The sequence below is a fragment of the Embleya sp. NBC_00888 genome (genome assembly GCF_045207655.1).
In the GTDB taxonomy this organism is placed as follows: domain Bacteria; phylum Actinomycetota; class Actinomycetes; order Streptomycetales; family Streptomycetaceae; genus Embleya.
Window position 1 is genome coordinate 3,165,344 of sequence record NZ_CP108784.1, and the last position, 56,471, is coordinate 3,221,814.

General features: G+C 72.4%; 53 protein-coding genes, 2 tRNA genes and 1 riboswitch (2 of these 56 running past the window's edge). Of the genes, 18 read left to right on the top strand and 37 right to left on the bottom strand.

Features of this window, described 5'->3' with window-relative positions:
• The 6 genes from ettA to OG948_RS12830 all read right to left on the bottom strand — a co-directional run.
• On the bottom strand, window positions 1-578 hold the start of the coding sequence (gene ettA, locus OG948_RS12805) for an energy-dependent translational throttle protein EttA (RefSeq protein WP_406296319.1). Its footprint begins 1,087 nt before the window's first position; only the first 578 of its 1,665 coding nucleotides appear in the window; the start codon lies at window positions 576-578; its stop codon lies off the left edge, out of view.
• A 263-nt stretch (window positions 579-841) separates the two neighbouring features.
• A complete protein-coding gene (locus OG948_RS12810; RefSeq protein WP_406296320.1) occupies window positions 842-2,260 on the bottom strand; it encodes a thioester domain-containing protein in 1,419 nt (472 codons plus the stop codon).
• Between the two features lie 542 nt (window positions 2,261-2,802).
• Window positions 2,803-3,273 carry a single-stranded DNA-binding protein gene (locus OG948_RS12815; protein ID WP_406296322.1) on the bottom strand — a complete coding sequence of 157 codons (471 nt, stop codon included), beginning with the start codon at window positions 3,271-3,273 and terminating at the stop codon, window positions 2,803-2,805.
• Between the two features lie 218 nt (window positions 3,274-3,491).
• On the bottom strand, window positions 3,492-5,003 hold the full coding sequence (locus OG948_RS12820; protein WP_406296324.1) for a GTPase: 1,512 nt from the start codon (window positions 5,001-5,003) through the stop codon (window positions 3,492-3,494).
• Between the two features lie 232 nt (window positions 5,004-5,235).
• The gene (locus tag OG948_RS12825; RefSeq protein WP_406296326.1) at window positions 5,236-6,615 is read right to left on the bottom strand and encodes an ATP-binding protein; all 1,380 of its coding nucleotides are present in this window, start codon (window positions 6,613-6,615) and stop codon (window positions 5,236-5,238) included.
• A 56-nt stretch (window positions 6,616-6,671) separates the two neighbouring features.
• Window positions 6,672-7,724 carry a Gfo/Idh/MocA family oxidoreductase gene (locus OG948_RS12830; RefSeq protein ID WP_406296328.1) on the bottom strand — a complete coding sequence of 351 codons (1,053 nt, stop codon included), beginning with the start codon at window positions 7,722-7,724 and terminating at the stop codon, window positions 6,672-6,674.
• A gap of 161 nt (window positions 7,725-7,885) precedes the next feature.
• Here OG948_RS12830 and OG948_RS12835 point away from each other — a divergent pair.
• Window positions 7,886-7,958: transfer RNA gene (locus OG948_RS12835), tRNA-Arg, on the top strand.
• Between the two features lie 285 nt (window positions 7,959-8,243).
• Here the strand turns inward: OG948_RS12835 and OG948_RS12840 are convergent.
• The 5 genes from OG948_RS12840 to OG948_RS12860 all read right to left on the bottom strand — a co-directional run bounded on the left by OG948_RS12840 (window position 8,244) and on the right by OG948_RS12860 (window position 13,087).
• Window positions 8,244-8,603, bottom strand: coding sequence for a hypothetical protein (locus tag OG948_RS12840; RefSeq protein ID WP_406296330.1), 360 nt, complete (start codon window positions 8,601-8,603; stop codon window positions 8,244-8,246).
• Window positions 8,604-8,773: 170 nt separating this feature from the next.
• Window positions 8,774-9,547, bottom strand: a complete 774-nt coding sequence (locus OG948_RS12845; protein ID WP_406296332.1) for an ABC transporter ATP-binding protein — start codon at window positions 9,545-9,547, stop codon at window positions 8,774-8,776.
• Complete coding sequence (locus OG948_RS12850) at window positions 9,544-10,578, bottom strand: FecCD family ABC transporter permease (RefSeq protein WP_406296334.1); 1,035 nt, start codon at window positions 10,576-10,578, stop codon at window positions 9,544-9,546. The genes OG948_RS12845 and OG948_RS12850 overlap by 4 nt, the downstream gene beginning before the upstream one ends.
• 112 nt (window positions 10,579-10,690) lie before the next feature.
• Entirely contained in the window at window positions 10,691-11,707 is a 1,017-nt protein-coding gene (locus OG948_RS12855; protein WP_406296336.1) for an ABC transporter substrate-binding protein, read from the bottom strand.
• 121 nt (window positions 11,708-11,828) lie between these two features.
• A riboswitch (cobalamin riboswitch) is annotated at window positions 11,829-12,067 on the bottom strand.
• Window positions 12,068-12,283: 216 nt separating this feature from the next.
• On the bottom strand, window positions 12,284-13,087 hold the full coding sequence (locus OG948_RS12860) for a DeoR/GlpR family DNA-binding transcription regulator (protein ID WP_406296338.1): 804 nt from the start codon (window positions 13,085-13,087) through the stop codon (window positions 12,284-12,286).
• Window positions 13,088-13,223: 136 nt separating this feature from the next.
• On the opposite strand from OG948_RS12860, the gene galT reads away from it, so the two are divergent.
• The 3 genes from galT to galK are packed head-to-tail and all read left to right on the top strand — an operon-like array spanning window position 13,224 to window position 16,407.
• Complete coding sequence (gene galT, locus OG948_RS12865) at window positions 13,224-14,330, top strand: galactose-1-phosphate uridylyltransferase (protein ID WP_406296340.1); 1,107 nt, start codon at window positions 13,224-13,226, stop codon at window positions 14,328-14,330.
• 5 nt (window positions 14,331-14,335) lie between these two features.
• Window positions 14,336-15,301: a UDP-glucose 4-epimerase GalE gene (gene galE, locus OG948_RS12870; RefSeq protein WP_406300246.1), complete on the top strand. Its 966-nt coding sequence runs from the start codon at window positions 14,336-14,338 to the stop codon at window positions 15,299-15,301.
• On the top strand, window positions 15,298-16,407 hold the full coding sequence (gene galK / locus OG948_RS12875; protein ID WP_406296341.1) for a galactokinase: 1,110 nt from the start codon (window positions 15,298-15,300) through the stop codon (window positions 16,405-16,407). The genes galE and galK overlap by 4 nt, the downstream gene beginning before the upstream one ends.
• Window positions 16,408-16,476: 69 nt before the next feature.
• Here galK and OG948_RS12880 read toward each other — a convergent pair whose 3' ends face one another.
• Window positions 16,477-17,418 carry an LLM class flavin-dependent oxidoreductase gene (locus OG948_RS12880; RefSeq protein ID WP_406296342.1) on the bottom strand — a complete coding sequence of 314 codons (942 nt, stop codon included), beginning with the start codon at window positions 17,416-17,418 and terminating at the stop codon, window positions 16,477-16,479.
• A 190-nt stretch (window positions 17,419-17,608) separates the two neighbouring features.
• Between OG948_RS12880 and OG948_RS12885 the strand changes: the two genes are divergently transcribed.
• Window positions 17,609-18,574, top strand: coding sequence for a pirin family protein (locus OG948_RS12885; RefSeq protein WP_406296344.1), 966 nt, complete (start codon window positions 17,609-17,611; stop codon window positions 18,572-18,574).
• A gap of 149 nt (window positions 18,575-18,723) precedes the next feature.
• On the opposite strand, the gene OG948_RS12890 is transcribed toward OG948_RS12885, so the two are convergent.
• Both OG948_RS12890 and OG948_RS12895 read right to left on the bottom strand, forming a co-directional pair.
• Window positions 18,724-19,593: an SCO6745 family protein gene (locus OG948_RS12890; RefSeq protein ID WP_406296345.1), complete on the bottom strand. Its 870-nt coding sequence runs from the start codon at window positions 19,591-19,593 to the stop codon at window positions 18,724-18,726.
• A gap of 82 nt (window positions 19,594-19,675) precedes the next feature.
• Window positions 19,676-20,413 carry a Mut7-C RNAse domain-containing protein gene (locus tag OG948_RS12895; protein ID WP_406296346.1) on the bottom strand — a complete coding sequence of 246 codons (738 nt, stop codon included), beginning with the start codon at window positions 20,411-20,413 and terminating at the stop codon, window positions 19,676-19,678.
• Window positions 20,414-20,646: 233 nt separating this feature from the next.
• On the opposite strand from OG948_RS12895, the gene rpmG reads away from it, so the two are divergent.
• Window positions 20,647-20,811, top strand: coding sequence for a 50S ribosomal protein L33 (gene rpmG / locus OG948_RS12900; RefSeq protein WP_078977190.1), 165 nt, complete (start codon window positions 20,647-20,649; stop codon window positions 20,809-20,811).
• A 126-nt stretch (window positions 20,812-20,937) separates the two neighbouring features.
• On the opposite strand, the gene OG948_RS12905 is transcribed toward rpmG, so the two are convergent.
• Window positions 20,938-21,843: a hypothetical protein gene (locus OG948_RS12905; RefSeq protein ID WP_406296347.1), complete on the bottom strand. Its 906-nt coding sequence runs from the start codon at window positions 21,841-21,843 to the stop codon at window positions 20,938-20,940.
• Window positions 21,840-23,963: a hypothetical protein gene (locus OG948_RS12910; protein ID WP_406296348.1), complete on the bottom strand. Its 2,124-nt coding sequence runs from the start codon at window positions 23,961-23,963 to the stop codon at window positions 21,840-21,842. Before OG948_RS12910 ends, OG948_RS12905 begins: the two co-directional genes overlap by 4 nt.
• A gap of 351 nt (window positions 23,964-24,314) precedes the next feature.
• Between OG948_RS12910 and OG948_RS12915 the strand changes: the two genes are divergently transcribed.
• From OG948_RS12915 to OG948_RS12925, 3 genes are all read left to right on the top strand, one after another.
• Complete coding sequence (locus tag OG948_RS12915; protein ID WP_406296349.1) at window positions 24,315-25,529, top strand: MFS transporter; 1,215 nt, start codon at window positions 24,315-24,317, stop codon at window positions 25,527-25,529.
• Between the two features lie 94 nt (window positions 25,530-25,623).
• On the top strand, window positions 25,624-25,992 hold the full coding sequence (locus OG948_RS12920; RefSeq protein WP_395863090.1) for a GntR family transcriptional regulator: 369 nt from the start codon (window positions 25,624-25,626) through the stop codon (window positions 25,990-25,992).
• A gap of 104 nt (window positions 25,993-26,096) precedes the next feature.
• Window positions 26,097-27,254 carry a DUF5925 domain-containing protein gene (locus OG948_RS12925; RefSeq protein WP_406300247.1) on the top strand — a complete coding sequence of 386 codons (1,158 nt, stop codon included), beginning with the start codon at window positions 26,097-26,099 and terminating at the stop codon, window positions 27,252-27,254.
• Between the two features lie 84 nt (window positions 27,255-27,338).
• Here OG948_RS12925 and OG948_RS12930 read toward each other — a convergent pair whose 3' ends face one another.
• Window positions 27,339-28,130 carry an exodeoxyribonuclease III gene (locus OG948_RS12930; protein WP_406296351.1) on the bottom strand — a complete coding sequence of 264 codons (792 nt, stop codon included), beginning with the start codon at window positions 28,128-28,130 and terminating at the stop codon, window positions 27,339-27,341.
• A gap of 131 nt (window positions 28,131-28,261) precedes the next feature.
• On the opposite strand from OG948_RS12930, the gene OG948_RS12935 reads away from it, so the two are divergent.
• A complete protein-coding gene (locus OG948_RS12935; protein WP_406296353.1) occupies window positions 28,262-28,612 on the top strand; it encodes a nucleotide pyrophosphohydrolase in 351 nt (116 codons plus the stop codon).
• Between the two features lie 126 nt (window positions 28,613-28,738).
• Here OG948_RS12935 and OG948_RS12940 read toward each other — a convergent pair whose 3' ends face one another.
• Window positions 28,739-29,083, bottom strand: coding sequence for a hypothetical protein (locus tag OG948_RS12940; protein ID WP_406296355.1), 345 nt, complete (start codon window positions 29,081-29,083; stop codon window positions 28,739-28,741).
• Window positions 29,083-29,913, bottom strand: coding sequence for an ABC transporter ATP-binding protein (locus OG948_RS12945; RefSeq protein WP_406296357.1), 831 nt, complete (start codon window positions 29,911-29,913; stop codon window positions 29,083-29,085). The genes OG948_RS12940 and OG948_RS12945 overlap by 1 nt, the downstream gene beginning before the upstream one ends.
• A 1,138-nt stretch (window positions 29,914-31,051) precedes the next feature.
• On the opposite strand from OG948_RS12945, the gene OG948_RS12950 reads away from it, so the two are divergent.
• Together OG948_RS12950 and OG948_RS12955 are read left to right on the top strand one after the other, a co-directional pair.
• Complete coding sequence (locus tag OG948_RS12950) at window positions 31,052-31,654, top strand: TetR/AcrR family transcriptional regulator (protein WP_395863102.1); 603 nt, start codon at window positions 31,052-31,054, stop codon at window positions 31,652-31,654.
• 68 nt (window positions 31,655-31,722) lie between these two features.
• Window positions 31,723-32,859, top strand: coding sequence for a serine hydrolase domain-containing protein (locus tag OG948_RS12955; protein WP_406296359.1), 1,137 nt, complete (start codon window positions 31,723-31,725; stop codon window positions 32,857-32,859).
• A gap of 204 nt (window positions 32,860-33,063) precedes the next feature.
• Here OG948_RS12955 and OG948_RS12960 read toward each other — a convergent pair whose 3' ends face one another.
• Both OG948_RS12960 and OG948_RS12965 read right to left on the bottom strand, forming a co-directional pair.
• Window positions 33,064-33,804 (bottom strand): hypothetical protein, encoded by a 741-nt coding sequence (locus OG948_RS12960; protein ID WP_406296360.1) that lies wholly within the window; start codon window positions 33,802-33,804, stop codon window positions 33,064-33,066.
• Between the two features lie 75 nt (window positions 33,805-33,879).
• Complete coding sequence (locus tag OG948_RS12965) at window positions 33,880-34,308, bottom strand: hypothetical protein (RefSeq protein WP_406296361.1); 429 nt, start codon at window positions 34,306-34,308, stop codon at window positions 33,880-33,882.
• Window positions 34,309-34,843: 535 nt separating this feature from the next.
• On the opposite strand from OG948_RS12965, the gene OG948_RS12970 reads away from it, so the two are divergent.
• From OG948_RS12970 to OG948_RS12985, 4 genes are all read left to right on the top strand, one after another.
• Complete coding sequence (locus tag OG948_RS12970) at window positions 34,844-35,083, top strand: hypothetical protein (protein WP_406296363.1); 240 nt, start codon at window positions 34,844-34,846, stop codon at window positions 35,081-35,083.
• Window positions 35,068-35,394, top strand: a complete 327-nt coding sequence (locus OG948_RS12975; protein WP_406296364.1) for a pentapeptide repeat-containing protein — start codon at window positions 35,068-35,070, stop codon at window positions 35,392-35,394. Before OG948_RS12970 ends, OG948_RS12975 begins: the two co-directional genes overlap by 16 nt.
• Window positions 35,395-35,517: 123 nt before the next feature.
• Window positions 35,518-36,690 carry an amidohydrolase family protein gene (locus OG948_RS12980; protein ID WP_406296365.1) on the top strand — a complete coding sequence of 391 codons (1,173 nt, stop codon included), beginning with the start codon at window positions 35,518-35,520 and terminating at the stop codon, window positions 36,688-36,690.
• A 110-nt stretch (window positions 36,691-36,800) separates the two neighbouring features.
• Window positions 36,801-37,376: a Uma2 family endonuclease gene (locus OG948_RS12985; RefSeq protein WP_406296367.1), complete on the top strand. Its 576-nt coding sequence runs from the start codon at window positions 36,801-36,803 to the stop codon at window positions 37,374-37,376.
• Between the two features lie 17 nt (window positions 37,377-37,393).
• Here OG948_RS12985 and OG948_RS12990 read toward each other — a convergent pair whose 3' ends face one another.
• Genes OG948_RS12990 through OG948_RS13000 form a run of 3 tightly spaced genes read right to left on the bottom strand, consistent with a single transcriptional unit; the run spans window position 37,394 to window position 40,580 of the window.
• Window positions 37,394-38,566 carry a type ISP restriction/modification enzyme gene (locus OG948_RS12990; protein WP_406296369.1) on the bottom strand — a complete coding sequence of 391 codons (1,173 nt, stop codon included), beginning with the start codon at window positions 38,564-38,566 and terminating at the stop codon, window positions 37,394-37,396.
• Window positions 38,548-40,011 (bottom strand): carboxylesterase/lipase family protein, encoded by a 1,464-nt coding sequence (locus OG948_RS12995; protein ID WP_406296370.1) that lies wholly within the window; start codon window positions 40,009-40,011, stop codon window positions 38,548-38,550. The genes OG948_RS12990 and OG948_RS12995 overlap by 19 nt, the downstream gene beginning before the upstream one ends.
• A gap of 23 nt (window positions 40,012-40,034) precedes the next feature.
• The gene (locus OG948_RS13000) at window positions 40,035-40,580 is read right to left on the bottom strand and encodes a TrmH family RNA methyltransferase (protein WP_406296372.1); all 546 of its coding nucleotides are present in this window, start codon (window positions 40,578-40,580) and stop codon (window positions 40,035-40,037) included.
• A gap of 272 nt (window positions 40,581-40,852) precedes the next feature.
• On the opposite strand from OG948_RS13000, the gene OG948_RS13005 reads away from it, so the two are divergent.
• Window positions 40,853-42,145 (top strand): metallophosphoesterase, encoded by a 1,293-nt coding sequence (locus tag OG948_RS13005; protein WP_406296374.1) that lies wholly within the window; start codon window positions 40,853-40,855, stop codon window positions 42,143-42,145.
• Window positions 42,146-42,174: 29 nt separating this feature from the next.
• On the opposite strand, the gene OG948_RS13010 is transcribed toward OG948_RS13005, so the two are convergent.
• Both OG948_RS13010 and OG948_RS13015 read right to left on the bottom strand, forming a co-directional pair.
• Window positions 42,175-42,780, bottom strand: coding sequence for a Uma2 family endonuclease (locus OG948_RS13010; protein WP_406296376.1), 606 nt, complete (start codon window positions 42,778-42,780; stop codon window positions 42,175-42,177).
• Between the two features lie 117 nt (window positions 42,781-42,897).
• A complete protein-coding gene (locus OG948_RS13015; RefSeq protein WP_406296378.1) occupies window positions 42,898-43,665 on the bottom strand; it encodes an SDR family NAD(P)-dependent oxidoreductase in 768 nt (255 codons plus the stop codon).
• Window positions 43,666-43,761: 96 nt separating this feature from the next.
• Here OG948_RS13015 and OG948_RS13020 point away from each other — a divergent pair, with 96 nt between their 5' ends.
• Entirely contained in the window at window positions 43,762-44,355 is a 594-nt protein-coding gene (locus OG948_RS13020) for an exonuclease domain-containing protein (protein WP_406296380.1), read from the top strand.
• A 185-nt stretch (window positions 44,356-44,540) separates the two neighbouring features.
• Here the strand turns inward: OG948_RS13020 and ppgK are convergent, their stop codons facing one another.
• The 11 genes from ppgK to OG948_RS13075 form a co-directional block, all read right to left on the bottom strand.
• Window positions 44,541-45,278: a polyphosphate--glucose phosphotransferase gene (gene ppgK, locus OG948_RS13025; RefSeq protein WP_406296382.1), complete on the bottom strand. Its 738-nt coding sequence runs from the start codon at window positions 45,276-45,278 to the stop codon at window positions 44,541-44,543.
• Between the two features lie 125 nt (window positions 45,279-45,403).
• Window positions 45,404-48,058, bottom strand: coding sequence for a right-handed parallel beta-helix repeat-containing protein (locus OG948_RS13030; RefSeq protein ID WP_406296384.1), 2,655 nt, complete (start codon window positions 48,056-48,058; stop codon window positions 45,404-45,406).
• A 169-nt stretch (window positions 48,059-48,227) separates the two neighbouring features.
• On the bottom strand, window positions 48,228-49,373 hold the full coding sequence (locus OG948_RS13035) for an LCP family protein (RefSeq protein ID WP_406296386.1): 1,146 nt from the start codon (window positions 49,371-49,373) through the stop codon (window positions 48,228-48,230).
• Between the two features lie 196 nt (window positions 49,374-49,569).
• Window positions 49,570-50,226: an ACT domain-containing protein gene (locus OG948_RS13040; protein WP_406296389.1), complete on the bottom strand. Its 657-nt coding sequence runs from the start codon at window positions 50,224-50,226 to the stop codon at window positions 49,570-49,572.
• Between the two features lie 312 nt (window positions 50,227-50,538).
• Window positions 50,539-52,071, bottom strand: coding sequence for a hypothetical protein (locus OG948_RS13045; protein ID WP_406296391.1), 1,533 nt, complete (start codon window positions 52,069-52,071; stop codon window positions 50,539-50,541).
• Window positions 52,072-52,213: 142 nt separating this feature from the next.
• A complete protein-coding gene (locus OG948_RS13050) occupies window positions 52,214-53,575 on the bottom strand; it encodes a YhgE/Pip domain-containing protein (RefSeq protein WP_406296392.1) in 1,362 nt (453 codons plus the stop codon).
• Window positions 53,575-54,234, bottom strand: a complete 660-nt coding sequence (locus OG948_RS13055; protein WP_406296394.1) for an ATP-binding cassette domain-containing protein — start codon at window positions 54,232-54,234, stop codon at window positions 53,575-53,577. The genes OG948_RS13050 and OG948_RS13055 overlap by 1 nt, the downstream gene beginning before the upstream one ends.
• A 151-nt stretch (window positions 54,235-54,385) precedes the next feature.
• Window positions 54,386-54,688 (bottom strand): DUF397 domain-containing protein, encoded by a 303-nt coding sequence (locus OG948_RS13060; protein WP_020550640.1) that lies wholly within the window; start codon window positions 54,686-54,688, stop codon window positions 54,386-54,388.
• 173 nt (window positions 54,689-54,861) lie between these two features.
• Window positions 54,862-54,937, bottom strand: a tRNA-His gene (locus OG948_RS13065).
• A gap of 97 nt (window positions 54,938-55,034) precedes the next feature.
• Window positions 55,035-55,646, bottom strand: coding sequence for an oligoribonuclease (gene orn / locus OG948_RS13070; protein ID WP_406296395.1), 612 nt, complete (start codon window positions 55,644-55,646; stop codon window positions 55,035-55,037).
• Between the two features lie 4 nt (window positions 55,647-55,650).
• Window positions 55,651-56,471, bottom strand: the 3' portion of a protein-coding gene (locus tag OG948_RS13075; RefSeq protein WP_406296396.1) for a GlxA family transcriptional regulator. It continues 466 nt past the right edge of the window; the window shows 821 of its 1,287 coding nt (coding positions 467-1,287); its start codon lies off the right edge, out of view; it ends in the stop codon at window positions 55,651-55,653.

Consider the following 56,471-nt stretch of genomic DNA (forward strand, 5'->3'; position numbering starts at 1 on the left):
TCCGCGTCGAGGTGGTTGGTCGGCTCGTCCAGGAGGAGCAGGTCGGGCGCTTCGAGGAGCAGCTTGCACAGCGCCACGCGGCGCTTCTCGCCACCGGAGAGGTTCACGATCGGCCAGTCGCCGGGCGGGCAGCCCAGCGCGTCCATGGCCTGTTCGAGCTGCGAGTCGAGCTCCCAGGCGTTCGCGTGGTCGAGCTGGTCCTGCAGCTCGCCCATCTCGGCCATCAGCTCGTCGGTGTAGTTGGTCGCCATCTCCTCGGCGATGGCGTTGAACCGGTCCAGCTTGCCCTTGATCTCCTTGACGCCGTCCTCGACGTTCTCCAGCACGGTCTTGGACTCGTCCAGCGGAGGCTCTTGCAGCAGGATGCCGACGGTGTAGCCGGGGGACAGAAACGCGTCGCCGTTGGACGGCTGTTCCAGCCCGGCCATGATCTTCAGAACGGTCGACTTACCCGCGCCGTTCGGGCCGACGACGCCGATCTTGGCTCCCGGCAGGAAGCTGAGCGTCACGTCGTCGAGGATCACCTTGTCGCCGTGCGCTTTACGCGCCTTGCGCATGGTGTAGATGTACTCAGCCATGCGTCCAAGCCTATGGTCTGCCGGGCAGTGCCCGTGCATGGGTGCCCGCAGGGCGCGCGATCGTCGGCGCCGGGTCGCGGGATTTCGGCGCCGGCCGCGCGATCGTCGGCCGCGGGACTCGTCGGCCGGGCGGGCGGGACCCTCGTCCTCGCCCGCCGGACCGGCCCGCGACGGTGGTGCCGGGGACGACGTCGGGCCCCGACGCGCCGGCTGCGCGTCGGGGCCCGACGGTTATCGGTGTGGTTCGATCAGCGGCGCCCGAATCAGGCGGCGGCGCCGTCCGAACCGTTGTTGCGGCGGCGCATGTAGAACACCAGACCGCCACCCGCGAGCAGGAGCGCACCGGCGCCGCCCAGGATCGCGGGGGTGTTGCTGCTGTCGCTACCGGTGGCGGCCAGGTCCGGACCCTTCGGGTTCACCGGAGCCGGCGTCCCGCCGGTGCTGCCGCCCGAGGTACCACCGGTGACACCTTCGGTGGCGCCGGCCGTCTTGCAGTCGAGCGTGCCGGTGAACTCCTTGGCGGTCTTGCCGTCGGGGCCCACGATGGTGATCTTGTAGGCCTGGTCTTCGGCGACCTTGACGACCTGCTCGACCGACTTGCCGGCCTCGACGGTGGTTTCCTTGCCATCGAGCTTGAACTTGTACGACTCGTCACCGGAGTTCTTGACGGTGACCTTGACCCCGCCGTCGACGCAGTCCTTGGTGGCGTTGATCTCCGGGAGCGGGCCCTTGCCGGGGTTGCCCCACTTGGCGATCGCCTTGTCGGAGGTCTGCACCTTCTGCTTGTCCGCGACGATCAGGAGCTGGCTGGTCGACCCGTCCTTGTTGACGCCCTGGAAGACCCGACCCGCCTGCACGGTCGACTCACCGGCGACCTGGAAGGTCTGGCTGCCCGCCTTGGTGGCCTTGGAGGCGTTCACGTAGAGCTTGTCGCCGTTGCCGACCTTGTCGACCGGCTTGCCGTCGGCGTCCACCAGGGTGGCCTTGGCGTCGGCGTCGCCCTCGAGCAGCTTGGCGTTGATCGACTTGCCCTCGGCGTTGGTCTTGACCTCGAACGGGCCGATGCCGGGCTTGTCGTTGATCTTGCCGGCCTTCTCGCCCGGGGTCACCGAGAGCGAGACGGGAGGCTCGGTGACGTCGCCCTTGTTGGCGTCGCCGACCAGGTACTTGTAGAGCTTGACGATGTCGCCGTCGTTCTTCTTGCTCTCGTCCAGCTTCTGGCCGTCGGTGAAGTGCCAGATGGCGGCCTGCGTGGCGGCGGCGGCCTCGCCCTCGGTCAGCTCAGGAGCGCCGACCTTCGCGCGAACGGCCCCCAGGTCCACCGTCGGGAACGAGTTCAGGAGCACCCACTTGACCTTGGCCTTGTCGGCCTTGGTGCCGAAGGAAGTCTCCTTCCAGCCCGACTCGTCGTACTTCGCCTCGTCACGAACGAGCGTGTGGAAGTCGATGCAGTAGGTGCGCAGGATCTTGCCGTCGACCTCGAGCTTCAGGATCGAGGCACGCTGCGACTTGTCCTTGCCCTGCAGGAAGATGTCCGCACCGACATCGCCGCCCTTGTAGACGCCCTTGGCGCCTTCCGCACTGGCCGCACCCGCGAAACCGATCACGCCGGCCGCCGCCAAGCCGCCGGCAATGACCATGGCCGACAAGCGGGTGGCCGTCCGTCCCGGTGTACGGAACATGTGGTGGTCCCCTCGAAAATGTATGCCGACTCGCGCGGCGCATGGTTCCCCCGAGCGGGGCGCGAGTAAAGAACCGTTGAATGGTATGAGCAGTCGGGCCACCTCTCGCGACCCGGGGTACTCATTTGTTTCACGTTCTTTACCTCGGGAGAAGATCCACGTCGAGGATGTCAATTCGCATATCGGGAAGTCGACAAGTCTTCGACGGATATAGCCGCCTATGGGGTGCGTCAAGCCGCTTAGGCGCTGATCAGGGCCATCTCATCCGCTATGGATTTGTCAAGGTTCACAACCGACCGAATCGGTCTTTTTCGTGATCAATGCCTTGTCTCGGGCGTTATTCGCCTTCATGATCCGGCTTTTTCCACCCTCCCATCCCATCGGTTGAGGGACATACGACGGTTGGTCTGGTTTGACGCGGATCGCCCTCGCTCCGAGTCGTCACAATTCTGTTCCAGATTCGTTCCCGAAACCGCCTTGAATTATCTCCGCCATCAACAATGAATGGCTTTCCCGAACACGCGAGCACACGGCGCGACAATTCACGCGGCCTCCTCCGCGCCGACGGACGCGGGATCGGACCCGATCGCGAGGGTGCCCTGCTCCGCCCCCGAACCCACCGCGACGCCGTCCGCCACCACCGACAGACGCGCAGGCCGACCCACCCGCCGAAACTCCGCGACCCCGCGGGCGAGGTCGTGTCCCACCGAGGACGCGTCGATCTCGGTGACCGTCCACCACCGCCCCTCGCGCTCCCACTCGCGCACCCGCAGCCGACCCGTGACCACCAGAGGGTCGCCCTTGTCGATCGAACTCGTCACGTTCTCCGCCAGGCCCCGAAAGCACACGACGGTGTAGAACGACGCGTCCCCCGACACCCACGTCCCCGTCTCCCGATCGAAGCGCCGGGGCGACACCGCCATCCGGAAGCGGGCCAGGGGCACACCCGCCTGGGTCATCTGGACCCGGACATCGCTCGCGGCGTTGCCGATCACCGTCACGTACGTGTCCACGCTTGCCTCCTGTGTCGCCGCGGGTCACGGCGTGCCGCACGACATCGCCGTCCGCCCTCGACGATCCGGCACCCGGCGGTCGACCGGCGGCGAACCGGGACGGGCTGTGGACAACTCGGCCCCTGTGCACAACGCCACATCACCCACGTGAGGGACGGCCCCGGCCGCCCGTCGCCCACGTGGGTGACACCGCCCCCGCCGCGCCCCCAACCCGCCCCTCACCCCCGCCGCATCGGCTCCCGAGCCGCCACGAAATACCCGTACGCCTCCCGATACCGCGCCAACTCCCCCTCCGCCGGCTCGACCAACAACCGATCCGCCACCTCCCCCACCCGCGACCGCAACGCCGCCGCCACCTCCGCCGTCCGCCGATCCGCCGCCGTCCGCGCCACCCGGCGCGCGCCCCATACCCCCGCCACCACCAGTACGAGCCCCGCCACCACCACCCACCACGAGGCCGGCATCCCGAACCCGCGCGCCATCGACCCCCCGGCCCGGGCCGAGCCCGCACCGACCACCCCGGCGACCACCGCGATCACCCCGACCCACTGCGCGCCCACCGCGACCCGCACGCCGGGCGCCGGCGGAGCGGCCTCCGGCGCGGCCCCCGTCAGCACCGCGTGCAACTCGTCCGGCAACCTCCGCAACCCCTCGGCCGACACTCGATGCACGCCGCCCACCCACCGCTCGGGCAACCCCCGCGTCCACCTCGCCCCAGCCCGCCGGATCACCCGCTCGGCCCGATGCATCTGTACCGGCGCGGGCCGCGTCGCCGGCCGCCGCACCCGACGACCCGACAGCGGCCCACGCGGCACCCGCGACCCCTCCCCGGCGGCCACCGCGAGGACCGCCACCCCGGCCGCGTCGCACAACCCGTCCACGAGCGCGTCGCGGTCCTCGGCGGTGAACCCGTCCAGGTCCGGCGCCGCACCGGCGAAGTACGGCTCGAGGCGTTCGGTCAACGTGTCCAGATCCGCGGCCAGCCGGGTCACCGACGCCTCGCCGGGTCCGGCCGCGGCCACCACCACCCGGCGCAGCTCGGCGATCCCGATCCCGGTCTCCGGCGACGTCGCCAGCACCCGTGCCTCGGCGAGCCCGTCCGCCGCCAACAGCGCCCGCACGTCGGTCAGGCAGGCCGCGAGGTCCCCGGCCGGCAGCCGGTCCGCGTGGTTGAGCACCACCGTCATGCCGGGCCCGTGGTGCCGCAACGGCCGCAGGTAGCGGTCGTGCACGATCGCGTCGGCGTACTTCTGCGGATCGAGCACCCACACGATGTGATCCGCGACCGCCACGACCGCGTCCACCTCGGCCCGGTGCGCGAGGTCGATCGAGTCGTGATCGGGCAGGTCGAGCAGCACCAGGCCGGCCGGCATCCCGCCGCCTCGGCGCGCGTCCAACGAACCGTGCCGGGCCACCCGGTGCGCCGGTTCGATGCCGAGCAGGTCCAGCAACGGCGCCGCGCCCTCGGGATCCCACGCGCACGCCAGCGTGGTCCGGGTGGTCGGCCGTTCGGCGCCGGTGTCCGCCAGCCGCAACCCGGTGAGCACGTTGAACAACGACGACTTGCCTGCGCCGGTGGCGCCGGCGAGCGCGACCACGGTGTGCCACGTGGCCGTGCCCAGCCTGGTCTCGGCATGGCCGAGCAGGTCCTCGATCAAGGCGAGATCGGTGCCGGGCAGCCGATCCCGGGCCAGCGCCGCGGTGCGATCGAGCGCGGCCAGCCGAGCCATCAGCCGCCCCGCCTCCTCGGTCCCACTCGCGTGCCGGGCCCGACGCACGGCGAACCGATCGACATCCTGCCCACCGGCGGTCACCCGAGCCCCCGCTCGGAACCGGACCGCACCCCGACCCGCGTCTCGCGGCGGCGCACCCGAGCCGGTCCGCCGCACCGCGTACGACCCGACTCCCGCGCGAGACCGGTACGCGGCCCCTGCTCGCTCCCGGGCCGCGCCCCGCCGCCCCTCACCCGCTCCTCCGCACCACGTCGAGCGCCTCGATCAACCCGGCGTCGGCCCGGTCCGGCAAGAGCGCCACCGCCGCCACCCGCCGCGCGCGCTCACCGTCCAGCGCCGCCGCGACGACGGCGCGCAGCTCCCGATGGAGGTCCGTGATCAGCCGCGCGGCCGGCTCGGATCCGATCCGGACGCCGAGCCGCCCCGCCGCGTCGCGGCCGATGCCGGGCCCGAGTTCGGCGCCGCCGACCGCGGCGATCAGCGCGAGGGGCTCGGCCCGGTCCGGCCACGCGAGCGGCCCGGGCCCGAGCCGACGCACCCCGCCGCGCGGCAGACACCCCGCCGACCGCTCGGCGCCCCGCGCGAACGCGTCCGCCACCAGCGCGTCCAGGCTCTCCAGCACCGCCCGCGCGGCCCCCGCCTCGTCCCCCTCGTACCAGCGTCCCGCCGCCGCGCCGCGCAACAACGACCCGTCGTCGAGCGCCCGCAGCGCCCATCGCGAGGTCGCCGCGTACGCCCGATCCACGCACTCGCGCGCCCGACCGGCCGCCTCGTGCTGCCGCCCCACCGCCTGCGCGAGCGGCGGCACCCGCCGATCCAGGCTGTGCAACAGCCCGCCCAGGGTGCGCCGGACCACCGCGGCCCGAGCGTCCGGATCCGCGCCGCGCTCGGCGAGCCACGTGCGGATCGGCACCACGTTGCGCTCGGGCAATCCGACCCCCGGCTCGGTCTCCACGATCGGGTACAGCGGCACGTCGCCCAACCCGGCGTGCCGCAACAACCGGACGTAGTCGGGCCGGACCCGGTCGAGTACCTCCGCCGGCACCCGGTTCAGCACGATCGCCAGACGGGTGTCGCGATCGCGCGCGAGCCGGAGCAGGTGCCACGGCGCGGCGTCGGCGTAGCGCGACGCGGTGGTGACGAAGATCCACAGGTCGGCGGCGCCGAGCAGGCGAACCGCGATCCGCCGGTTGTCGGCGGAGACCGAGTCGATGTCGGGCACGTCCAGCAGCGCCATCCCGGGCGGCACCCGCTCGTCCAGCTTCAGGTCGATCCCGGGTTCCGCGGCGAACCAGTGCCGGTCCCCCGACCGACACACCAGGACCGGCACCCGGGTGGTCGGCCGGAGCGAACCGGCCACCGTGATCTCACGCCCGACCAGCGCGTTCACCAGGGTGGACCGACCCGCGCCGGTGGACCCGCCGACCACCGCGAGCAGCGGCGCGCGCGGCACCGCGAGCCGGGGCAGCACGTAGTCGCCGAGTTGGTCGATCAACTCGCGACGGGCCAACCGCGCCTGCACGGCGCCGGGCAGGTCGAGCGGGAAGCACGTCGCCACGACCTTGTCCCGCAGGTCGGCGAGGGCTGCGGACAGGGTGTCGCTTCCCATGATCACCACGGGCGACCAGTGCCCGAATTGTCCGCATTCCCAACGTGCCGCCGCGGTTACAACGCGACGGTCACTCCGTCGGCGGAGGACCGCTGCGCCGCCTCGATCGTCTCCAGGACGGACACCGCCTCCTCGATCGCCACCGGCGGCGCGCCCTCGCCCCGCACCGCGCGCGCGAACGCGGCGTAGTAGTCCTGGTAGGCCCCCGGCTCCGTCTCCACCGGCACGGTGTCCCCGGGCGTACCGAGCCTTCCCCACGCCGTCGGCGGCTCGGTCCCCCACCCGGGCGTACCGACCTCGGACCCGGCGCGCAGCAGTTCCTCCTGCGGGTCCATCCCGAACTTCACATACGACGCCTTCGAACCGAGCACTCGAAAGCGCGGTCCGAGGTCGGCCGCCGCCGCGCTCATCCACAGGTGCGACCGCACCCCGCTCGCGTGGGTGAGCGCCACGAACGAGTCGTCGTCCACGAGCGCGCCGGACCGCCGGGCGGACAACTCGGCGTACACGTGGGTGGGTCGCCCGAACAGCGTCACCGCCTGGTCGATCAGATGGGTCCCGAGGTCGTACAGGATCCCGCCCAGCGCCGCCGGATCGGCCTGCTCCTTCCACCCCGAGGTCCGCACCTGCGGTCGCCACCGCTCGAACCGCGACTCGAAGCGGTACACCTCACCGAGCCGACCCTCCTCGACCAACCGCCGCACGGTCCGGAAGTCGCCGTCGAACCGACGGTTCTGATACACCCCCAACACCCGCTCGCACCGCGCCGCCGTCGCGGCCAGCGCCCGCCCCTCGGCGGCGGTCCCCGCGAACGGCTTGTCCACCACCACGTGCAGCCCGGCCTCCAGCGCGCGTTCCGCCAGCGGTACGTGGAAGCGGTTCGGCACGGTGATCACCACGAGGTCGAAGTCACCCGCGCGAGCGAACATCTCGTCGGTCGTCCCGATCACCTCGGCCTGCGGATGCCGCTCGTGCGCCGTCGCCCGGCGCTCCGGATTCCCGGTCACCACGGCGGCCAGTTCCAGCCCCTCCGTGGCCTCGATGACCGGTGCGTGGAAGGCCGAGCCCCCTACGCCGTAGCCGACAAGTACAGTCCTTGTGGGACCCACTGCGCCTCCCTCTGCCCGATTCGGCCCTTCTCTGATCACATTCTGGCCGCCAACTGCGTCTGATCAGGTAACGGTGACCGCCGGAACGTCGGTGAGGCATGCACACGGCCCTATTCTGTTGTGCCGCGACCGGATCCAGTGCAAGATCCTGATTCGCCCACGCCCTCGTAGCTCAGTGGACAGAGCAGGTGCCTTCTAAGCACTTGGTCGCAGGTTCGAGTCCTGCCGGGGGCACCGTCACGTCGCCGTCCGCCGCCCGCACCCCCGGGCGGCGTCCGCGCAGGTCAGCGCCTTGGTCTGGAATGTCGTGCCGCGCCGAACCGGTTCGGCGCCGGCCGTCGGCGGGCCGATGGTGTCCGACCGTCACCGTGCTTGCGCGGGCGGTGACAGGACCCGTGCGACGACCGCACCCGTGCGGCGATATGACCCCTTCACACTCTTTGCGCGACGTGGACCGCCGGCCGAAAACACACCGGCCCCGGCGCGTGCGCGATCCGGCCCGACGGGTCGCCCGTGTGCTCAGGCGGCCGGGCCGTTCTGGCTCAGGGCGAACGCGGTGGCCTGGAGCGCGATGGCGGCGAGGGACAGCGGCAGGGTGATCGTGACGCGACGGCCGCCGGGGCGGCGGGGACGGCGGACCAGGGCGATCAGGGCCGTCACGAAGCTGAGCACGAACAGACCGAAGACCCAGGGAAGTCGGGTGCCGTACCAGTCGCGACACGTCTGGTTGGCGCAGGATTCGGTGGCGCCGCCGAAGCCGATCAGGACGAACAGATCGACCATCGCGACCACGACGAAGAGGAACAGGCCGACGACGAACGCCGCCGCGCGGGCGAAGCCTTCGCCATTGCTGCCCGGGGTGGGAGGCGTGTAGGTCATGCGGATCACGCTAGGCGGCGGGTCCGACGCGAACATCCGTACAGCTACTCACTTCCGCGCTCCACCCACCCGGGCGGCACCCGCCGCGCACCGGACACACCGGACCTGTCGAACACGGCGAACACACAGGGCGCATCCGCCCCGACCGCCCCGTCCCGGCCCGGCCTCCCCTACAACACCACCACCAACGGCGTCCCGGTCCGAGGGTGCGTCCGGATGTCCGTCTCGATCCGGTACACCCGCTCGATCGTCGGTGCCGTCAGAACCTGCGCCGGCGTGCCGGTCGCCACCTCCCGGCCGTTCGCCAGCAGGCAGATCCGGTCGCAGAACATCGCCGCCAGGTTGAGGTCGTGCAGAGCCACCAGCACGCTCACGCCCAGCCGACGAACCAACCGCAGCAGCGCGAGCTGGTGGTGGATGTCGAGGTGGTTGGTCGGCTCGTCCAAAACCAGCAGGCCCGGCTGCTGTACCAACGCCCTTGCCACCAGCGCCCGCTGCCGCTCACCGCCGGACAGCAGCGCGAACGCGCGCTCGGTCAGGTCGGCGAGTTCGAGCAGTTCCACCGCCGCCGCCACGATCGCCCGGTCGGTCGCGTCATCCGGGTCGAGCAGGCCCTTGTGCGCGGAGCGGCCCATCGCGACCACGTCCCGCACGGTCAGCGGGAAGTCGGTGGGCATGTCCTGGAGTACGGTGCCGATCCGGCGCGCGGCCCAGCGCGCCGAGTGCGTCCACACGTCCTCGCCGTCCAGGAGCACCCGGCCCGAGGTCGGCCGGTTCACCCGGTACACGCTGCGCAGCAGGGTCGACTTGCCGCTGCCGTTGGGGCCGAGCAGCCCGACCACCTCGCCGGGCTCGACGGTCAGCGACACCGCGTCGACCAGGGGCCGACCGCCGATCGCGAAGGTGACGTCGTCCAGGACCAGGCGTGCCGCGGGCCCGGTCATCGTGCGCCCGCTTCCCGGCGCGCGTCCCGGCGCAGCAGCCAGACGAAGAACGGGCCGCCGACCAGCGAGGTCACGATGCCCACCGGCAATTCCTGCGGCGCGAGCACCGTACGCGCCACCAGGTCGGCGCAGATCGCGAACACCGCGCCGAGCAGCGCGGCCACCGGCAGCGCGCGCCGATGATCCGCGCCGACCAGCAATCGCACCACGTGCGGCAACATCAGGCCGACGAAGCCGATCACGCCGCTGACCGCGACGACGACCCCGGTGAGCACCGCCGCGAGCAGGAACATGCCCTGCCGAAAGCGCTGGACGTCCAGGCCGAGCGCGGCCGCGCTCTCCTCGCCGGCCAGGAGCAGGTTGAGGTTGCGCGCCTGGAGCAGCAGCACCACCAGGCCGATCGCGAGCGCGAGGGCCGGGACGAGCAGCAGCGTCCAGCGGGCCGAGCCGAAGCCGCCCAGCGTCCAGAACAGCACCTGGGCGGCGAGTTGCGGATCCGGTGAGGTCAGCACGAGCAGGCTGGTCAGCGAGGACAACACGGCGCTGACCGCGACGCCGGCCAGGACCAGTCGCACGGCGGTGACCCGGCCACCGGAGCGGGCCACCGAGAAGACCACGAGCAGGGTGATCAGTCCGCCGGTGAACGCGGCCGCGTTCAGGGTGAGCGCGCCCAGCGACAGGCCGCCGATCGACGCGACGCCCCAGCGCATCACCAGGACCGCGCCGGTGGCCGCGCCGGAGGAGACGCCGAGCACGTCCGGCCCGGCCAGCGGGTTGCGCACGATCGCCTGGATCACCATGCCCACCACGGCCAGCGTCGCGCCGACGACGGCGGCGAGCAGCACCCTGGGCAGCCGGGTGTCGGCGATGATCAGGTCGTGTGCGCGGCTCCACGACGGCCGCACCCACGCGTCCCCGCCGATGCGATGCGCGAGGATGCGCCACGTCTCCGACCAGGGCACCGACACCGACCCCACCAGCAGCCCCGCCGCGGCCGCCGCGAACAGCGCGACGAGGAGGCCGCCGACCACCAGCGGAAGGCGGACCCGGCCGCCCGGGACGACCTCCGGCCGGCCGGCGGTGTCGGTGGGCCCTCGCCGCGCAGGACCGCGACCCGTACCGCCACCGGGTCCCGATCGACCGTCACGGCCGGTCGGGGTGCAGTTGCCTGGCGAGTTCCTCGACCGCGTCCACCGAGCGTGGCCCGGGCTGCGCGACGGACAGCGAGATCACCGGGAAGGCGTTCGCGCGCAGCGCCGGTACGTCGGCGAGCGCCGGTGTGGCCTTGAGGGTGGCGATCTTGGCGTCGATCGGCGGCGTCACGTAGTCGTAGATCAGCACCACGTCCGGCTTGCGTTCGGCCAACTGCTCCCAGGAGACCTTGGTCCAGCGCTCGTTCAGGTCGGCGAACACGTTGGTGCCGCCGGCGCGGGTGATGATCTCGTTGAGCATCGAGTTGCCGCCGGTGGTCTGCGCGGCGTCGGCGCCCGAGTTGTACACGAACACCTTGACCGGCGCGGCGCCGGCGAGCCGTGCGGTGACCGCGTCGAGCCGCTGCCGGAACGCGGCGGCGGAGCGCTCGGCGCGCTCGGGCACGCCGAAGATGCCGCCGATGGAGCGGAGTTCGCCGTAGAGCTGATCGAAGGTGACCGGCGCCTTGGCGCAGCCCTCGGGGTTGAGGTGGGTCTTGACGTTCAACTCGCCGAGCCGCGCCCGGGTGTGGCCGGACGACTCGGAGAAGCCGTCCGGGTAGCCCGAGTAGACGAAGTCGGGGGTGGCTTCGAGGAGTTTCTCCAGCGAGGGTTGCGCGTCGGCGAGCACCGGGATCCGCGCGTACGGCTCCTTGTACTTGTCGCCGATGGTCCGTCCCTTGAGGTAGGCGGTGCCCACCATCCGGTCGGCCAGGCCCAGTTCGAGCATCAACTCGGTCGCGTTGGAGGTCAGCGTCGCGGCGCGCTGCGGCGGCCGGTCGTAGCTCGTGGTCACACCGCAGTTGTCGGTGTCCGTGTACGGCTTGTAGGCGGCGGGTGCGGGAGCGGCGGCCTTGTCGTCCCGCACGGCGCCGCCGCACGCGGTCGCGAACAGCGCGAGCGCGGCCACCGCCGCGGCCCACGAATATCGGTGTGCCGCCGGCATCCGCCCGGGTATCTGCGTACGCATCGTCGAAGCTCTCCCTTGCGAGTCCTCGTCGGGGGAACTCGGGAGGGAGTACGGCGGCGGACACCGCACGGCGCCGTCGTCCGACGGACCCGCCCGCGAGGTCCCGGAAGTCCGCGTGCGCGAGGCGGACGCGGGCGACGGCAGGTCTTCGGACTCGTGGGCGGGTCCCGGGAGCCACGGGTGTGGCCGGGATGCCTACCGGTCGTCGCTTCCCGGGACCCGTTCGACCGGGGCCCAGTGCGTGATGACGACTTTCGTTCCCACTTACCGCTGCGGGGCAGTTCCGGATTCGCACCGGATTCCCTCTTGCGACACCCGGAATCGGTCGAAGCCGGGTGAACCGTTCGCAAGGGCAGCCTAACCAGGGCGCCTCGGCCGTCGAGCGAGGGGGCCGGGACGGGCCCGCCGAGGGTCACGGCGGCCGAGTGAGCGGCCACGGCGGGAGGACCGGCTCGGGTCCGGGCCGGGTCCCACACTCCGGTACGCGCCCACCCCTGTACCCGCTTCGCGCCGTGACCACCTACTCCGCGCGCTCCGGTACGTGCCCCTCCCGCACCCGCTTCGCGCCGTGCCCGCCTACTCCGCGACCAGGATCTCCAGCCCCGCGTCGCGCAGCGCGTCGAGCGCCTCCGCATCGGCCGCGCCGCTCGTGATCAGCAGGTCGATGTCCGCCAGCGGGCACACCACGGCGAGTTCGACCCGGCCCAGCTTCGAGCCGTCCGCGACCACGACCCGGCGACCCGCGGCCCGCAACATCGCGCGTTTGGCCTCGGCCTCGGGCAGGTTCACGTTGGTGATGCCCCCGGTGGGATGCACGCCGTTGCAGCCGAGGAAGACCGTGTCGGCGTGGATCCGCTCCAGGATGTGGTCGCCGAGCGGATTGATCAGCGAGTGCTGCAACGGCCGCAGCGTGCCGCCGGTGACCACGACCGAGAACCGCGGGATCGCCCGTTCCAGCTCCAGGGCGATGGTCAACCCGTTGGTGAACACCACGAGGTCGCGCAGTTCCTCGCGGTCCACCAGCGCGCGGGCCACGAACGTGGTGGTCGTGCCCACGTCCAGCACCACGCTCTCGGACGGCGACACCAGTGCCGCGGCCGCCCGCCCGATCAGCGTCTTCGCGGGCGACGCCGAGGTCAGCGCCTCCTCGAAGGACGGCTCCACCCGGGGGTCGCGGCCGGTGAACATCGCGCCGCCGCGGACCCGGCGCAGCCGGCCCTGCCGCTCCAACACCTCCAGGTCGGCCCGGACCGTCACCCGCGAGATACCGAACGCCTCGGCCAGGTCGGTGACCTTGGCGAAACCCCGGTCCGCGATCGTCGCTGCCATCCGGGCGCGGCGGCCCTCGGCGGGCAGTCCGTCGGTGTCGTCGTCAGGCATGGGCAGCATCTTGCGGACACCTTTCGAAACTTGTCAAACCGCAGGTGGCCCGCGGTCGATCCCGCCAAATGGCAAGCCACATAGGCATCTCTCCTTTCTCATTGACAAGTTTTGGAAAGCTTCGCAAAATGAGCGCATGAAGAAGACGCAGGCCGTCATGGCCGACGGTCGCGAGATCGTCTACTACGACACGCGGGACGACGCGGTGCGCGCCGCCGTCGACCACCGCGATCTCGCGCCCGTGGTCAGCGGCTCGGAGATGCGCTACGACCGGCTGCTCGACGAATGGGTCCTGGTCGCCTCGCACCGGCAGACCCGGACCCACCTGCCCGCGGCCGACGCGTGCCCGCTGTGCCCGTCCACGCCCGAGCGGGCCACCGAGGTCGCCGAGTCCGACTACGAGGTCGTCGTCTTCGAGAACCGCTTCCCGTCCATGTCCGGCTCCTCCACGGCCGACGGCGGTCCGCCGGCGGGCCCCGACCCCGGCTGGGACCACGCCCCGTTCCCACGCCGGCCGTCCGGCGGACGGTGCGAGGTGGTGTGCTTCACCCCCGACCACGACGCGTCCTTCAAGGACCTCACCCCCGAGCGCGCGCGCCTGGTCCTGGACGCGTGGACCGACCGCACCGCCGAGTTGTCCGCGCTGCCCGGCGTCGAGCAGGTGTACTGCTTCGAGAACCGCGGCCGGGAGATCGGCGTGACGCTGCCGCACTCGCACGGGCAGATCTACGCCTACCCGTTCGTCACCCCGCGCACGGCCGCGATGATCGCCACCACGACCGCGCACCGGCACCGCACCGGCCGCAACCTGTTCGACGACGTGCTGGCCGACGAGCGCGCGGACGGGTCGCGGATCGTAGCCGAGGGCGGGCACTGGACGGCGTTCGTGCCCGCCGCCGCGCGCTGGCCGTACGAGGTGCACCTGTACCCGAACCGCCGGGTGCCGGACCTGCTCGCGTTGGACGAGGCCGCGCGCGCCGAGTTCGGCGCGATGTACCTGGACCTGCTGGGCCGCTTCGACCGACTGTTCGACGGCGAACCCGCGCCGTACATCTCCGCGTGGCAGCAGGCGCCGGTCCGCTCGGGGCGCCGGGACTTCGCGCTCCACCTGGAGCTTTTCTCGATTCGCCGGGCACCGGGCAAGTTGAAGTACCTTGCCGGGAGCGAATCGGGGATGGGTGTGTTCATCAGCGACGTACCGCCGGAGACCGCGGCGGCACGACTGCGGGAGGTCGGCGAATGAGGCTCATGGTCACCGGCGGCGCGGGCTACGTGGGCAGCGTCGTCGCCGCCCACCTGGTCGCGGCCGGCCACGATGTGGTGGTGCTCGACGACCTGTCCACGGGGCATCGGGACGCGGTCCCGGACAAGGCGCAATTCGTCGAGGGCCGGGTCCAGGACGCGGCCGAACATCTGGACGCCTCGTTCGACGCCGTGCTGCACTTCGCCGCGTCCTCCCTGGTGGGCGAGTCGGTCACCGACCCGGCCAAGTATTGGCACAACAACGTCGGCGGCTCGCTCGCGCTGCTGGACGCGCTGCGTACGCACGGCGTCACCCGCTTCGTGTTCTCCTCCACCGCGGCCGTGTACGGCGCCCCCGAGGTCTCGCCGATCACCGAGGACGCGCCGTGCGCGCCGACGAACCCGTACGGCGCCTCGAAACTGACGGTCGATCGCCTGATCACCTCGTACTGCGCCGCGTACGGCCTGCGCGCGGTGAGCCTGCGCTACTTCAACGTCGCGGGCGCCCACGGCCGGTACGGCGAGCGGCACGCGACCGAGACCCACCTGATCCCGCTCACGCTCCAGGTGCCCAACGGCACGCGCGGCTCGGTCGCGCTGTACGGCACCGACTACCCGACGCCCGACGGCACGTGCGTACGCGACTACATCCACGTCGCCGATCTGGCCGACGCGCACCTGCTCGCACTGGACGCCACCGAGGTGGGCGGCGCCGCGACCGGGCACCTGATCTGCAACCTCGGCACCGGCACCGGCTTCTCGGTCCGCGACGTGGTGGACGCGGTCCGGACCGTGACCGGATGCGCGGTGCCCGCGCACGACGCGCCGCGCCGGGCGGGTGATCCGCCGTTCCTGGTCGCCGCCGCCGACCGTGCGCGCGACGTGCTCGGCTGGCATCCCACCCGGACATCGCTCGAGGACATCGTCGCGGACGCGTGGTCGTTCCTGCGGGACGGCGAGGCCGGACGATGAGCGTGTTCCGTGTCGAGGGTGTCTGGGCGGCGCCGGGCCGGGTCAACGTGATCGGCGAACACACCGACTACAACAACGGGTTCGTGCTGCCGATCGCGATCCCGCACACCGCGCGCGCGGCGGTCGGGCGACGTACGGACGGCCGACTGCGGCTCGCGTCCGGCCACGCGGGCAGTGAATCGCTCGACGTCGCGATCGAGGACCTGGCGCCCGGCGCACCGACCGGCTGGGCCGCGTACCCGGCGGGCGTGTTGTGGGCACTGCGCGAGGCGGGACACGAGGTCGGCGGCGCCGACATCCGGATCGACAGCGACGTGCCGGTGGGAGCGGGGCTGTCCTCGTCGGCTGCGCTGTCCTGCGCGGTCGTGCTGGCGCTCGACGACCTGTACGAACTGGGCCTGGACCGCGTCGGGTTGGCCCGCATCGCGCAACGCGTGGAGACCGACTTCGTGGGCGTCCCGGTCGGGATGCTGGACCAGATGGCCTCGCTCGGCTGCGTCGCGGGCCACGCGTTCTTCCTCGACTGTCGCGATCTGACGGGCACCCATGTCCCGTTCCACTGCGAGGAGGTGGGGCTGCGTCTGCTGGTGATCGACACCCGGGCCCGACACGCGCTCGTGGACGGCGGCTACGCGGAACGGCGGGCCTCCTGCGAGGAGGCGGCAGGACTGCTCGGGGTGCCGTCGCTGCGCGAGGTGGCCGACCCGGACGCGGCCCTGGCCGCGCTGCCGGACGGGCCGCTGCGCCGTCGGGTGCGGCACATCCTCACCGAGAACGCGCGCGTGCTGCGGGTGGTCGATGCGCTGCGGGCCGGCGATGTGCGGGCGATCGGGCCCGAGTTGACCGCGTCGCACGTATCGATGCGGGACGACTACACGATCTCCTGCGCCGAACTCGACACCGCCGTGGACACCGCGCTGGCGGCGGGCGCGCTCGGGGCGCGGTTGGTGGGCGGGGGCTTCGGCGGCTCGGCGATCGCACTGGTCGACGCGGACCGGTGCGCGGCGGTCGCGGACGCGGTGGAGAAGGCCTTCGCGGCCCGGGGATTCACCGCTCCGCGCTTCTTCCAGGCGGTACCGTCGGCGGGTGCGCACCGGGAATCCTGACCGCTCCCGGGCCCGCCCGGGAGCACGAGGGCGTCGACCCGGCCGCCGCTCCCGTCCTGCCGGCCGGGCTCAGGTCACCTCGGCCGCGGCCGCCCGGAGCAGTGGCCGGACTTCGTACGCGGTGCGGCGCATGACGGGCAGGAGCGCGGCCGGGGGCAGCCGGGCGGGTTGGGTGTGGCACAGAAGCTCGGTGGCGTGCGGATAGCCGGGGTCCGCCCGCAGGGACCGGGCCACGGTTTGCGGGGTACCCGTGTACATGTTGCCGATTGCCAGGTAGTCGGTCGGCGTGAAATCGACCGGGAAGCGGCCGGCGGCTCGGCCCCGGGTGATCCACGGGATCAGCCGCTCGGTCAGGGCGGTGGTCGCGCCGGGGTGCACCGGACGGGAGAGGGCGACGCGGGTCGGGGTGTACCGGGCCAGGTGCTCCGCCGCCTCGCGGTCGCCCGGGAGCGGGCCGGCGGGGCCACTCGAGCGGCGGCCGGAGAGGATGCCGAGGCCGCGTTCGACCGCCCACGCGATGCCTTCGGGACTGCCGGTGCCGAGCCATATCCGGTCGCGCAGGGTGGGTGCGGACGGGACCAGGTCGGTGCCGGTCAACAGGTCGAGCACGGTGTCCACGGTCTCTCGGAGCCGGGCGTGCCGAGCCTGGTACGGGACGCCGAACGCTTCGAACGTGGCGGGGTCGGAGCCCGCCCCGAGGCCCAGTTCCAGCCGGCCGGCGCTGAGTGTGTCGAGTGTGGCGGCGTCCTCGGCGAGCCGGATCGGGTGCTCGGTCGGGGCCACCACGACGGCCGTACCGAGTCGGATCCGGGTGGTGCGTTCGGCAATCGCGGCGAGCAGCACGAACGGGGAGGGCGCCGACGCGCCCTGCGCACCCAGGTGGTGTTGCGCGACCCAGAACGAGTCGTAGCCGAACTCTTCTGCGGCGACCGCCAGTTCGAGGGTCTCGCGATAGACCGCGCGGGCGTCGTCGCCGGCTCCGGCCACGTGGGTGAGGAAGCCGAGCCGCACGCGTGTCGTCCTTCCGAGCCGCGAAACGCCCCGGAGGCATTCGCGGGATCGTCCGTTTTCCACCCATCCCAGGGCGATACCGATCCTAGGACGTGACTTCGCGACCCTCGCCGCCGGCCCCGCCGGGTTCGTGCTCCCCCACCCGCCGGGTCCGTGGGGCCGGCGTCCCGGTCCGCGTAGCGTTGGCGCCATGAGCAACCTCGATACCCAACCGACCCTGACCACGTGCGGCGGCCGGGCCGACGTCCCCGGCGCGCCCGTCCACGAGTTGCTGAAGTCCCGCGAGGTGCCGCTGAGCGAGAGCCACATGGTCCGCCGGCTGCTGCCGAGCCTGGGCCGGCGGATGATCGGCGCGTGGTGCTTCGTGGACCACTACGGCCCGGACGACATCGCGGACGCGCCGGGCATGCAGGTCCCGCCGCACCCGCACCTGGGGCTCCAGACGGTGAGCTGGTTGCGCGAGGGCAGCGTGCTGCACCGGGACAGCCTGGGCAGCCTGGCCACCGTGCGACCCGGCGAGCTGGGTCTGATGACCTCGGGCCGGGCCATCTCGCACTCCGAGGAGTCCCCGCGCGAACACGCCCGACTGCTGCACGGCGCGCAACTGTGGGTCGCGCTGCCGGACGCGCACCGGGGCGTGGACCCGCACTTCGAGCACCACACCGAGCTCCCGGTGGTCGCCGGCGGCGGACTGACCGCCACCGTGATCATGGGCACGCTGGACGGGTCCACCTCGCCGGGCACCACGTACAGCCCGCTGGTCGGCGCGGACCTGACCCTGGCGCCGGACACGGACGTACGGCCGCCGCTGGAGCCGGACTTCGAGTACGCGGTGATGTCGATGTCCGGCGAGGCCGAGGTGGACGGCGTGCCGCTCGCCCCCGGCGGGCTGCTGTACCTGGGCTGCGGGCGGACCTCGCTCTCGATCCGGTCGACGAACGGAGCCGACCTGATGCTGCTCGGCGGCGAGCCGTTCGCCGAGGAGATCGTGATGTGGTGGAACTTCGTGGCGCGCACCGGCGAGGAGGTCACCGCCGCGCGCACGGCATGGGCGAACGGGTCCGACTTCGGCACGGTGAACGGCTACGACGGGCCGCGGATGGACGCGCCGGCGTTGCCGTCCGTACCGCTGCGGGCCCGGGGCCGGGTTCGCTGACGCCGAGGCGGGCTGCCGAGGCGGGCTGCCGAGGCCGGGTGTCGAGGCGGGCTGCCGAGGCCCGATGCGGCCGCGTCCCGAAACGGGCACCGGACGGGACGAGCCCGCGTCGGGCCCGTCCCGTCCCCGGGTCGGCGTTGCCGCCCGGGTCAGCCCTTCGGTGTCGCGAAGACGCCCGGCGGGAACGCGCCGTTGGCCAGGGCCGTGCCGGTGAGCATCGTGGCCAGGTCGGTGAGGCGGGTGGTGTCGGTGTCGCCGAGGTGGTGGAACGGGGCCAGGCCCAGACGATCGGTGCGTTCCTCGACGGATTGACGCAACTCGCGGCCCGCGTCGGTGAGCGCGCCGGCCGCATCGACCAGGCCGCGCGTGGCCAGCCGGTCGCGGGTCGCCTCCCACTGCTCGGCGGTCCAACCGCGGTTGCCGATCGCGAACTCCGGGACGAACCCGCGCCCGGTCGCGGTGTGCGTGAACAGCGCCTCGATGCCGTCCAGTTCGGCCTCGACCAGGGCCACCAGGTGCCCGTCGCCGCGATACTCGCGGATCAGCGTGGCGGCGTGCCACAGCGCGATGTGCGGCTGCTCCGCCGGGTCGGGCGGGTCGAGTTCGGCGTGCGCCGCGTACAGCGGCCGGGCCTCCGGGGCGCCCGCCCACGCGCAGGACAGCGCCAGTTCGGCCGCCTCGCGCAGTTCCGCCGAGCGCACCAGGTCCTCGCCGAGGACCCGGCGCAGCGCCTGGTCGACCACCCGCAGCCGCGCCGCGTACACCGCCTCCGGGGTGGCCAGCGCCCACGCCGCCGGGATGTGCCGGCCGATCAGCGCCGGGCTGAAGTTGTAGAAGGTCGCCCGGACGATGGCCGCGCCGACCGCCCCCATCGGCGCGGCCCGGGACGCGAAGTAGCCCATCCGCCCCTTCCGCAACCCGACCGCGACGAACTCGGGGTCGGCCTCGGGCGCGAAGTAGACCAGCGAATGCAGCGGATTCAGTACGGTGTGGCAGCGCCTGCCGGTGCGAGCATCCATGCCCCGACCGTAACCATCGGCGCAGGCCCGCGACAGGACACGGTGGCTGTCGGCGACCGGTCGCGACCGTGCGCGGTGGCCGTCAGCGGATGCTCGCGACGGTGCGCCGCGCGGCCTCGACGATCTCGTCCAGGTGACCGCCGTGCGCTCCGTGCCAGTACACCCGGTCGCACGCGCGGCATCGGGCGAACGCGTCCACCCGGTCCAGCGTGCCCGCCTCGACCTCGGACTCGACCTCCTCGCGTGTCGCCGCCCGCAACTCGCCGTTGCACGCCGTACAGCGCGTCCAGGGGGCGAGCGGCAGCGCGAACCGGCGGAGCAGGTCGTCGAGTTGGCCGTCCGCACGGATCCCGTACACGTACGCGCCGAACCACAGGTTCTTGCGCCGGAGCAGACCGCGGTCCTGGGTGAGCAGCACCCGCCGCTCGGCGTTGGCCTGGATCACCAGGGTCGGGTCGTCGCAGTCGTTGTGATAGGCCGTGTCGATCCCGACCAGACGCATCCGGCGGGCCAGCGCGCCGAGGTGCACGTCGAGCAGGAAGCGCGGCGCTGTGTCGGCGAAATCCGGGATGGCCTGCGGGCGCCGGATCGGCAGCACGTCCACGACCTCGCCGCCGGCCGGTCGATGCCCCGGCCCGACCTCGCGACCGTCCACCAGCAGCGCGCCGACCTCGGGCAACGGCGGTCCGGCGGATTCCACCAGGTGCCCGAGCGTCGAATCCCCGTCGGCGGGGACGGTCACCGGCAGTCCGCGCAGCCTCGGCGGCAGGAACTGTTGCAACTCGGCGGGGATCTGAAGCAGCACGTCCGATCGATTCACCGGGCCAGCATCCCACCGCGCACCCCCACCGCGCCCGGGGTTTCCGGGGCGATCGCGGGCGGTCGCCGGGGCGCCTCCTCGATCCCCGCCGCCGCCCCGCCCGGCCGATGCCGCGCGCCTACCCGACGCACGCCGACAGGGTGACCTCCCCGCGCGGAAGCCGTGGAATAACCCGTCGCCCCAATGCCTTGAAGCAGCCATCGGGACACACTTCGAAACTCCGGGAGGCGTCCATGGCTCGCAGTGAGCTTCGTCCGATCGTGAAACTTCGTTCCACCGCCGGGACCGGTTTCACTTACGTGACCAGAAAGAACCGGCGCAACGACCCCGACCGGATGACTCTGCGCAAGTACGACCCGGCCGCCGGAAAGCACGTGCTGTTCCGCGAAGAGCGCTAGAAAAAGCTTCGAGCGGAGCAATGAGCCGGACGGCGAAACGGCCGGCGGCACGCCGAAGGGAAAACAGCCGAACCGCAGGGGCCGCACACCGCAACGGGTACGCGGCCCCTGGTCGTGCTCGATTCGCTATCCGCCCGATTCCGGTTCGTCCCTCGCGTCCGAACCGCTTTCGACCAGGTCGTCCCAAAGCCCCAGCCCGCGCAGCACCTCCACGCCACGCGGCCCGGACGCGGCGAGCCCGGCCACGATCGCCTTCCGCAGTTGATTGCGCTCGAAGTCGTCGGCGTCGCCGAGCAACGCGAGCAGTTCGGTACTCAAGGTGGGATCCGCGGCCTCGGCCGAATCGCGGCGATCCAGGTGTTCCACCACCGCCTCGATTCGATCGGGAAACCGGGTCAGCCAGTACGCGATCAGCACCTTCGGCCCCTCTCGAATCAGCGCCTGGTGAAAGTCCAGCCGCATTCGGGTGAGCCGCTGCTGCTCCTTTTCCAGCGGCACCGCCCAGCGCGCCTGGTCGAGCGCGTCCCGGATATTGTCCGGAATCGGCTCGGCAAGCAGGATCGCACCCGCCGGGCGATAGCCGAGGCCGTATTCCGCCAGCACCGTCGGCTGGGCCGCCACGAGATCGAGTTCGTCCTGGAGCCGGCCCTCGTCGGCGCCGTGCGACACGGCCATCGCCTTGCGGATCCGGTTCTCCACGTCACGGCGGATGAAGGCGACCGCGTCCACGGGGCGGCGGCGCGCGACCGTCCCGGCGTCGTGCACCCACCAGTGCAGCTGTACCTGCACCCGACAGGCACGCTCCCCGTCCGGACCGGCCCGCAGCTCGAACTCGCGGATGTCGGCGAACTCGCGTACCGCCACCCACCACAACTCGCGCGCCTTGCGCACCTCCGCGAACGTCGGTACCGGCTTCGCGCTCGACGGGACCACGAGCACATGATCGGCGCGCGACCCGAGCCGATGGCGGAGGTAGGTCAGGATGCGCGAGCCGGTGACGGGCCGGACCAGGGGAATCCGGTCGTCGGTCATGCGCTTGCTCCCCCGTTCGCTCGGGCCGGCGGCTCCTCGAACGCGGTGATGGCGGGTTCGAGCACCTTGATGTCGATCACGTCGCCGTCGGGCAGACCCCGGTGGGCCAGCCGGGTCAGGTCGTACGCGAGGCGCTCCAGTCCGTGGCCGCGGCCACGGCCGGGGCTGAACAGCAGCGCGAAGGTCGCGCGCAGCGCCGCGGCGCGGGTCGCGTCGCCCCGCGTGGTGCCGAGCAGTTCGGTGAACAGCCGGGCCACCACCGGGTATGCGTCCCGATCGCACACCGCGTGCCGGACCACCGCCAAGAATCGCTCGCCGGTCAGCAGTTCGCCGTCGGCGTCCTCGCCGACCAGGACGGCCGCCACCTCGGCGGCGGCCCGTGCCTCCTCCCAGTCCTCCACCCGTTCCAGCACCGACTCGGCGCGCATGCCGTCCCGGCACAGCGCCGCGAGACCCTCCCGGGCCGCCGCCGCCACCGCGCGATCCCCCGTCCGGGCGAGCCGGAGCAGATCCGTCAACGTCCGGCCGGGATAGACCGACGCCAGCCCCGGGTACGCCCGGGCCGCCATCAGTCGCAGCCCCGAGCGGGTGGTGTCCCGACTCCAGCCCGCCAACAGGCGCCGCACCTGGGTGGCCACCACCGCGTCCTGGGCTGCCGCCCGCAACGCCGGCACCGCCATCGCGTGCCTGGCGTCGTCCCGGACCCAGCGCAGCACCGGCGCCAACGGCCGGTGCCCGCGGCCGGTCGCGATCAGGTCGCCCGCGGCGCGGGCCGCGACCCGATGGACGTCCGGCGGATGCCTCGGGGTCGCGGCCAACCAGTCCAGCAGCGGGTCGCGCAGGTCCGGGTACGCGTCCCACACGTGTGCCCGGACCGACGCCGCCCAGTGCGGTCGGTCGAAGGCGACCACGTCAAGCCGGTAGCGGGCGCCGTCACGCGTCGCGTCGGCGGCGATCGTGGTCGCGTCGATCAGGTCCAACCGATCCGCCCGGGCCCGTGGCGGCCAGTCGTCGGCCGGTTCCTCGGCCCCGGTCGGCAGCCGCTCGGTCAGCGTCTCGCGCAGCGCCCCCGCGCGCTCGGTGACGATGCCGTAGTCGTGCCCCTCGAAGACCGCCGCCGCGATCATCAGCGCCCAGTCGGCGCGCCCGGGATGGGCCCGCAGCCAGCCGGCCACGGCCGCGTGGTCGCGATCGCGCAGCACGTTCAGCACCTCGGTCCTGGTGAACCTGCGATCGGCCAGATCGGCCAGGTCGCCGGCGACGGCCGCCGCCCGGTCCGGCCGGCCCCCGTCGGCACGCACCAGTTCGGCGATGTCCTCGTCCACCAGGTCCAGGTGCCGGCGCTCCCAGTCCCGACCCAGGTGGTGGGCGAGGTGGCTGTGCAGCACCTGGAGCGGATCGGGACGTTCACACGGCACGTGCCAGGGTGCCCACAGAGCGAGCACCGGGGCGGCGGCAACCGCGGTCACCACGAGCACGCTGTCGCGTTCGACCAGGCGTCGGCGCAGCAGTTCGAGGTCGTGGCGGACGTAGCCGGCAAGCGGGTCCGCGGCGGCGGAGTCGACCACATAGCCCCGGCCGCGCTGGATCCGGTGGGTGCTCAGGTCCTCGTCGGGGTCGAGCGCGATCACCTTCCCGGCGTACTGGTCCTGCATCAGGTGCAGGGCCAGTGTGCGCTTGCCCGACTCCGCCTCGCCGGTGAGCAGGATCAGGTGGCGGGCCATCATGCTGCGGGCGCGCAGGTAGCCCTTCGGCGGCACGAACGTGCGCCGGACGAACTCGCTCTCCTCCGGCCAGATCGGGCCCTCGCGCGCCTGCCGCAACCGGCGCGTGCTGCCGGGGCCGGCCCCGGAGGTCAGGTCCGCGAACATCCGTGCGCCGAAGACGTGCGTCCCGGTCGTGCCGTCCAGGTTGACGATCACCGTGCCGGCCGCGTCCGGACGCACGAGGTCCTCGTCCGGCCGGTCCCGGTCCGGTCGGCCCCGGTCCGGCCTGTCCCGGTCGACCTGTGCCGGGTCGATCCGCCGCTCGGACCGCCGGGGTCCGGCGGCGTCCTCGCGCGGCGGGACGGCGCGTGCCGAGGCGGCCGGGTCGAGCGGCCGCTCGTCGGGAAGGCTCATCTCACACGTCCCGGACCGTGCCGCCGACGTGCGGCTCGTCGTCCGGGTCCCGGCGGTGGTGCGTGAACCTCTCGGTATCCACGGCGAACAACGCCCGGATCGACGGTATGTCGGACACGGATTCCCCCTTCGGCGAGCGTGTGACCACGCTGGGTTCGACGGGTCCACCGTGCCGCAGCCGCGCGCGCGGCGCCGCGTACTTCGGCCTTCCGGTGTCGGGATCGTGGCGCGGCAACCGACCCGGTCGCCGGCGGGTGTCCGGGAAATCATTCGACAGCGACCCGGTGTTTGTGCCGATAGTCACGAATATCGAGCCGACGTGCGCTGCCCACGTGGGCGAGCCGCAACTATGTGTTGCAGACCGGGGCCACCTTCGTCACCGGGCTGGGCAATTCCGGGGCGCTGATCGCAGCGGCCTTCGCGGTGCTGGACGCCGGTGGTGGCGGGACCGGCGTCGGGTTCGTGGCCGCCGCGCGGACCCTGCCGCTGGTCGGGTTCCTGTTGCTGGGCGGGGTGATCGCGGATCGTTTCCCGAGGCATCACGTGATGGTGCTCGCCAACGTCGCGAACGCGCTGTCCCAGGGTGTGTTCGGGGTCTACGTGCTCACCGGAGGCACCGAACTGTGGGTGATGATGCTGCTCTCCGGCATCGGCGGTTCGGCGCAGGCGCTGTATCTGCCCGCCGCACAGGGCTTGTTGTTCGCCTCGATGGAGGCCGAGCACGCCGGGCCCGCACTGGCCGCGTACCGGGTCGCGGCAACCGGCTCGCAGATCGGCGGGGCGGCGCTCGGCGGGGCGCTGACCACCACGATCGGGCCCGGTGCGGTTCTCGTGCTGGACGCCGCCGGCTTCGTGTTGGCCGCGGTGCTGCGGCTGTTCATGCGGCTGCCCGCGTCCGGCCCGGTCGAGGACGACTCGGTGTTGCGGCAACTCGTGGACGGCTGGCGGGCGTTCGTGGCGCGGCGCTGGTTGTGGGGGATCGTGCTGCAGTTCGCGCTGCTGAACGGGGTGATGACCGCCGGCGAGACGGTGTACGGGCCGTTGGTGGCCGAGGAGCACTGGGGCGCGGCCTGGCCGTGGGGCGTGGCGCTGAGCGCGCTGGGCCTGGGCGCCCTGGTCGGCGGTCTGATCCAGGTGCGGTATCGGCCCCGCCGGCTGCTTCGGGTGGGCAACTGGGGTCTCCTGCCGGTCGCGCCGACCTTCGTCGCGCTCGCGATCCCCGCGCCGTGGCCGCTGCTCGCGTTGTCGATGTTCGTCTGCGGGGTGGGCATGGAGGTGTTCGGCGTGTGCTGGATGTCGGCCCTGCACCAGGAGATCCCGCCCGAGTACATCGCCCGCGTCTCGGCCTACGACTGGCTCGGCTCGATGGCCCTGGCCCCCGCGTGCACCGCGCTGGCGGGTCCGGCGGGCAATGCCTTCGGTTACTCGAACATGTTGTGGGCCTGTGCGGGCGCGTGTGTCGTGCTGGTGCTCGCCGCGTTCGTGATCCCCGAGGTCAGGACGCTGTCCCGGACGCCGACCGGACAGCGGGTGAGCGACCCGGTCGCCACGGTCGACGCGTCCTGACCCGACACCGCCGGCGCACCCGGAGCCGAGCCCGGGCCCTGGCTCGCGGCCTTGCTGCCGCCGGGCAGCACAGCCAGGGCCTAGGCTCGCGGCCATGGTGATCACCGTCGATCCGGCCTCGCCCGTCGCGCCGTTCGAGCAGATTCGGGCCCAGCTCGCCGAGCAGGCCCGGGCCGGCACGCTGCCTGCCGGCACCCGGCTGCCGACCGTACGCGGCCTGGCCGGCGACCTCGGCCTCGCGCCCAACACCGTCGCCCGCGCCTACCGCGAACTGGAGGCGGACGGCGTGATCGAGACCCGGGGTCGTTCCGGGAGCTTCGTCGCCGCCGTCGGCGACACCGCGCACCGGGCCGCGAGCGAGGCCGCGCTGGAATACGCCCACCGGGCACACCGGCTCGGCCTGACCCGCGACGAGGCGATCACCACCGCGCTGGCCGCGTTCGACGCGGTCTACGACGCCTGAACCCGGCCCTCGAACCCCGGCCGGGCCCGCCCGGTCGGGAAAAAGCGCTACGCGAAAACCTCTGTACGGACGGCCCGGGGCACCGGATCATCGAATTCATGTCGATGCCTCGCCAGACGTCCCGCCCATCGGATGGGGCGCCGAGCTCAGCCGGTGACGACCCCTCGACGCTACTGCCCTTCGTCTTCGGACTCGACGACGCGGACACCCCGTACGACGCCGTGGACGGACTCGCCCTCGCCGCCTTCGTGACCGGCGCCCAGCCGTGGGCCAGGACCACCCGCCTGGACCGGGTCAAGCCCGGCGCCCGACTCGTGCCGCGCGGCGCCAAAGTGGTCCGCGCCGTCGAGGAGGACGACCGCTCCTCCCAACTCGCCGTCGGCGACGGCTGGACCCTGCGCTCGGTGCGCTGGCGCAGCGGTGGCGGCGAGGTCACCGTGACGGCCGTCGACGAGAAGGTCGGCCGCGCGGTACTGAAGAAGGCGGTCAAGGGCGCGGCGGCCGATCCGCCGCCCAAGGACGAGGCCGTCGCGATGGGCTTTTGGTACTTCTCCGCCCGGCGCGGCCCGTACCGCACCACCCGGGCGATCACCGCCGCGCCGTGGGAGGACATCCGGCGCAACTACACCGCGCCGACCGCCGGCGCGTTCGACCGGCTGATGAAGGTGACGCCCGACGACGTGTCCGGGCGGTTGATCCTGCTGCACGGTCCGCCCGGCACCGGCAAGACCACGGCGCTGCGCGCGCTGGCCCGCTCGTGGCAGGACTGGTGCCGGATGGACTGCGTACTCGATCCCGAGGCGCTGTTCGGCGACACCGGCTACCTGATGGACGTGGCGATCGGGCGCGGCGACGAGGACGAGGAGTCGCACGACAAGTCCAAGAAGCAGCGGTGGCGGCTGTTGGTCCTGGAGGACTGCGACGAGCTGATCCGCGGCGAGGCCAAACGCTCGGCCGGTCAGGCGCTGTCCCGGCTGCTCAACCTCACCGACGGCCTGCTCGGTCAGGGCCGCAACGTGATGGTGGCGATCACCACCAACGAGAACCTCGGCCGGTTGCACCCGGCGGTGGTGCGCCCCGGCCGCTGCCTGGCCCAGATCGACGTCGGCCCGCTGGACTTCGCCGAGGCGCGCGAGTGGCTCGGCACCGCCGACGGCATCGGCACGCACGCGACCCTCGCGGAGCTGTACGCGCTGCGCAACGGCGCGGCTCCGGTCGAGGTCGAGCGGCCCCGGCACGGCGGCGAGGGGTTGTATCTGTAGCGGCCGTGGCCCCGCCGGCGGGATCCGTGCCGGCGGGGCCCCGGAGACGACGCGCGGCCGGCTCCGGGACCGGGTGGCCGGCGGCTACACGTCCAGGTCCACCACGACCGGCGCGTGGTCGCTGGTGCCCTTGCCCTTGCGGGCCTCGCGGTCGACGTAGGCGTCGGTGGTCGCGGAGACGAACGGCGTGTTGCCGTAGACCAGGTCGATCCGCATGCCCTTGTTCTTCGGGAAGCCCAGCTCGCGGTAGTCCCAGTAGGTGAACGGGACGTCGTACTTGAGCGCCCGGGGCATCACCTCGCGCAGTCCCACGCCCTCCAGCGCGGTGACCGCGTCCCGCTCGGCCTGCGTCACATGGGTGGAGTTCTCGCCGAACAGCGAGATGTCCCACACGTCGCGGTCGGTGGGCGCGACGTTGAAGTCGCCGAGCACCGCGAACGGTCGCGAGCCCGCCGCGTCGGCGGCGACCGCGGTGCGCAGCGCGCTCAGCCACTCCAGCTTGTAGGCGTAGTGCGGGTTGTCCACCTCGCGGCCGTTGGGCACGTACACCGACCACACCCGGACGCCGCCGCAGGTCGCGGAGATCGCTCTGGCCTCGTGCGGGCCGTCGACCTCGGGGAAGCCCGGACCGGCCTCCAGCCCGAGGGTGACATCGGCCAGGCCGACCTTGGACAACACCGCGACACCGTTCCAGCGCCCACCGGCGTTGACGGCCGACGTGTAGCCGGCCTCCTCCAGTTCCTTGCTCGGATAGGCCTCGGGTGTGGACTTGAGCTCCTGCAGACACACCACGTCGGGCGCGGCCCGCTCCAGCCACTCCAGCAGCTTGGGCAGCCGGGCCCCGATCGAGTTGATGTTCCAGGTGGCGACCCTCATGCGAACCTTCCAGGGCGGACGACGGCGGTCGGGGCGGCCGGACCGGCCGGACACACCCCGCGGCCATTCTCCCTCGGCGGGGTGACACCACCGGTGCGCCCGAGGCGCGTCGGATGCGGTAGGCATGGGGCATGGACACCACTGCCCCGGCCGATTCCGAACTCGCCGAACTGACCGCCGCGCTCGCCGCCTTCGCCGCCGAGCGGCACTGGCAGCCGTACCACACGCCGAAGAACCTGGTGATGGCGCTGAGTGTGGAGGCGGCGGAGCTGGTGGAGATCTTCCAGTGGCTGACTCCCGAGCAGGCCGCCGACGTGATGTCGGATCCGGAGCGCGGCGAGCACGTCCGGGAGGAGATCGCGGACGTCCTCGCCTACCTGCTCGGACTCGCGGGGCAGCTCGGCGTCGACCCGGCGCAGGCACTGCGGGACAAGATGGTCAAGAACGCGATCAAGTACCCGCCGGGCGCGCCGGGGTTGTAGACCGGATCGATCCGCGCACGGGGGTTGTCAGCCGGACCGATCCGCGCACCGGGGTTGTCGGCCGGATCGATCCGCGCGACCGGGCGTGGCACGCCGGGTCCGAGCGGATAACGACCGCCGTGCCGGCTACACCCGGCGCAGCCGGATCCAGTGCCGCGCGCGGGTGATCCGGTGGGCGACGCGCGGCCCGCGCGGGTCCGGCTTCGCGGCGGTCGTGGCCACGAGCCTGGTCTGGGTGCGCGGAGCGTCGGGTTCGTAGGGCAGGGCCCCGAGGTCGCCGGGCAGACCGTCGACCGCGGACCGGGCGCCTTCGAGCAGCGTGTCCGTCATGGTTGTTCCCCCGTTCGGGATCCCACGGACCCCGTTGTCTTCCTCGATCTCGACGTTTTCCTCGATCTCGTCGATGTCGTCGATCGCGCCGATCGCGCCGACGGTGTGCATCTCGGCGTGCGGCGACTCGGTCTCGGTCATCACGCGTGCCCTCCCGAACAGGCGTCCATGGTGCGACGGTCCCGTCGCACCTCGGCCGGCGTGCCCTCCGCAACCACGCGGCCGGATTCCAACAGGGCGACCCGATCGCACACCGCGTCGACGAAGTCGCTCTCGTGATCCACCACGAGCAGCCCCACGCCGTCCGCCGCGACACCGCGCAGGAGCAGCAGCAGGGCCTCCGTCTCGCGCGGCGTCAATCCCGCGCTCGGCTCGTCCAGCAGCAGCACACGCGGTACGGCCACCATGCCGCGCGCGATGTCCAGGAGCCGTCGTTCGCCGTACGTGAGCACGCCCGCGTTGCGCTCGGGGCGACCGCGCGGACCCGCCCGACTCGGCGCGGCCGGTCCACCGGGTCTGCGCTCCTGCTCGACCCGCGCCATCATCGGGCGTAACAACCACGAGGCGAGCAGCAGCCGGTGTCGGGTCTCGGAGCCGGCGAGCACGACACTGTCCGCGCCGGATAACGCGCGAACCGGCTGCGGGGTCTGGAACATCCGGACCACGCCGGCCCCACGCGAGCGTTCGGGGCTGCCCAGGCGGACCGGCCGGCCGTCCACGAACAACTCGCCGCCGGCCGGCACCACCCCGGTGATCGCGTTGAGCAGCGTGGTCTTGCCGCTGCCCCGCGGGCCGATCACGCCGAGCACCTCGCCGCGATCCACCGTCAGGGACACGTCGTCCACAGCGCGTAATCCGCCGAAGTCCACCCGGACGTCCCGGACCCGCAGGACCGGTCGTCGCACCTGATCGGACGCGATGGCCGGGACCGGCTCGGGCCCCGGGACGTACCGACGCGCCGGGTCAGGCATGGTCGCCCCCCTTGGCTCGGCCCGGATCCCGCGCGTGTGCAACGGTCGTTCGCACCCGCGCGGGCGGGCCCGCGAGTGTCGCCTGCCCTGGCGACACCTGCCGCGCCGCGACGGCCCCCCGGCCGCGCGGCTTTTTGGGGCCCGAGCCGAGGCGCGCATGCGGGCGCGCCCCGGCGTCGGACCCTTCCCCCGGGCGGCGCACGGGACCGGACGCCATACCTGACACGGCGTCACCCCCCACCCGCGCGCCACCCGTATCGGAGGCCGATCCGGAAGCCGGATCGGCGCTCGGACAGGGCTCCCCCACCCCGTCCGATACCGACCCGGACATATCCGGGACAACCTCCGCGAACCGGACAGACGCCGACTCCCCTCCTGACCCGGCGTCACCTCCCGGCCACGACACATGGTTTGCACTGGTTCGGGGCAACCGGCCGCCCCCGGCCCGGTCGACGTACCCGAGCACGACCCGATCGGGACGCGTCGCGAACGCGGAAGTCTCGGGACGCGTCGCGAACTCCGAAGTCGGAACGAGGGATGACGGCGCACCCGAGCCGCCGGGCAACCTACGCCCGGCGAGCCGGAGTCGGCCCGGATCGGCCCCGAGACGGCCGGACACCGCGCGGGCGGCGAACGGCGCGACGAAGGTGACCATGGTCAGACCGCACCGTGCACGAGTGCCGGGAGCTCGGTCGACGCACCGCCGCGAACGCCGGTGACCGGCGCGGTGCGAGCGGACACGACGGGGCCGCCCGTCCGGAATCGATTCCCGGCGGGTCCTCGACCTGCTCGTGCCGCTCTGGTGGTGCGTGTCGTGCGCACGGCATGCGCCGCGCGTGCCGTCCATCGAGCCATGGGAGCCAACGCCTCTCGCGTCGTCTCCCCGCCCGGCCATCCCCCACGGAGTCCCGGATGCGGCACAAGCTAGACCGCAACGCCCTTTGCCCGCAAGGGCCTTGACAGCGGTTCGAGAACTGGCGTAGAAGGTTCAGCACAATCTAACAAATGTTAGATAGGTAGTTCGATTCTCCCTGAAGGCAATCCCCCACCGATCAACGGCAACCGCTCCACCTGCGGTTAGGCTGCACGCACCGCACGACGCAGCCGCATCCACCCGCCGGACCGAGAACGGGCGCTCATGTCACGCAGGAAGACGGAACCCGAAGCACTTCCGCGCCGGGAGGTGATCCTGTCCGAGGCGGCAACGCTGTTCGCCCGCAAGGGAGTCGTCGCGTCGACGGTGCGCGAGATAGCCGACGCGTCGGGGATCCTCGCGGGCAGCATCTATCACTGGTTCGGTTCGAAAGAGGATCTGATCGACGAGATCCTCACCGGCGCGATGCGCGACCTGTCGACGTGGTACGACGAGGCGTTCGCCGACGCGCGCACCTCGAGCGACCGGTTGCGCGGACTCGTGCACGCCGCGTTCCGCACCATCGAGCACCACCCCGACGCGGCCACGATGTACGTCCGGGACTACGCCTACCTGGCCACGCTGCCGCGCTTCGCGCATCTGGCGGCGGACGGTGCCCGAGTCCGTGACCTGTGGCTGAACACCCTTCAGGAGGGCATCGAGTCCGGGGAGTTCCGCGCCGATCTGGATCCGGAGCTGGTCTACCGCTACCTGGCCTATCCACTGTGGCTCACCGCCGGTTGGAAGTCCGGCATCGACCGCACCCTGCCCGAACTGGAAGCCCAATTCACGGCGCTCGTGCTGGAAGGCGTCACCCCCCGGAACTGACGAGGCGACGGCCGCCGACCACGCCGACGCCGGTGGGGGACCCCGAGCGTTCGCGAAAGGACCACACCATGCACGTCGACGGTTTCGTCGCGCCCGGATTCGCGCCCGTACAGGCCGCGTTCGAGGAGAACTTCGCGATCAACGGCGAGGTGGGCGCCGCGCTCGCGGTCCATCTGGACGGGGCGCCGGTGGTGGACCTGTGGGGCGGACTGGCCGAACCGGACACGGGACGCGATTGGGAGCCGGACACCGTACAGGTGGTCTGGTCGGTCACCAAGGGCCTGGTCGCGACGTGCCTGGCGGTGCTGATCGATCGCGGCCTCCTCGATCCCGCGCAGCCGGTGTGCCGTTACTGGCCCGAGTTCGCGGCGGCCGGCAAAGGTGCCGTGACGGTCGCCCAACTGCTCTCGCACCAGGCCGGGTTGCCGTTCCTGGACGAGCCGATCACGCTCGACCAAGTGGCCGTACCGGACGCGCTGGCCGACGCGCTGGCCGCCCAGCGGCCCGTGTGGGAGCCCGGGACGGCGCACGGTTATCACGCGGTGACCTGGGGCTTCTACGCGGGCGAGCTGATCCGCCGGGTGGACGGCCGCACGGTGGGCGCGTTCCTGGCCGAGGAGGTGGCCGGCCCGCTCGGCGTCGACGCGCACATCGGCCTGCCGGCGACCGTCGTGCCCCGGCTCGCGCACCTGACCACCCTCGCCCGGATGGACCCCGGCCTGCTCGACCTCGGCTCCGATCTGGGCCGGGCGATGCTCGCGCTGCCCGAACTCGCCGCCCCCGGCGCGGATCACGATCCGGACGTGCTCGGGTGGGAGGTGCCCTCCGGGCTCGGCGTCACCAACGCCCGGGCGCTGTCCCGGGTGTACGCGATGCTCGCCGGGGGCGGCACGCTGGACGGCGTGCGCCTGCTCTCCCCCGCGACCGTCACCGAGGTGACCCGCACGGTGGTCGAGGGCCGGGACCGCATCCTGGGCGACCACACCGCGTTCAGCCTGGGTTTCATGAAGCCGGAGACCGCGTTCTTCGGCGTCTCCCGCGACCCCGCCGCGTTCGGACACCCGGGCAGCGGCGGCCCGTTGGCGTTCGCCGACCCGGCGGCGGGACTGGCCTTCGCGTACGTGACCAACGGCCGGTCGCCCCTGCACACGGACGTACGGGCACTCGGGCTGATCGAGGCGGTGCGGGGCTGTTCGTCGCGCTGAGGCGGGTCTTCGTTGCCGGTGCCGAGCACCGCGGCGCCCGGTGTCGTGCGGCGGCGTGCCGGAGATGCGCCCGCGTGCTTGTTCCGTTCGCCTGTTTCGCCGGGGCGAGCGCGGCGAGGAGCCCGAACCGCGGATGTGGTGCCGGGCGTCGTGCTGCTCGGCGGGGGATCGAAGCCACGCGCCGGGGCCCGATCGGCGGAGAGGTCAGTCGCGGCGGCGGGCGGCGGCGAGCAGGAGGCCGCCGAGGAGAAGCAGGAGACCGGCCGCCACGCTCAGCGGCAACACCGGCGCCGAGCCGGTGTTCGCGACATGGTCGGTGATCGCTCTGCGGGCGATCACCGCGGGTCCGTCGTGCACCGCCCGCTTGGCGGCGGCGCCTCGGTCCTTGGCCGCGCCCTCGCGGCTGCCCGGGGGCTTGGCGCGACGCGGGGGCTTGCCGGCCGCCGCCGGGCGGGGGGCGCTCGCCGGGTGTCGAAGCTGCCCGGCACCGGCTCGATCGGCCCCCGCCCCGGTCGAAACGGTGGACGACACGTGCGGTGCGCCGCCCGGATCGGCGCGCCGGCCCGGGTCCCGCGGGCCCCGGCAGCCGCCCCGGGCCGGTTCGGCGCCCAGGACCCGGGCCCGTTCGCGCAGCGTGGCGGTGTCCGGCCGGCCCGCGCCGAGCGGGTCCGCCGCGGCCGCGAGGTTCGGCTCCGGGCAGAGCGCCGCGCCGACCGCGTCGGGGCCGGGGGGCCGGATGCCGGGCCGGAGCGGGTGATCGGTCGGAAGCGGCGACAGCGGCGGCGGGATCGGGCGTAGGCGTACCTCGGCCGACCCGCGCGCGAGCGCCGAGCCGGCCTGGATCGGCGCCGCCGCGGCACCGATCGGTGTGGCGATCGAGGTGAGCACGGCCACGCCGAACGCGACCGCCGGCGACGTCGCGCGGCGGTTTCGGTGTCTGCTCACCCGACCACGCTAGCCGGCCCGGACCGCTCGGGGCCGGCGCCGCGCGTACCGTTCCCTCCTTCGGCCCAACGCGCGTCACCCGCCCGGGAGAACCCGGGCCACCACGCCCGCCTCGCGCAGCAGCCGCGCGAGGTGCTCGACCTCGACCCGGGTGCCCGCCCAGCCGTCGTCCAGCGCGTCCGCGGCCATCCGGCCGGCGGTGGCGAGGTCCACCGGGAACTCGTCCCGGAACACCTTGAGCACCCGGACCCGAGGACCGCCCGGCCCCGCGCCGCCGGCGTCGACCACCAGGTGCGCGAGCCCGTGCTCGGCGATCAGTCCGGCGCGGATCACCGCCGGCGTCGGCTCGCGTCCCCAGTCGTCGCTCACCAACCCACAGGCGCCGCACTGATAGCTGTCGTCCCAGGCCGGCCGGCCGTCGACGATCTCCTGGGTGAGCCAACGGCGGATCGAGGCACCGCATCCGCCGCACGCCGCGACGATGCTCGTGGACTGATGGCGCATGGTCCGCCTCCGGATCCGGGCGGCCGCCGGTCCCGGACCGTCGGCCACGACTGGTACTGCGAGGTACGCCGGCGGCCGCACCCGCCCGCGAGGACCGGGGCCGACCCGTGGCACCCCACGGCTACCGGTGGCGCCCCGTGGCGCAAAGCCACCGATCACCCGTTCGGGAAACTCGCTGCGGAGCCGATCGCCCGGCGGCAATCATCCTCGCAGGGGCCGAACTTCGGCGCGCGGCGCGCGGCACGCGGCGCGCGGCACGCGGCGCGCGGCACGCGGCGCGCGGCGCGCAGCCCGCCGGTCCCGGGTCGATCGTCGTGCCCGAGGGAACGTGCGCACAGGGAACCGCCGTGGCGAAGCTGTTGGCCGGCCGGTACCGGCTCGTCGAGGTGTTGGGCCGGGGCGCGATGGGCGTGGTCTGGCGCGCGGTCGACGAGTTACTCGGGCGGTCCGTGGCATTGAGGACGCTGCCGCCCGCGTACGGTGATCCGCGCGAGGCCGACCCGACGGCCGGGCCGACCTGTTCGCGCTCGGCGTGGTGCTCTACGAGTTGCTCACCGCCCGGCGGCCGGAGCGCGGCGCACCCGCGCCGCCGAGCGCGCCGACCGCGACCGCGGTGCCCGACGTGCTCGACGATCTGGTGCCGGCCGCACTCGCGCCCACCCGCGACCCGCGCCCCTCGAACGCGCGGACGGCGCGGGTGGGGGTCGAGTACGCGCTGCGCTCGTGGCCGGCCGAGCACGTGTCCACCGGGCGGGCCGGTTGTCCCCGGGGGTGATCGAGGACCTGGTCCGCCTGCCGGGCGGCCTGCTCAGCGGCGCCGACCTGCGCGGCGCCTCGCTCCCGGCGGCCGACCTGCGCGACGCGGACCTGTCCGACACCGATCTGCGCGATGCCGACCTCGGCGGCGCCGATCTCACCGGGGCCGACCTGTCCGGCGCCACCTGGTCCCCCGGCACCCGCCGGCCGGTCGGCGCGGAACACCTGCGCCGGATCTCCACACCCACGTCCTCCGCCGACATCCTGCGCCTGCCTCGGCACGCCGTCTTTCGACCCTCCGCGAAAAAGACAGACAGCCTTACCTTGTAACGGTGTCACGATTCGAGCGACAATCCCCGGACACCGGGTCCCGGCCCGCGTCCGGGTTCGCGTTCCCGTCGCGCCCGGTGCGGGTTCATGCCGGGTTCGTGCCGCTCCCAGGGGGTCTTCGCCATGCGTGTCTTCGACGCCGACAACCACTACTACGAGGCCATCGACGCCTTCACCCGCCATCTGGACCCGAGGTTGGGCGAGCAGGTCATCCAGTGGTGCGAGATCAACGGCCGCAAGTACCACGTGATCGGCGGCACGGTGAACCACGCCGTGGTCAATCCGACCTTCGACCCGATCGCCAAGGCCGGCGCGATGGCCGAGTACTTCCGCGGCAACCCCTCCGGCCGCAACCCGCTGGACTACCTGCGCGAACGTGAGCCGATCCGCCCGGAATACCGCGACCGGGACGCGCGCCTGGCGGTGATGGACGATCAGGGCCTGGACGGGATCTGGCTGTTCCCGACCCTGGGCATGGTCTACGAGGCGGCCCTGGCGCACGACCCCGCGGCGGTCGGGCAGTTGTACTCGTCCTTCAACCGCTGGCTGGAGGAGGACTGGGGGTACGCCTACCGGGACCGGATCTTCGCCGCGCCGTACATCGCGCTCGCCGACCCGCGGACCGCGCTCGCCGACCTCGACCGCGCGCTGGAGGGCGGCGCCCGGATCGTGTGCATGCGCCCGGCGGCGCCGAACACGGCGGACGGCCCGTACCCGCCCGGGCATCCGGTCTTCGATCCGTTCTGGGCCCGGGTGAACGAGGCCGGCGTACCGGTGATCGTGCACGCGGGCGACAGCGGCTACTCGGCCAACGGCTACAGCCGCAAGCAGGGCCTGCGCACCGACTTCAAGGGCGGCGGCGGCCCGTCGGTGACCATGTTGTGGACGATGGAACGGCCGATCTTCGACTTCCTCGCGTCGCTGATCCTGGACCGCCTGTTCGAGCGCTTCCCGAACGTGCGGGTGGTCTCGGTTGAGAACGGCTCCGAGTTCCTCGGCGACCTGTTCCGCAAGCTGCGCTCGGTCGGCCGCAAGATCCCCGGCCTGTTCCCCGAGGACCCGGTGGAGACCTTCCGGCGGCACGTCTGGATCAACCCGTTCTGGGAGGACGACCTGGTCGAGGTGGTCGACCTGATGGGCCCCACCCGCGTCGTCTTCGGCTCCGACTGGCCGCACATCGAGGGCCTCCCGAACCCGCGGGACTACGAAAGCGAACTCAAGCCCTTCGACGAACGAACCAAGGCCATGATCATGGGCGAAAACGCGAAGGACCTGAACACACCCCGCCCGATCTGACCGACACCGAGACCCGCCACACCGACGCGGCGCCCACCGCTCTCGGGAAAGATGATCCTTTCGCCGGCACCATGCCGAAAGCACAGAATCGCTCCGCAGGAGGTACCTGCATGATCGACTCCACGCGGCCCGATGGATCGGGTCTTGCCGCACTGTTCGAGACGCTGGAAGCGCCCGACAACGTTCGCGTCGAACTGATCGGCGGGCGCATCGTCCCGTCTCCTCCGCCCGTCGCCGGTCACGGCGGTCTGCTCAGGCGACTGTGCGGGCGATTCCTGGAGCCGAACATGCCGGAGGGGAAGGGCGTTTCCCTCTCTCCCGTCACCATCGTGCTCCCGTGCTCGGATGCAGACGCCTACGTCCCCGACTTGGCCGTCCTCGACGAGGACACGCTGTGGGATTTCGACGACTGGAAGCTCTCCGCCGACGTCGTCCACCTCGTCGTCGAAGTGGTCTCCGCCGGTCGCGAAAACCGGCACGACGACCGTGAGGTCAAGCCGCTCGGCTATGCCTCCGGTCCGATCCCGCTCTACCTGCTGATCGACCCGCTCCGTCAAGAGGTCACGCTGTTCGCGTCCCCGTCGGACGGCAAATACCAGGAGCGGCACACCGTGCCCTTCGGCGGGCGTATTCCGGTACCCAACCCCTTCGACGCCGTACTGGACACCTCGATCTTCTTCCGCTGAGCGCGGCTGTCGATCGGTCAGATCAGGACGGCCTGGCCGCCGGGGCCCTCCTCGGTGATGTCGAGGACCGTGGGCGGGCGGCGGGTCGCGGGGGTGGGCGGGAGCAGGGCGGTGGAGTCGAGAGTGGGGCCCGCGGCGGCGCGGGTGCGGAGTTCGGCTTGCTCCCGGGTCAGGTCGGCGAGCAGGCCCAACACGTGGAGCAGGTAGATCAGTTCGCTGGTCAGGTCGGTCGACCAGGTGCGTTCGCGGATGCGCTCCAAGCCCTCGCCCGGGGGTTCGGTACGGGCCGCGATCCACGGCTCCAGGATGCCCAGGTCCCACACCTCGCGCGGGACTGGGCCGATCCGGCCGGAGCCGAGCAGGAGCGTGCGGGTCTCCTCGTCGTAACTCGCGCCGGCCGGCCGCGCGGGGACCGGCTCGCGGACGAACGGGCGCCGCCCACCCGGCAGTCGGGGCTTGCCGTCGCCGGGCCGGCCGAACCGCGCGCCGAACGTGTACAGGCCGATCAGCCGGCGGCCGAGTTCGACACCCGCCGCCCACACCGTCGGGTCGGCGGTGAGCGGCACCCCCGCCGGATCCACCGTCACCGCCACGATCCAGGCGAACACGTCCTCGGCCGCGACCGGGACCTCCAGCCGCTCCGCGAGCAGGTCGACCAGACCGGGCGCGAGGTTGGGCACCCGGCCCGCCGGGTCCCGATACAGCGGCGCGACCCGCCCGCCCCGACCGCCGTGATGGGCCGCGTCCGGCAACAGCGCGCTGCACAACAGCGGCCAGGGGTCCCCCGCTTGACGTTCCGTCAGGTAGACCTGCCGATCCCCGCGCACCCGCCACAACTCGGGCCGGGCGAAGTCCACCACGCGATGATCCGCGACCAGCCACTGCCGATCGAAGGGCCGCCGGGCGACCCGCACCAGCCGAGGCGTGGGGCCGACCTCACGCGCCAGCGGCCCGATCGGCGCCTCGCACCCGGGCAGCGGCGCGGGCCGGGACCCGTCCGTGCGCGAACGGGTGGGCTGCAAGAGCGTGTTGCGGTCCTCGGCGGCGGCCAACCGGGCCCAGCGCCGACGCAGCGTCTCCCGTTCGGGCGCGTACACCCAGGTCCGTCCCGTACCGATCCCACTCGTGCCCCACGGCATCAGATCCACCAGCGGAGGCGGCCCACCCGGGCTCACAGCGCGTGGTCCCACACCCGCCGCTCCTCCCGATCCGGATCGCCGACCACCGTCGCCGGCACGTCGAGCAGCATCGTGCGCCGCTCGGTCGGGTCGTACCGGGGCCACGCCGGCAGACCGTCCGCCACCGGCGGCCCGCCCTTGACGAACGCGACCCACGCCTGCTGGATGCGATCGGACAACTCCCGCGCGGCGGGCGGGACCCCGCCGGTCAGCCAGCGACCGAGCGGCGTGTCCAGCGTGCCGAACACGAACGGGATGTCGATCGCGTGCGGCGACCCCAACCGCTGGGGATGTGCCCTGGGCGCCCAGCGGAAGCGGTACATGTACGCCGTGCCGCCGGCCGCGAGCTGCGCCTCGGCGAGGCGCACGGTCGGTATCCCGTACGACTCGGCGGTGAGCAGCCGGATCCGCCGCGAGCGCCCGTTCAGGTCCGGGTACATCTCCGCGTAGGTGCGCACCAATTCGGCGAGCGCGTCCGGGCGGCGCAGGTTGGCCAGGTCGGCGGGTCCGGGCTCGCGGGCGCCCGTTCCCTCCGTGACCGCGAACATCTGCTCCTCGTCCTGATTCGACCCGAGCAGGATCGGCACGTCGCCCCGGATCGCCCGCAACGGCGTCACCGGCAGCGGCCCGGCGGGATCGACCACCGGCCGGAACACGAACCGCGCCGTACCGCGCCCGATCGCCTGCTCCTGCGCGTCGAGCAGATCGCTCGACGGCACGTCGATCAGTTCGGCGGCCCGGTCCGCGCCGAGCCCGAGCGCGGCCAGCACGTGCCCGGTGGCCTGCTCCGCCTCGGGCACCGTGCGCACCGTGTGCGCTCCGCCGCTCTGCACGATCGCACGGTGGAAGAGCCCGCGCGCGGCGGGCAGCGCGAGCAGGTTGGCGGTGAGCTTCGCGCCCGCCGAGAACCCGCCGAGGGTGACCCGGTCGGGATCCCCGTCGAACGCGGCGATGTGCTCGCGCACCCAGCGCAGCGCCCGCACCACGTCCAGGAGCGCGTTGGTCGAGGAGGCGGCGTACTCGTCGCCGAGCAGGTGCCGCAACTGCAACAGCCCCAGCGCGCCCAGCCGGTAGGCGACGGTGACCACCAGCACGCCACGCCGGGCAAGCCGGCCGCCGTCGTAGACACCCTCGAACGAGGCGCCGGAGGTGTAGCCGCCGCCGTGCACCCACACGAGCACCGGATGCGGGCCGGGCTCGGCCGGCGCGTGGATGTTCAGGTACAGGCAGTCCTCGTCGACGGCCACCGGCGCGGCCCCGTACCGGCCGATCGGCTGCGGCGCCGCGCGGGCGAACTCGCGCGCGTCCCGATCGCCGGTCCAGGCCGCCGGCGGCCGGGCCGGACGAAACCGGGCCGGGCCCACCGGCGGCGCGGCGAAGGGCACCCCCCGAAAGATCCGGACCCCGTCCGACTCCTCACCGACCAGGCCACCCAGCGACGTCCGCACACGCACCATGGCACCGAGCATAGGACCCGCCGTCACAGCAGACCCGCGAGCTTGTAGGCGACCAGGGAGCCGGCCACCGCGACGTTGAGACTGATGCCGGTGCCGACCATCGGGATCTCCACCATCTCGTCGAGGTGCGGCAACGCCTCGAACGGGATGCCGTCGCTCTCGTGGCCGAGCACGGCGATGGTGGGACAGCGGGCGGGTTTCAGGTCGGCGAGGCGGACCGCGTCGTCGGCGAGTTCGACACCGACCACCCGGGCGCCGCGCTCTCGTTGGGTGCCCAGCCAGGTGAGCGGATTGCCCACCCGATGCACACAGGTCGGCCGGCGCAGCGTGTTGCCCCGGGCCAGGGCCTCGGGAACCCAGGGCAGCCGCGGGACGACGAGACACGCGCCGACCGCGTCGCACGTGCGCAGGAGGGTGCCGAGGTTGACGCCGTACTTGGGCCACAGCGGCGCGAGGTAGAGGTGGTCCCAGCAGCCGTGCGCCTTGCCGCGGCGCTGCCGCTTGAGTTCGGCGCGGGTGTTGACGTGGTACACGGGGCCGGCCGGGCGGCTCCCGCCGGGCGCGGTCATCGCTCCCGGGAGGAGTTCCTCCCGTCGCGGTGCCGCCGAGCCCGATCGGTGCGGTGCGACGTGTCGTCGCCGTTCTCGATTCGCTTCACGAGTGGGCCACTTCGCGGCGTGACCGGGCCATCGTCGGGTGTGTCGCTACCGCGTCAGGATACGGCGAACTGCGTCGCGTTGCTCCTGCGGGAGCAACCTCGGATACTCCGCGAGCCGGATGCCGGCGCCGGCGCGGGCGTGACACGCTTCCCGGGAACCATCCATGCATCCGGGAGTCCCCCTTGACCGTTGTCCTGGTGATCATCGCGGCCGTCGCCGTGCTCGCGCTGCTGGTCGGCGTGCACCTCTACGTGTGGCGGCGACTCGTGCGCGACACCACCCGGTCGGGGCTCGTGCGACGAGTCGGCGCGGGAGTGGTGATCGCGCTCGGGGTGTCGATGGCGGGCGCGCTGGTGCTGCCCAAGGTGTTCGGCCCGCGCGGCACGGAATGGATCGCGTGGCCGGGCTTCGTCTGGATGGCGCTGCTGTTGTACGTGGTGATGGCGCTCGGGGTGCTCGAGGTGCCTCGGGTGTTCGCGCTGCGGGCGCTGCGGCGGCGCGGGGCGGGTGAGCGGGCGGCGGAGGTGCCGCGCTCGGTCCCGGTCGCGGTCGGTGCCGACGGGGATGCCGTCGGCGAGGTCGCGGAGCTTGACGCCCGGTCCGATGCCGGGCCGCCGGTCGCCGCGTCGGGCACGCCGTTGGGGCCGGATCGGCGCCTGGTGCTGAGCCGCTCGGTCGCGCTGTTGGCGGCGGGCACCTCGATGAGCGCGGTCGGCTACGGGATGACCCAGGCCTTGGGCGCGCCGCGCACGGTGCGGGTGCGGATACCGGTCGCACGGCTCGATCCGCGCCTGGCCGGCTTCCGGATCGCGGTGGTCGGCGACATCCACCTGGGCCCGCTGCTCGGGCGTGCGCACACCACGCGGGTGGTGGAGACGATCAACCGGACCAACCCCGACCTGGTCGCCATCGTCGGCGACCTCGCCGACGGCACGGCCGGGCAACTGGGCGACGACGCCGCGCCGTTGCGGCGGCTGACCAGCCGATACGGCAGCTTCTTCGTCACCGGCAACCACGACTACATGTCCGGCGCGGCGGACTGGGTCGCCGAGCTCGCCGAGTTGAACGTGCACACGCTGGCCAACGACCGGCTGGAGATCGCCCGGGGCGGCGCCGCCTTCGACCTGGCCGGCGTCAACGACATCTCCGGCAAGTCCCACCACGACGGTCCGAACTTCGCCAAGGCACTGGGCAACCGCGACCCGTCCCGCCCGGTGGTGCTCCTCGCCCACCAGCCGGTCCAGGTGGACGACGCCGCCAAGTACGACGTCGACGTACAACTCTCCGGCCACACCCACGGCGGCCAGATGTTCCCGGTGCAATTCCTGGTCAAGCTCGACCAGCCGGCCGTCGCCGGCCTGCACCGGGTCGACGACACGATGCTCTACATCACCAGAGGCGCCGGCTTCTGGGGCCCACCGGTCCGCCTCGGCGCACCCCCGGAGGTCACGGTGGTCGAACTACACCCGAAGTAGCGAAGCCGAACCACCCGTACCCATCCACGTCACCGCATCCGCAGCAACGTGCCCGGATCGAGGGCGACCGGCGCAAACGCGGGAAGCGTGGTGACGACGCCCGGCTTGGCGGTACCCGAGGGCGCGTACTCGTCTCCGTCGAGTGTGTGGGTCTCGACGGTCAGGGCTTTCGGGTCCACGACCCAGTAGGACGCGATCGCCCACTCGGCGTACCTGGCGAGCTTGTCGATGCGGTCGGCGCCCTCGTGGCCGGGCGAGAGAATCTCGACGGCCAGGAGCACGTCTTCGGGGGCGAAAGCCACCTCGTCCGCTTCGAGACCCTCTATCCCGGCAGCACGAGTCACCACGGCGATATCGGGCTGGAGCAAGTCCCGCTCTCCTCGACGAACATTGACGTTCTCGAAGACCATGACGGCGACCCCGGAGTCGGCTGCCGCCTGTTCGAAACGGCCCGACAGCGTCGAAGACACACGTTGGTGGCGCAGCCTGGGCGCCGGAGACGTCATCAGAACGCCGTCCAGGAGTTCGATGCGGTATGGCGAGGTCTCCTGAGCGACGATCACGTCGTCGGCAGTCCACTCGTGGTCGAAGGCGGGTTGCACAATCTCTCCCGAACGCTCGGCTTCCTCATCCACAGGATCACCACCACTTTGTCAGGGATTGATCTGCCATATGCCCGGTTTCCCGAATCACGATCATGAACACTCGGGGCAGGGCGACGTCCCTTCGAGAGCCGGCCCTGCCCCGATCGATCAGACCGTCTCCGTCATCCCGCCGTCCACCATCAAGTGTGTGCCCGTCACGAAGGACGCCTCGTCGCTCAGCAGGAAGCGGATCGCGCCGGCGATTTCCTCCGGGCGGCCCAGCCTGCGCAGCGGGGAGCTGTTCTCCATACGCTCGCGGGTACCGGGGCGGGCGAAGGAGCGGGCCAGCATCGGCGTCTCCACGTAGCCGGGGCAGACCACATTGCTGCGGATGTGGTACTCGGCGAGCTTGGCGGCGATCGAGCGGTTCAGCCCGAGCATGCCGGACTTCGACGCGCAGTAGGACGGGTTGAGCGCGTTGCCGACGATCGCGTTGAGCGAGGCGATGCCCACGATCGCGGAGCCGGCGTGTTCGCGCAGGTGCGGGGTGAGCGCCTGGACCAGCAGCGCGAACGAGCGCAGATTGACGTCCAGGACGCGGTCCCAGTTCTCCGCGGTGACCTCGGTGATCGGGGTCGAGTCGACGATGCCCGCCGCGTGCACGAAACCGCCGATGGTGCCCAGCGCCTCGGCCGAGGCCTGGATCGCGGCCGGGTACGCCTCGGTGTCGGTGACGTCCAGGGCCAGACCGAGCGCCCGCACCCCGTGCTCGGCCTCGATCTCCTTGGCCGCCTCCTCGACCGGACCCGCCGCGATGTCCCACAGCGCGACCGGTCGCCCGGTCGCGGCCAGCGCCCGCGCGGTGGCCCGCCCGATGCCCGAGGCGCCGCCGGTGATCACGACGCCGGTCTCGGGTGATGTCCTGTGCGTACCCATTTCTTATCTCCTCCGTGGACGGGTGACTCGACATCTGACATACCGTCAGAACAAAACCAGTGGTAGCACGTCGCCGAGGATGCTCTGCTGACCGGCATGGCAAAACGACTGATGGACCTGCTCCTGGTGATCGACGTCGAGGCGACCTGCTGGGACGGCCCGACTCCCGAGGGACAGCGCAACGAGATCATCGAGATCGGCCTCGCCACCTTCGACATCGCCACCGGTGAGCGCGTCGACCGACACGGCATCCTGGTGCGCCCGACCCACTCCACCGTCGGCGCGTTCTGCACCGAACTGACCACGCTGACCCAGGCGGACGTGGACGCCGGCCTCTCCTTCGCCGACGCGTGCGCCCTGCTGCGCGCCGAGTTCAAGGCGCATCAGCGCGCGTGGGCGAGTTGGGGCGAGTACGACCGGCAGCAGTTCGAGCGGCAATGCGCCGCCGAGGGCGTCCCGTACCCGTTCGGCACCCGCCACCTCAACGCCAAGTCGCTGTACTCGCTCGCGCACGGCCTGGACCGCGAACTCGGCATGGCCGGCGCCCTGGAGCACGCCGGCCTCCCGCTCGAAGGCACCCACCACCGAGGCGTCGACGACGCGTGGAACATCGCCGCACTGCTCGGCGGCGTCCTGCGCGCCCCACGCCGGGACCGCCCGACCGCCGTCGACACCGGCACCGACGTCTAGGCCCTGTCCGGCGGATCCTGGTGGATCGGGCCGCGTCGTGAGCGCAGCGAGGAGCCCGAAGGGCGGATGCCGTGCCTCGGCGTGCCGGAGAAGCAGCCGCACGGTGGTTCCATTCGGCTGCTTCTCCGGTGCGGCGAGGCGCGGTGCCGGGCGGCGCGGACCCACCAGGATCCGCCGGACCGGGCCTAGTCGCCGGTCACCAGCATCGCCGCGCCCACGATCCCCGCGTCGTTGTGCAGCTTCGCGGGGACCAGGTCGGCCCGGATCTTGATGTACGGCAGGAACTTCTCCGGCTTCTTGCTGATCCCGCCGCCGATGATGATCAGCGACGGCGAGAAGAGCATCTCCACGTAGCGCAGGTAGTCCTGCACCCGCTCGGCCCACTTCTCCCAGGACAGGTCGTGCGTCTCGCGGGCCACCGCCGAGGCCCGGTGCTCGGCCTCGTGCCCGTCCAGTTCCAGGTGGCCCAGCTCGGTGTTGGGCACCAGCTTGCCGTCCACGAACAGCGCGCTGCCGATGCCGGTGCCGAAGGTCAACATCAGCACGGTGCCGGCGTGGCCCGCGCCCGCGCCGAACCGCATCTCGGCCACCCCGGCCGCGTCCGCGTCGTTGACCATCGACACCGGCCGCCCCAGCGTCGCGGAGAACAGCGCGTCGGCGTCCAGGTCGATCCACGACTTGTCCACGTTCGCGGCGGTGCGCACGATGCCGTCCCGGACCACACCCGGAAAGGTGATGCCGACCGGCCCCCGGGTGTCGGCGAACTGCTCCAGCACCTCGCGGACCACACCGATCACCGCCCGCGGTTCGGACGGTTCGGGAGTGAGCAGACGCACCCGCTCGTGGGTCAGCCGCCCGGCGCCGGCGTCCACCGGCGCGCCCTTGATCCCGGTCCCGCCGATGTCGATGCCCATGACCGGCACGTGAGGCTCCTTCGCCGTCGCAAACCATCCAAAGCCGTGCACACCGTCCACACCCCGCGCACTCTCCACAACGCGGCACGGGGCGACCGCGTCCACCGGCCGTTACCCCGCCGACGCGGGCCGATTCACCGCAGCTCGGGCAGATCCTCCGGGTGCAGCGTGCGCAACTCCTCCATGCCCGCGCCGGGCAGTTGGGCCAGCCGGGTCGCGTGTCGCTCGATCATCGCCTCGAACGTACGCCGTGCCTCGCGCGCGTTGCCGAACGCGGCCCCGCGCGGGAGCCGGCGGAAGTAGCCCAGCAGCGCGTCGCACGCGTCGTCGGTGAGCACGTACTCGTGTTCGCGCACCTGCTTGCGGGTGATCTCGACCAGGTCGTCGGCCGAGTAGTCCTGGAACGTGATGGTGCGCGAGAACCGGGACCCGAAGCCCGGGTTCGCGCCCAGGAAGCGCTCCATCTCGTCGGTGTAGCCGGCCACGATCACCACGACGTCGTCGCGGTGGTCCTCCATCAGCTTCACCAGCGTGTCGATCGCCTCACGGCCGAAGTCGCGCGAGGGATCGGCCGGGGCCAGGCTGTACGCCTCGTCGATGAACAACACACCGCCCCGGGCCCGGTCGAAGACCTCCTTGGTGCGCGGCGCGGTCGAGCCGATGTGTTCACCGACCAGGTCCACCCGGGAGACCTCGACCAGGTGGCCCATCCGCAACACGCCCAACGCCTTGGCGATCTCGCCGTACAGCCGGGCCACCGTGGTCTTGCCGGTGCCCGGGGAGCCGGTGAAGACCAGGTGCCGACGCAGCGTGGGTGCCTTGAGCCCGGCCTCCTCGCGCCGCCGGCCGACCGAGATCAGGTCGATCAGGTTGCGCACCTCGGCCTTGACGCCGGCCAGGCCGACCAGGCCGTCGAGTTCGGCGAGCAGTTCGTCCACCGCGCGCGCGGGCGCCTCGGCGGCGGCCTCGTCGGCGGCCACACCGTCCCGCGCGCCCGGGATCGGCAGCGTCGCGGTGAGCTTGGCCACGCCCTGCGGCTGCGCCCCGGTCGCCGCGATCGGGCTCGGCGTACCCAGGATGCCGCCGGCGGCCGGCGGCTGACCGCTGCCGCCCCCGTCACCCTGCGACGTGCATTCGACCGCCACCGGCCCCGGGCCGGCGAACTCGAACCCGCCCTTGGCGTTGTCGCGCGTGGTGCAGCGGGTGAACACCGGATGGCAGCCCTCGCGCACGTTGACGCCGTAGCCGCGCCCGCCGAGCACCTCGCAGTCCTCGAAGTCGCCGCGCCCGCCACCGGCGATCCGGATGCCCTCACCGGTCGCCCGGTCCACCCGGACCCGGCGCACCGTGGGCCCGGCCGCGCCGGTGACCGAGACGCCGTCCGTGGTGTCCTCGATCGTGCAGTCGGCGATGATCCCGCCGCAGTCCGACTCCATGAACCACACGCCCGTGGTGGCCTTGCGCACCTTGCAGGACTTGACCGAGACCACCGCGCCCGCGCCGATCCCGATGCCGGTCTCGTCCACGTCGTGGATCTCGCAGTCGTGCATGGACAGTCCGGTACCGGACCCGGCCACCTTGACCCCGTCCAACACGTCGTGGATGCGGCACTCGCCCAGCGCCGCGTCCGCGCCGTCGGCCACCCACACGGCCGGCTTGCCGCCGGTGGAGTCGTGGAACTCGCAGTCGATCGCGGACGCGCGGGCGCCGTGGTCGGCGAGCGAGAGCCCGTTGCGGCCGAAGCTGCGGATCGTGCAGCCGCTGAGGGTGACCTCGGAGTGACCGTGCACGTCGACGCCGTTGCGGCCCATGTCGCGCAGCCGACAGCCGACCAGGGTCAGGTTGGCGCCGCGGTCGACGGAGACGCCGTTGCCCTCGGCGTCGCGGATCGTGCAGTCGTCGAGCGAGAACGTGGCCAGGTCGTCGGCCTGGACGCCGGTGCCCTTGACCGAGGTGATCTCCGTACGCGACAGCGATCCGGCGCTGCCCTGGCCGCCGACCGAGATGCCCGCCCAGCCGACCCGCTCGATCCGTGAGTCGGCGATGATCGGCGCGGCGCCGCCCGCGACGCAGATCCCGCCGCCGCCCACGTCGTGGATGTGCAGGCCGGTCAGATGCGGCGAGGCCTGGTCGCCGACGAACACCGCCGGCTCCGCGTCCGAGCCGTCGTGGATCTCGCACTCCTGCACACTGCCCGTGGTCCCCGGGCCGGTGAACCGCAGCCCGTGTCCGGAAGCGTCCCGGACCCGGCCGCGACGCAACATCGGCGCGCTGCCCTCGCGGACGTCGAAGCCCTCGCGCCCGGTGTCGCCGATCTCGCAGTCCTCGAAGGTGCCGCGCGAGCGACCGGTGACCCCGATGCCCACACCCTGCGGGTTGCTCACCCGGCAGCGGCGCACCATCGGGTCCGCGCCCGCGCGCAGTTCGACCCCGACCACGGAGGCGGCCCGGACCACGCACTCCTCCAATATCGGCGCGCAGCCCTCGATCACGATCGCGGGCGAGAGCACGCCCGCGCCGCCCTCGACGACCAGCCCGTGGACGGCCGCGTCCGAGGTGATCGTCAGCGCGACGCCGTCGGCGGCGGTCAGCACCACCGTCCCCGGCCCGTCCGATCCGACCACCGTCACCGGGACGGCGATCGAGACGTCCTCGCGGTACGTCCCCGGCGCGACCAGGATCGAGTCACCCGCCGCCGCCGCGCCCACCGCGGCTGAGATCGAGGTGTACTCACCCGTGCGTCGTCGCCAACGAGTGCCCTGCACCACCTGAAGAACCCGACCCGTCATGGCGCCCCTGCCACCAGCCCCTCGGTCCGCACCCAGCACCCTCGCGAGTCCACCGTAAAGCGTCGCGGGCGGCCCCATGACCGGGTCTACCCGGAGGGCCCGGTCGCTGCGTCGTCGGCGGACCCCTGCACCGTACAGTTCAACGACCAGGGTCACGGCCCGGTGACGGTTAACGCCCCGCAGTGCCCTGATTCGTGCCACCCGGCGAGGCCGTTCCGGTCGCGGAGGGTACCGGTGCCGGAGCACCGTCGCGCAGTGCGGTGAACAGTTGCGCCGCCTCGGGCTGCTTGAGCGCGACCCGGTTGGGGTCCGGCGCGTAGTCGGTCAGCGGCGTCGTGGTGAAGTCGATCCTGTCCAGCGGGATGCCGCGCAGGCCGTTGGCGAAGTCGTACAGGCTGACCAACGAGTTGATCCCGGAGTCGGTGGTGATCGCCTTGGTCGCGGCGTCCATCACGTTGTACGCCTTGGCCGGGTTCGTCAGCAGGTTCTCGTCCTGGACCTTCTTGATCAGCGCCTTGAGGAACTCCTGTTGGCGGGCGATCCGCTGGATGTCGCTGCCGTCACCCATGCTCTTGCGCACCCGGACGAAGCCGAGCGCCTGCTCGCCGTTGAGGTTGACGTCGCCGGCGGGCAGTTGCAGATGCGCGGCCCTGTCGTCGATCGGCTGGGCGATGTGCATCGGTACGCCGCCGAGCGCGTCCACGACCTTCTTGAAGCCGGTGAAGTCGATGGTGATCTGGTGGTCGATGCGCGCGCCGGTGAGCCGTTCCACGGTGGCGGCCACACACGGCACGCCGCCGACCTCCATCGCGCTGTTGAACTGGCCGAAGTAGGCGCGCTCGGTGCCACCCGCGGCGGTCCGGCACGAGGGCACGTTCACCATCAGGTCGCGCGGGAAGCTGACCGCGGTCGCGCTCTTCCGGCCTTGCGGCACGTGCAGCAGGATCGTGGTGTCCGAGCGCTGGCTGCCTCCGTCGTCCTGCCCGTACTCGTCGTTGTCGCCGGCCCGCGAGTCGGACCCCACGAGCAGCACGTTCAGGCCGCCGGTGGGCGGCGGACGATCGGTGAGTCGGTCGGCGAAGTCCTGCGTGCGGATGTTGCCGTTGAGGCGGTCGTACAGCCACCAGCCGAAGCCGCCGGCGGCGAGCAGGACGGCGACGAGCCCGCCGGCGGTCCAACCGAGGATGCGCCGCCGGCGGCGTCGCCGGTCCCGGGCGCGCCGTTCTATGCGGCTGGGGCTCTCCTGCCCCGGCTCCTCGGCCGACGTCCCCGGAACGGCAGATGCCGCCGGGGACGTCTCATCCTTGTCCTGCACGTCGTCGTCGCCTTCGTCGGGCCCCCGCGCTCGATGTGCGCTCGGCTCGATGGCCCGAAGTGCGCGCACAATTACACAATCATACGTTCTTCCGATCGTTACACGCCGAATGACGCCAATTGGTTCCACCCACCACCACCGGCAATCCCTCGAAGGCGTCGAAACGGGGCGGGCCGCCGGGTGGTGGCGGGTCGGGTTACGGCGTGGTCGTTCCCGTGGCCTTGGCGGCGGCTCGGTCGCCGAGGACGCCGAGGGCCACGTCGACGATGCGGCCGAGGCGTTCGAGTTCGGTGCGGTGGAAGGCCGGGCCCTCGTGGCGGACCACGTACAGGGTCAGCCACGAGGCGCCGATCGGTGCGGCCGCGCCGTGGCCGCTCGCGTCACCCTCGTAGGCGAAGGCCAGCGGACGCATCGGGGTGAGCGCGGGCAGCGCCGGGGCTTCCGGGGCCCGCCAGCTCTGGTGCACCAACTGCCGGCCGCGCCCACCCCGGGTGGCCACCGCCCAGTCCGCGTGGAAGAGCGTGGGCGCGGCGTCGATCAGCGTGGCCACCGCCCGCCCCGGATCGCGCGCCACCTGGCCGAGCACGTCCAGCTCCGGCGCCGCCCCGGGCACCTCGCCGGCCGCCCAGCAGCCCTCGACCCGAACGCCCACCGATCGCTCCATCGCCGCGACCAGCGCCGCGATGTCCCGCTCACCCGCCCAGGAGACGGTGAACTCGTCGACCGCGCGACCGCCGTGTTGTTCGAGCACGGTCATCTGCATCACGTCGGCGCCCGCCGCGCCCAGCAGTTGCGTCACCCGCGCGAGTGATCCGGGCCGATCCGGCAGGGACACCCTCAGTCGGTACAGCACGCGACACCTCCTCCATCGACCTGCCCTTGTATCCTGACTCTTCCCCGTTTCGATCACGTTGCGTACATATGACGGTCCAAAGTGATCGTTGACAACCCGTCAGAAACAGCGCCGGCACACTCCCGCAACGTCCGTACCCAAGGCTCCCATCGACGCCGACCCGGGTGTCGGTTCGCGGCCGATCCGGCCCATCGCGAACCGGCGTCGAGGTACGGCCGTTCCCGGGCCGGAACGCCGACACGCGATCCACCGGTCGGACACGCGTGCGGGGCGCCACCGAACCCATCCGGTGGCGCCCCGCACACGTCGTGACTACTTCTTCTTGTCCAGCTTCCCGGCCGATCCCCGGGCGGACTCGTCCGGCTCGTCCGGCTCGTCCGGCTCGTCCGACTCGGTCACCGCGGCGGCCTCCGTCTCCGGCTCCGCCGGACGAGCCGGCGGACTGACGTGCGTCGGCTCGTCGTCGGGCGCCACGCTCGTCACCCGGGTCACCGCGCTCTCCGCGGGCTCGGGCGTCTTCGCGGTGACCTCGGCGACCGGTCGACCCGCCTCCACGTCCATGTCCACGTCGGCATCCGGATCCACGTCCGCGTCCTTGGTCGGGCTGGTCCGGGCGCCCGGCGCGGCCGACACCGCCGCGTTCTCCTCGGTGTCCGGGGCGAGCCCGGCCATCGGGGCGAAAGCGGTGACGTCCCCGTCCGGTTCCGCGGACGAGGGCACGGCGACCGAGGCTCCCACCGAGACCACCTCGCCGGCCGCCGCCGGCGCGGCCGGCCTCGGCGCGCCGGCCTCCGAAGCAGCCCGTTCGGGCCGCTTCGCCTTCGACAACCGACCCGGCTTCGGCGGTTTCGCCGCCTTGGCCGGCTTCGGCGGCTTCGGCGGCTTGGGATCCTTCGCCGGCCGCCCGGCCCGTACCGAGGTGTTGCCCACCGCCGTGGCGAACACCGGCGCCGGATCGTTGGCCTTGGGGCCGTACGTCCACCACATCAGCCCACGCCGGGCGTTCTCGCTGTCCGGATGTTGCTCGCCGAGCGCTCGGGCGCAGTCCGCGACCAACTGGGTCAGCAGCGTCCGGGCGCCCATCGGATCGCCGGACTCGCCGGTCCAGTGCGCGTGGTTGTGCCGGATCACCAGCGTGTCGTGGTGGTCCGGCCCGAGCACGCGCGTGGCGTCCTCGACGAGTCGCATCAGCGCGTCCCGGGCCACCGACACGTCGCCGGCCTCCCCCGCCCACATCGCGCGGTCGTGACGGGCGGTCAGCGCCGCGGGGTCGTCCGGCTCGTGCACCTCGCCGCGCTCGTCCGCGACGGCCGCCATCAACCGGGCCGCCTGGATCGTCTCGCCCGACCGACCCACCCAATGCGCGTGCTGGTGCCGGATGGTCAGCGTGTCCGGGTGCACCGGCCCGAGCGCGTCGGTCGCCTCCTCCACGATTGGTCGCAACATCCGGGCCGCGCCCGCGGCGTCACCCGCTTCGCCGATCCACCGGGCCCACCCGGCACGCACGTTCAGCGTCTCGGGATCGTCCTGACCGAGCACCAGGACACAATCGGCCGCCACGTCCCGCGCCAGCGACTCGGCGGTGACCGCGTTCCCGGACAGACCCAGGCAGTAGGCATGGTTGTGCCGGGCCAGGAGCGTGTCGGGATGCTGCGCGCCGAGCACGCGCGCGTAGTCGCCCGCGAGCTCGCCGAACATCCGAGCGGCCTCTGCGGGCCTGCCCTCGTCACCGACCACCCGGGCCCACGCGGCGCGCGCGTCGAGCGAACCGGGGTGATCGGGCCCGAGTTCCCGCACCCGGGTCTCGGCCTCGGCCCTCAGTTTCTGTATCTCCTGCTCGTTCATCGCCGCTGATTCTCCCTCCTCCACCACAGGTGGCAAACCCGCGGTACCCCCTGATTGTGGGCGACGTGCACGGAGCCGACGCGGTTGCGCTCCCCCGGTACAACCGTACGGGGGAGCACATTGAGCCATCAGTAGTGCGTGCTCACAACTCCACGGCCGGTTTCAGTGACGTCATCGTCCACATCCGCCGGTGTCGGACCACGAACGTGGTCGCGATCAGCGCGACCACCAGATACCCGCCGAGCACCGCGAAGGCGACCGCCAAACGCTCGCCCTCGCCACCCGTAAGGGTGACCCGCAACCCGTTCACCAGGTACGTCATCGGCAACACCGGATGCAGCGCCTGGAACGGTTCGGGTGTCGTGGTCACCGGGTACAGCCCACCGCACGAGGTGAGCTGGAGCATCAGCAGGACCAGGATCAGCACGTCGCCCACCGCGCCGAGCGCGGCCCGCAGGAACTGCGCGATGGCCACGAACGTCACCGCGGCCAGCGCGACCAGCAGCAGACTCAGGCCCGGATCGTCGGCGTCCAGGCCGAGCCCGAGCTGCACCACCGCGTACAGCACGAACGCGCCGAGCAGGCCCAGGGCCGCGGCCGGCAACCAGCCCGCGATCGCCACCTTGACCGCGCCCGCCCGGCCCGCGAGCGCGCGCGGGTTGTACGGCCGCAGGAGCAGATACCCGACCAGGCCGAACACCCACAGCGCGATGCCGAAGAAGAACGGCGCCAGTCCCCGGCCGTACAACACCGCCGGATGCCTGTTCGTCACCTCGATCACCACCGGCGCCCCGAGCACCCGCGCGTCGGCAGCGGCGTCCTGCGCCGGCGGCGGGGCCGGCACCGAGGCGTTCAACGCGTCCAGGTCGCCCGCGAGCTGCTCGGCGCCCTGCCGCACCTGATCCGGCGGCACGACATCCACGCCGCCCGCCAGTTGCCGCGCGCCGTCCGCCGAGCGGGCCAATTGCTCCTTGAGCGCTCCGGTCTGCCCGTACGCCTGCTGCACCAGGGTGCTCTGCGTGGTGGCCGAGATCTGCTGCTGGAGCTGCGTCTTGGCGACCTCGGCCATCTTGCCGATGATGAAGCCGTTGGCGTCGTCGAGGGTCATCGACAACTTCGCCTGCCGGGGCTGCGCCGTGGTCGTGGTCGCCAGCGTCGCGCTGAAGTCCGCCGGCACGGTGACCACGAAGTGGTAATCGCCGTCCTCGAGTCCCTCGCGGGCGTCCTGCGCGTCGGTGACCCGCCACCGGAAGTTCCGGTCCGTCCGGATCACCTCGGTCAGCCGACCGCCCGCGTCCAGGTGCTGCCCACCCACGTCCACCGGCCGGTCCTCGTTCACGAACGCGACCGGAACCTGGTTCAGCCGACCGTACGGATCCCAGTTGGACCACAGGTACAGCGCGCCGTACAGGGTCGGCACCAGCATCAGCGTGACCGGGACCAGACGGGGCAACGGGCCCCGGAAGCGCCGTAGTTCGAACCAGGCCAGGCGCAGCACACCCATCAGGCGATACCGCCTCTCGGGTACAGGTGGTGTCCGGGCAGGTCCACCACCGCGTCGGCGCCGGGCGGCGCCTCGGTCGCGGTGGCCACGACCGTGACGCCGGTGTCGGCCAGCTCGCGCAGGGCCCGCCACGCGCGGGAGAGATCGGCGCCGGCGATGCCGCTGTCCACGTCGTCCACCAGGACGGCGCCCGGATGCGTGGCCGCGGCCAGCGCGACCGAGAACAACAACTGCTCGACCGCGGCCAGGTGCTCGACCAGGACGTGGCCGGGCGGATCGATCCGCAGCAGGTCGTACATCCGCGTCAGCGCGGACTCGGTGGGCCGGTCGCCGCCGATGGCCCGGCGTTCGGCGACCGTCTCGGACACGAACAGGTGCGGTTCCAGGTCCAGGCCGGGCCGGGCGCGGGCGAGCGCGGTGTGTGCCCGGGCGGTCGCGGCACCGCGGCTGCCCGCGACGGTCACGCTGCCCGAGTGGGTGCGGAACCGGCCACCGAGCGCGAGCAGCAGCGAGGTGCGGCCGGCGCCGGCGGGTCCCACGAGCACGGTCAGGCCGGCCGCGGGCGCGGTCAGCCGGACGTCGCGAAAGATCGTGCCGTCCGGCCCGTGCGCCGCCAGGCCGACCGCGCTGATCTCCACCCCGGAGGTGGCTGTGGACACGGGTCTCCCTCCGTCGGTGGACGTCCACCGAGGAGTAACCGGTACACAGGTTGCCAAACGGGCGAAATGGCTGACAATGACGCGCGAACCTGCCTGACGAAGCGTCAGGTGTGGCTCGGGCGCGGTGTCGGGCGAGGGTTCGGACCAGGCGTCAGCCGCGCTGCTCCGGCAGCGGCTCGGCGAGCCGGTCCAGGTCGAACTCGCCGTCGCGCACCCCGAGCACGAACGCGGTCCACTCGCCCTCGGTGAACCGCAGGATCGGCCCCTCCGGGTGGATCGAGTTGCGCATCGCCATGCCGCCGCCGGGCAGTTCGGCGGTCTCCACGATCCCCTCGCCGGTGGTGTCCTCGCCGTAGCCGATCCACGTGACACCGCTGATGTCCATGGCGTACAGCGCGGCCTTCTCGTCGTCCAACTGCTGCCGCGACGGCTGCTCGGACTCGCCGGTGCTCATGATCGAAACCTCCCGATGACGCGTGCGTGACGCTTTGGTGACCGCACGCTACGCCGCGTGCGGCGCCGCACACAACGCGAACGCCGACATCGGGCGCGGCACCGAGCATCGGGGCGACAATCGGCGCACAACGAGCGAGGTCCCGGGACACTCGCGTGTCTCGGGACCTCGTATGGGGTGAGTGACGGGACTTGAACCCGCGACTTCCTGGACCACAACCAGGTGCTCTACCAGCTGAGCTACACCCACCATCGCCGAGGCGTTTCCGTCCCGGCGAGGAAAAGTGTACAGGCTCGCGGAGGCTGCTCGCCGCAGGGTTTCCGGGACCCCGCGCCCGGGCCGATTCTCAGGCCCGTTCGGCCGGCTTGTGCCCGTACTTGGCCGAGATCGCCTTGGCGGTGTCGCTGTCCGGACCGGGATCCGGGACGAAGATCGCCTCGCGGTAGTACCGCAGTTCCTCGATGCTCTCGTGGATGTCGGCCAACGCGCGGTGGTTGCCGGCCTTCTGCGGACTCTGGAAGTAGACCCTGGGATACCAGCGGCGGGCCAGTTCCTTGATCGAGGAGACGTCGATCACCCGGTAGTGCAGGAAGCCCTCCAGGTCGAGCATGTCCCGGGCGAGGAAGCCCCGGTCGGTGCCGATCGAGTTGCCGCACAGCGGCGCCTTGCGACCGTCCGGGACGTACTTCTTGATGTACGCGAGCACCTCGGCCTCGGCCTCGGCCAGGCTGACGCCCGCCTCCAGCTCCTCCAGCAGACCTGAAGCGGTGTGCATTTTGCGCACCACATCGGGCATGCCGGCCAGCGCCTCGGCGGGCGGGCGGATCACGACGTCGACACCGTCACCCAGGATGTTGAGTTCGGAGTCGGTGACGAGGGCCGCCACCTCCACCAACGCGTCCCGGGACAGGTCGAGTCCGGTCATCTCACAGTCGATCCAGACCAAGCGGTCGTTCATAGGGTCACCCTACGGCCCGGGCACACACCTCCTCGTCCCCGGTCTCCTCCGGGCTGCGGGTGCGGAAGGTCTCCCGGTAGGAAGCCGGCGGGACACCCAGTTGTTTGCGGAAGTGGCCGCGCAGCGCGACCGGCGAACGGAACCCGCAACGACGGGCGATCTCCTCGACCTGGAGATCGGTGGTCTCCAGCAGCCGCTGGGCCTGGAGCACCCGCTGGGTGAGCAGCCATTGCAGCGGGGCACTGCCGGTGAGCGTGCGAAAGCGCCGGTCGAAGGTACGCCGACTCATGTACGCGCGGGTCGCCAACTGCTCGATGTCGAAGCGCTCGGCCAGGTTCTCCAGTGCCCACGAGATGACCGTGGCCAGCGGGTCGCCGCTGATCTCCTCCGGCAGGGTCAGGTCCATGTACTGGGCCTGGCCGCCGATCCGGTGGGCCGGGACGACCAGCCGCCGGGCGAGCGCGTTGGCCGCGTCCGGACCGTGGTCGAGGCGGACCAGATGCAGGCACAGGTCGATGCCGGCCGCGGTGCCGGCGCTGGTGAGGATGTCGCCGTCGTCGACGTACAGCTCGCGCGGGTCGACCCGGACCTTCGGGTAGCGCTTGGCCAGCGCGGGCGCGTACATCCAGTGGGTGGTCGCCGGACGGTCGTCCAGCAGGCCGGCGGCGGCGAGCACGAACGCGCCGCCGCACAGGCCGACGATCCGCGCTCCCTCGCGGTGCGCCCGGCGCAGCGCCTCCAGGACGGGGGGCGGCGGCATCCGCGACGGCGAGTGCCACGCGGGCACGATCACGGTGCCGGCCCGGGCGAGGGCGTCGAGGCCGT

What these genes read in the sequence shown, in the direction of transcription:
- OG948_RS12810 (WP_406296320.1), bottom strand. Translation starts at nt 2,260, where the DNA reads ATGTTCCGTACACCGGGACGGACGGCCACCCGCTTGTCGGCCATGGTC.
- OG948_RS12820 (WP_406296324.1), bottom strand. Translation starts at nt 5,003, where the DNA reads ATGGCTCGGCTGGCCGCGCTCGATCGCACCGCGGCGCTGGCCCGGGAT.
- OG948_RS12825 (WP_406296326.1), bottom strand. Translation starts at nt 6,615, where the DNA reads ATGGGAAGCGACACCCTGTCCGCAGCCCTCGCCGACCTGCGGGACAAG.
- OG948_RS12840 (WP_406296330.1), bottom strand. Translation starts at nt 8,603, where the DNA reads ATGACCTACACGCCTCCCACCCCGGGCAGCAATGGCGAAGGCTTCGCC.
- OG948_RS12845 (WP_406296332.1), bottom strand. Translation starts at nt 9,547, where the DNA reads ATGACCGGGCCCGCGGCACGCCTGGTCCTGGACGACGTCACCTTCGCG.
- OG948_RS12855 (WP_406296336.1), bottom strand. Translation starts at nt 11,707, where the DNA reads ATGCGTACGCAGATACCCGGGCGGATGCCGGCGGCACACCGATATTCG.
- OG948_RS12860 (WP_406296338.1), bottom strand. Translation starts at nt 13,087, where the DNA reads ATGCCTGACGACGACACCGACGGACTGCCCGCCGAGGGCCGCCGCGCC.
- galT (WP_406296340.1), top strand. Translation starts at nt 13,224, where the DNA reads ATGAAGAAGACGCAGGCCGTCATGGCCGACGGTCGCGAGATCGTCTAC.
- galE (WP_406300246.1), top strand. Translation starts at nt 14,336, where the DNA reads ATGGTCACCGGCGGCGCGGGCTACGTGGGCAGCGTCGTCGCCGCCCAC.
- galK (WP_406296341.1), top strand. Translation starts at nt 15,298, where the DNA reads ATGAGCGTGTTCCGTGTCGAGGGTGTCTGGGCGGCGCCGGGCCGGGTC.
- OG948_RS12885 (WP_406296344.1), top strand. Translation starts at nt 17,609, where the DNA reads ATGAGCAACCTCGATACCCAACCGACCCTGACCACGTGCGGCGGCCGG.
- OG948_RS12890 (WP_406296345.1), bottom strand. Translation starts at nt 19,593, where the DNA reads ATGGATGCTCGCACCGGCAGGCGCTGCCACACCGTACTGAATCCGCTG.
- rpmG (WP_078977190.1), top strand. Translation starts at nt 20,647, where the DNA reads ATGGCTCGCAGTGAGCTTCGTCCGATCGTGAAACTTCGTTCCACCGCC.
- OG948_RS12905 (WP_406296347.1), bottom strand. Translation starts at nt 21,843, where the DNA reads ATGACCGACGACCGGATTCCCCTGGTCCGGCCCGTCACCGGCTCGCGC.
- OG948_RS12910 (WP_406296348.1), bottom strand. Translation starts at nt 23,963, where the DNA reads ATGAGCCTTCCCGACGAGCGGCCGCTCGACCCGGCCGCCTCGGCACGC.
- OG948_RS12920 (WP_395863090.1), top strand. Translation starts at nt 25,624, where the DNA reads ATGGTGATCACCGTCGATCCGGCCTCGCCCGTCGCGCCGTTCGAGCAG.
- OG948_RS12925 (WP_406300247.1), top strand. Translation starts at nt 26,097, where the DNA reads ATGCCTCGCCAGACGTCCCGCCCATCGGATGGGGCGCCGAGCTCAGCC.
- OG948_RS12930 (WP_406296351.1), bottom strand. Translation starts at nt 28,130, where the DNA reads ATGAGGGTCGCCACCTGGAACATCAACTCGATCGGGGCCCGGCTGCCC.
- OG948_RS12935 (WP_406296353.1), top strand. Translation starts at nt 28,262, where the DNA reads ATGGACACCACTGCCCCGGCCGATTCCGAACTCGCCGAACTGACCGCC.
- OG948_RS12940 (WP_406296355.1), bottom strand. Translation starts at nt 29,083, where the DNA reads ATGACCGAGACCGAGTCGCCGCACGCCGAGATGCACACCGTCGGCGCG.
- OG948_RS12945 (WP_406296357.1), bottom strand. Translation starts at nt 29,913, where the DNA reads ATGCCTGACCCGGCGCGTCGGTACGTCCCGGGGCCCGAGCCGGTCCCG.
- OG948_RS12950 (WP_395863102.1), top strand. Translation starts at nt 31,052, where the DNA reads ATGTCACGCAGGAAGACGGAACCCGAAGCACTTCCGCGCCGGGAGGTG.
- OG948_RS12955 (WP_406296359.1), top strand. Translation starts at nt 31,723, where the DNA reads ATGCACGTCGACGGTTTCGTCGCGCCCGGATTCGCGCCCGTACAGGCC.
- OG948_RS12965 (WP_406296361.1), bottom strand. Translation starts at nt 34,308, where the DNA reads ATGCGCCATCAGTCCACGAGCATCGTCGCGGCGTGCGGCGGATGCGGT.
- OG948_RS12980 (WP_406296365.1), top strand. Translation starts at nt 35,518, where the DNA reads ATGCGTGTCTTCGACGCCGACAACCACTACTACGAGGCCATCGACGCC.
- OG948_RS12985 (WP_406296367.1), top strand. Translation starts at nt 36,801, where the DNA reads ATGATCGACTCCACGCGGCCCGATGGATCGGGTCTTGCCGCACTGTTC.
- OG948_RS12995 (WP_406296370.1), bottom strand. Translation starts at nt 40,011, where the DNA reads ATGGTGCGTGTGCGGACGTCGCTGGGTGGCCTGGTCGGTGAGGAGTCG.
- OG948_RS13000 (WP_406296372.1), bottom strand. Translation starts at nt 40,580, where the DNA reads ATGACCGCGCCCGGCGGGAGCCGCCCGGCCGGCCCCGTGTACCACGTC.
- OG948_RS13015 (WP_406296378.1), bottom strand. Translation starts at nt 43,665, where the DNA reads ATGGGTACGCACAGGACATCACCCGAGACCGGCGTCGTGATCACCGGC.
- OG948_RS13020 (WP_406296380.1), top strand. Translation starts at nt 43,762, where the DNA reads ATGGCAAAACGACTGATGGACCTGCTCCTGGTGATCGACGTCGAGGCG.
- OG948_RS13030 (WP_406296384.1), bottom strand. Translation starts at nt 48,058, where the DNA reads ATGACGGGTCGGGTTCTTCAGGTGGTGCAGGGCACTCGTTGGCGACGA.
- OG948_RS13045 (WP_406296391.1), bottom strand. Translation starts at nt 52,071, where the DNA reads ATGAACGAGCAGGAGATACAGAAACTGAGGGCCGAGGCCGAGACCCGG.
- OG948_RS13050 (WP_406296392.1), bottom strand. Translation starts at nt 53,575, where the DNA reads ATGGGTGTGCTGCGCCTGGCCTGGTTCGAACTACGGCGCTTCCGGGGC.
- OG948_RS13060 (WP_020550640.1), bottom strand. Translation starts at nt 54,688, where the DNA reads ATGAGCACCGGCGAGTCCGAGCAGCCGTCGCGGCAGCAGTTGGACGAC.
- orn (WP_406296395.1), bottom strand. Translation starts at nt 55,646, where the DNA reads ATGAACGACCGCTTGGTCTGGATCGACTGTGAGATGACCGGACTCGAC.